This is a genomic window from Pandoraea anhela (assembly GCF_902459655.1).
GTDB lineage: Bacteria > Pseudomonadota > Gammaproteobacteria > Burkholderiales > Burkholderiaceae > Pandoraea > Pandoraea anhela.
This window is the reverse complement of sequence record NZ_CABPSB010000001.1, coordinates 690,646-731,537: the sequence shown is the minus strand read 5'-3', so window position 1 is coordinate 731,537 and position 40,892 is coordinate 690,646. Positions and strand designations below refer to the sequence as shown.

Here is a 40,892-nt window from a genome sequence, read left to right as displayed (position 1 = left end):
TCGAATCTGTGGTGTCGAAGGCAAATACGAAGCCCTGAGTGACTTCGATAATGCGTGCGACCGGTGCGCTCGCAATGGCCCCCCATCGGTTTTTCTTTTATTCCGCTACACCTATTCGCGGAAACGTCTCAACTGCGGACGAGGTTTCGCACCAACCGGGTCAGGGCACCAAGCCCCGCTCGTTGATGAAAGTCGTTGGCGTCGTCACCGACCTGCGGAGGCATTGCCCATGGGAGGCCCGTTGCCGTAGCAACGCGGGCACCAGTCCCGCTGTCATCGTTATCCGCGACAACGTAGCGGCGCCCAGGAATCTGGCCAGCGACGTGCTGAAGATTGCCCGCAGAGAAGCACACGACGACGCGCGCTGGTCGATGAAGAGATCGGAGTGCTTCGCGTACGCTAAGGCCGGTGGCGAAACCCTCAACGAGCCAATGCTCACGCCCCGACCCCATGGTGAAAATCGAACCTTTGGCGGAGCCTCCCGGCAGGAATTTCTTTGCCCCGGACTCGCCAATCCACTGGATGGAATTGACACGCGCGTAGTCGCTCACATCACGCATATTCCGGGGTGTTTTTCGCGGGTGCGACTACATCGCCAACGGCTTCCATTACCCCGGCAACGTTCTCAACGAGGGACCGTCGCTCACGTTCTTTTCCACACGCGGGGCAAGTCTGTGACCCGGATGGGAGCACGAACCCGCATGAGCAGACCAATTCCTTCTTCTCAGAATCGCCGACGTCGTTGCGGGTCTTTCGGTCAAGCTCGCCATCATCGAGCGAGCGAAGACCCTGCGCAAAAATTCGCTTGGTGTCGGCGTCGAAGCGCAGGACGTTGCCACAATGATCGAGCCAGAGGCCGAACGTTTTACCGGGCGACGGGCGCATGACACGCCCAAGCTGTTGAATATGGCTGGACAGGCTCTTGCGGTACGGTCGAGCGGCGATGCCGCAGAGCACGTCGCTGCAATCGAAACCCTTAGTGAACACCTCACACGAGACGGGGGAGCCGCCACTAACGTCGGGCCTCGAATATGGGCTGCTTCTTGCTGCCAATTCGCTTGCGGCCTTCGTTGATACCACTGTCGATTCGTTGGCTGATTGGGCCGACGATCGCCTCGAAGCGGGGGAGGGCGCAGCAAATGCCTAAAGCCGATCACATGCCTCCGAAGAAGGTGTTCCTCGACACCCAGTTTGTCGAGTGGGACGACTTCGCAGAGATAGCCGATAAGTCGCCGCGCTTCAAGAATTACTCCGCCGATGCTCGACATGCATACAAGAGCGCGCGGGCGATACGCACCATCAGCCTCGTGATGAATGCGCTGCATACCGAGCGTTCTGCTGCCGACGATAGCGACTCACCGAACTACATGGGGTCGATCTCAGATCACGCGACTGAAGGCCTGTTCTTCGCCATCGAGGAATTGGCAAATCGTGCCCAGGATTGCATTTTGCGCATGTCGAAAACCATCGCGGAAGACCTCAACGGGGGGGCGAAATGAAAGGTCAAGCGAACGCCGCCGGTCTGATTCAGTTCTTCTCGGCAAACTTCGATTTCAAAGCTGCGACTACCGAGGATTTGGAGTTTCTTTCCACGGCCGGTGAGTACGTTGAGTGCAATGCGATATCGCTGGCAGAGACGGTTAGCGGCGTCGCTTCGTTGATCGCTTGCGATAGCGACAGCCGGAAATCCCCGTCGGCCGGTACGCTGCAAGGGGGAGATATAGCGAATCTGCTCTATCTCATCGCGGACACGGTGCAGACGATCGGAAAATTGAGTTATGTCGCGGGCGAGGCTGATTATCAGTTGCGCGATCGCATGAAGGGGGCGCCCAAATGACCGAGGCTCTCAGCAAGGAAATTGTCGACGAGCCGTCAATGCCAGAGCGATTGTTCGACGTCTCTCAGTTACCTCGGCGCGTACAAATCGGGGACGTCACACATGCTCCAGACGCTTTCAACGAAGCTATTGCGCGCGCATGGCGCGCTCAGTGCTTCGGTCCTGCGCGCGAGCACCACGGCTTCAATGATTGGCGTCTTCAGCGCTCGTGGAGCGTCGAACGCCTCATCTCGGGGGAAGTTCGCGTCAGCGATGACCAAGGACGCACTCGTGCGCTGATCGTTGAAACGTGGCGCGGTGCTGATCCGGTGATGGTGATGCTTCCGCGCTACTACGTGAACCTTGAGCAGACGGACGCAGGCGAGATCCGCGCCGTTGCGTTTGATCGGCATATTCCGGCGCGCATTCGCTTGTCGGCACCCCTTTGGCCACGCTCAAGCGCCGCCGCGTGCGCCGAACTGCGCGCCGACTATGAGGCATGGCTCGAAGAAATTCGACCGAACCACGCTGACCCCTTTCTTTACTGGTGATTTCCATGTTCGATCTCAAAAACTTCGACTTCCAAGACCTTCTTCCCGCTCGAGCTCAGTTCGCCCCGCAATTGCTCGCGATGGTCGACGGCGAACTGTGCGCATCAGCGGCAATGATCCTGCTGCTCTGCGGAGACGCTATCGCTGGCGAAATCGAATGCACTCAGGAAGGTATCGCCCGTGCCCACGAGTACGTAAACACGTTTCTCTCCGTTGCTGGCGAAGACGGCTTTCCCCTCATTCCTGCATTGGCGGAAGTGCTAGTGAACGATCCCACAGGCGAGAAGGCCGTCGGCTTGGCCTTGGCGGCGCAGACATTCCTTGTTCCGGATCGTATCAGGGAGATTTTCCGGAAGTTCGATGCGATCGGCATCCCAACGCACTGACCATGAAAACGCACATCAAGCGGGCGGTGATGTGGGCCTACTGTCGAGGACTTCTCAGCGCTCGCATGACCACCGCAATTTTTCGAATTCTGAATCTTCGGAGCCATTAAACATGCAACTTCCGACCATCAAAGACATTCAAGCAAAGCAGCAAGAACTTGCCGACATGCTCTCGTGTTTCGCGAGTGCCGCCGGTGGTGCGCGCACTATCAACGCCCTGGGACGTGAGATCAACCTCGCGGAAGGTGAGATCTATATTGGCGCCATCGTAAATACCGACGGCACAGGTCATCACACCATTATCCTTCCCGGCGACGTTGAAAAGAACTGGGGCGACGCCCTCGATTGGGCGAAGTCCATCGGTGGCGATCTGCCCAACCGAATCGAGCAAGCCATGCTCTACGCAAATCATGCGGAGCGATTCGAGAAGCGTGCTTACTGGTCGAACCAGAAGCATGAGGCCGACTACGGCTTCGCCTGGTTTCAGGGCTTCTACGACGGCAGCCAGTACTACGGCAGCCAGGACGACGAGTTGCGCGCGGTAGCCGTCCGCAGATTGCCCATTTGATCATTCACTAATTTGAGGATTCTATGGGTCAGCAATGCATCCTTCCGATCTGCATCATCGTCGGCGCCACTGCGATGGCATGTGTTTTCTTCTGGCGCCTGCCCGATATGCTCCGGGCACTCATGGGTGACTGAATATGAATCGAGAAATTTCAATAATTGCGCGGCCAGTCGCCGCCATCGTGTTCGCCTCGCTCGTGTTGACGGGGTGCGGTCCTCTCGACGGCACCGATGACGCCAGGACCGGCACGCGCAGCGGCCTGACGATCTATGTCGACCACGGCACCGGCTGCCAGTATCTCCGGGTTGGCGGCTACGATGGAATTTTCCCGCGCCTTGGTGCGGACGGCCGCCCCATTTGCGGCAAGGGAGGAGCACGTGGCTGACTTCAACACCGGGACGGTTGATGCGATCAGCTATGCATTGGCAAAGCAGGTGCCCTCGATGGAACGTGGCTTCACAATTTCGACTAGCTATGGCGACATCGTGTTCGACTGCGATGAGGCACCTCAAGTCGTTGCGGCAGTTCGCCGGCTCCTGGAAGCAAAGCTCGCCGCAGTCTCCACGCCAGCCGCACAGAGCGCAGCGCCAATCGGTTACGCGCAAGGGTATGAAGACGCTATCGAAACCGCTGCGTTCTATGTGCTAGATCACTGCACTGACGGCGAGACACATGCTGACGCAGTTCGCACCATGACGCGTCCTGAAGCCGCACAGAGCGCAGGGCAAGAGGCAGTCGCTTGGCGCTCTTGGTGTGACGATGACGGCTACGGCTACTGGGATACCAAGGAAGAGGCGCAGGCTGCTAGCGCATTTGACTTTGAGCCGGAAGCGCTTGGAGTTATCGTCGCGACCGTGAATGGCGGCGAGCACGAGACTGTCGAAGTGGCTGTGGCGCTTGAACAGCAGCGCACGCTCGCCATCGTCAAAGCAGTGCGCGATCAGCATTTCGGCACATCGAACCCTGACCTGCCGACGCAGGCCAGCGCAGCGTTCGACCTCGCATGCGAAGAAATCGAGCATCGTCTGCGCACCGAGCAATGGACGCTCGACGGCGTGCCCGCGCCGTTGCCAGTATCCGAGCGCGCCGCGCTGTCGGCGGATGGCGGGGAGGCCGTGGACCTCGAAGGACTGCGCGCAAAGCTGCTTGACGGCCGCCCCGTGATTCGCGATGCCGAAGGCTGGTACGACCATCCGGCAATGCCCTTTGCCGACGAAGACGTCAACTACGAATGGCTGCTAGCCGCCCTTGGCATCGAAACGCGGTTCGTATCGATGGAAGCGGACGATTCCGACGCGTATGACCGCTATGGCGCCGCTCACGAACCCGATTGCCACTACTGGACGCCGACCGTTCCGGATGGTGATGGCTGGCAGTTGCTCTCCATCTACGACACCGAAGACGGCCCGCATGTGCTGTTTGGCCGAGACATTTACGCGGTAGCGCAGGCCCGCAGGAAGGAACACACCCGCCGCCTCGCCGCCGCCATTGCCGCCAAGACGGCGAAGGGGGATGCGTGAGCGAAAAGGTCTACGACGAGGAAATCGCCCAGATCCTTAAACAATTGTCCGAAAAGTGCGCCTCCATGAATGTGCCGTTCTTCGCGCTCGTGGAGTATGCGCCGAACGAGTATGGCCGCACGCAGGTGACTACGCCTGAACAAGGCTTCAGCCTGTCGATGACTGAACTCGCATTCCTGGCAGATCGCAACATCGACGCCTTCATCATCGGGCTTGCTCGCCACTGTCGCAAGCACGGTATCAACACCGACGCCAGCATCGTCATGAACCAGTGGAATTACGGAACAGTGATCCCGTCGCGAAAGAACGTCGCCACCTCGCAGGCAGCGGAGGAGCGGAAATCGTGAGCGCGAAAATTATCGAAACACGCAAGGTCTCGCGTTGTGAAGTCGTGCCCATGATCCGCGCTATTGCTGACGACTGTGAGAGCGGGGATTACGGCCCTGTCGAGGGCTTGCGCATGGTATGCGTGATTCTCGGCGACGACGGCCGCATGGTCTATGGGGCTGGCAAAGGGATGGATGCGAACGGCGTATTTCGATTGCTTGCGCGCGGTCAACATTGGATGAACGAGGAGGATCGCGCATGAAAGCGCTGAACGTGAAGCAAGTGTCCGAGAAAATCGCGCTCTCTGAGTCAACCATCTACCGGATGGTCAACAGCGGTCAGTTCCCGAAGCCCTTCACCCTCTACAGCAATAGAACCGGCTGGCTCGAGGAAGATGTGGACGCGTGGCTGGCAGAGCGAGCGGGTAAAGCGCCGCCAGCAGCCAGTGAGGTAGCAGCTTAGGCGGCAACAGCCGGCGCCAGCGAAATCACGGCGCCGGCTTTTCCATCGCAGTAGTCCGCCCATCGCTCCATCAGCGGGCGCCGGCGCTCAAGCATATCCCCGCGGCGGTACGCCCCCTCAACCTTATTCCCCACCACATGTGCGAGCGCCATTTCGGCCAATGAGTCGGGGTGTTCGGTGCACTCCGCCACCCAATCCCGGAACGTCGACCGGAACCCGTGCACGGTGATATCGTCGCGGCCCATGCGCCCCAACAGATTCAGCATTGCCATGTTCGAGCACGGTTTTCCCTTCTTGCGGCCGGGGAACAGATACCCGTCTGTCCCGGATTTCTCAATTGCCCTGCGCACAGAAGCCACGGCGGCAGGGCAGAGCGGTACGCGATGCGGTCGCCCCATCTTCATGCGTTCCGCCGGCACGTTCCAGACCGCTCGATCAAGGTCGAACTCACTGGCACGCGCCTCGAGCATTTCGTTGGTGCGGGCGCACGTCAGGATCGTCAGATAGAGCATTTCGGCGGTTGCGTCTTTCCGCTCGCGCAAATCCCTCACAAACGAGGGAATATCGGCCCACGCTAGCGCCGGATGATGCTGCGTTCGGCGCGTACGCTCATACTTCGGGAGTATCTTGTCGAGATTGCCGCGCCACCGGGCGGGATTCTCGCCGGTGCGCATGCCCAGCACCCGAGCGGCGTCGAGGATGCGCTCGATACGGCCGCGCAGGCGATTCGCTGTTTCGGTCTTCTTCGACCAGATGGGCCGCAGCACGCGAAGAATGGCAGTCACGTCCACGTCGGCCACATAGACGTTGGCCAGCACCGGGTAGGCATAGTCGCGCAGGGTGTTTCGCCACTGCTGGGCGTGCTTCGGATTCTTCCAGCTTGGCTCAAGGCTCTCCATGTATGCTTCTGCGGCTTCCTTGAACGTCATCGTCGCGAGCCGTTCGGCCTGCTCTTGGCGCTTCTGGTCCCGGCGGGCTTCGATCGGGTCGAGCCCATCGGCCAGCATCTTGCGGTAATTGCTGGCCAGCGCCCGCGCCTCGGCGAGAGAAACCGAGGATAGGGGGCCGAGACCCATTTCTCGAGCACGCTTCGCAAGAGAGAAGCGAAACACCCACGCCCGAGATCCGCTCAGTGAAATATTGAGATAGAGGCCGCCGCCGTCGGAGTGAAGTCCAGGCGTCACCTCTTTGGCGACTTTGATGGCGTTAAGCCGATGGAGTTGTCTGGAAACAGTTTTTGCCATGATCTGACCCACAATCCTACCCACAATTCGTGTTGAGATTATGTGACTGGGCCTGACAACGTGCAACGGCTTTGTTACCCACAAACCCCCGTCGTTATTGGGGTTTGCGGGTCTTCGTGACAATCACTGAAAACGTCTGAAAGTGTTATCTGGCGGAGGCGGTGAGATTCGAACTCACGGAAGGGTTACCCCTTCGCCGGTTTTCAAGACCGGTCCATTAAACCACTCTGGCACGCCTCCGGGGCGTTGCGCACGACGTTGGGTCGTGGCTCGGGGATGCCGTCTGTCCGACGGCTGGGGATGCGTGCGGTCCGGGGGGATCGGCGTCGGCATCCCGGCGCAGGCCGGTACCGCACGGCAGCGCGCATTATACCTGCTCATGCCACCATGTGAAGCCTTCAATGCACCTAAATCGCCTCGCACCCCGCTAATTTCCTCGCTTTTCCTACACCCGTCACGCCTTCACACCCCTTTATACCCCTTTACACCCCTTCAAACCCCTTCAAACCCCTTCACCCCTTGTCTTGTCCCCGTCCGCCATGCATCATGCCCCAATGACGTGCGGTGTACGCCCCCGGCGTTACCGTGCGAGGCCAGACATGACCCGGAGATACCGCATGGATGCCGACACCTCCCGCGCCCCCGCCCAAGAGACGTCAAATGACGCCGGTGGCGAGCGCAAGGCCTTCGCCCCAACCGAAGACGCCCCGAGCGCCAACGCCTTCACCTGGCAAATTCCCACCCTCTACAACATCGGCGTCGACGTCTGCGACAAGTGGGCGGACGGTACCAACCGACTCGCGCTCGTCCACGAAAGCAGCGACGGCTCGCACGTACGCCTCACCTTCGACGTCCTCAAACAACTCTCGAATCAACTCGCCAACGAATGGCGCGCCCACGGCGTCAAAGCCGGCGACCGGATCGGCATCTTTTTGCCTCAGTCGCCCGCCACGCTGGTCGCCCACGTCGCCGCCTACAAACTCGGGGCCATCGCCGTCCCGCTCTTCACACTCTTCGGCCCCGAAGCGCTCGCCTACCGCCTGCAAAATTCCGGCGCCGCCGTGCTCGTCACCGACCTGGCCAGCATTGGGAAGATCGACGATATTCGCGCCGAATTGCCCGATCTTCGCCTCGTCTACGTCGTTCACGACGACTTGCCCGAAGCCCATCATCACGTGTCCGACGATCAGGACTGGGGTGTCGCCGAAGACGGCTTGCTCGCGCTGTGGCCAGCCATCGCCTCGCGCGATACCCACTTCGAACCCGTACAGACCCGCGCCGACGCGCCCGCCCTGATCATCTACACCTCCGGCACTACCGGCAAACCGAAAGGCGCACTGCACGCACACCGGGTACTGCTCGGTCATCTGCCCGGCGTTGAGACGTCGCACAACGGCTTTCCGCAGGATGGCGATCTGATCTGGACGCCCGCCGACTGGGCATGGATCGGGGGATTGCTCGACGTGCTGCTGCCCGCGCTTCATCACGGTGTGCCGGTGCTGTCCCGACGCTTCGAAAAGTTCGATCCCGTCGCCGCATTCGATCTGATGGCGCGTCACGGCGTGCGCAATACCTTTCTGCCGCCGACCGCGCTCAAGATGCTGCGTACGGTGGAGTCGCCGCGCACCCACTGGCCGCTGCAACTGCGCTCCGTCGCCAGCGGCGGCGAATCGCTCGGCCCCGAACTCCTCGCATGGGGTCGTGAGCACCTCGGCGTCGATATCAACGAGTTCTACGGGCAGACGGAGTGCAATATGGTCGTGTCCTCGTGCGCGGCCGAATTCCCCGCGCTGCCCGGCGCCATCGGACGCGCCGTGCGCGGGCATGATGTCACCATCGTCGACGACGACGGCACGCCACTGCCGGTCGGCGCGATCGGTAACATCGCCATCGCCCGGCCCAACCCGGTCATGTTCCTCGGCTACTGGCACAACCCCGACGCCACGATGGACAAGTATCGCGGCGACTTCCTGCTTACGGGGGATTCGGGTTTCGTCGATGAGAAGGGCTACATCACCTTTACGGGACGATCCGACGATGTCATCACCAGCGCCGGTTATCGGATCGGTCCGGGACCGATCGAGGACTGCCTGATTCGCCATCCGTCAGTGCAGTTCGCGGCGGTGATCGGCGAGCCGGACGAACTGCGTACGGAGATCGTGAAGGCGTTTGTCGTGCTCAGAGACGGGCACGAACCGTCGGATTCGCTGGCGAAGGAGATTCAGACGTTCGTGAAGCATCGTCTCGCTGCGCACGAGTATCCGCGCAAGGTCGTGTTCCTGCCGGAACTGCCGATGACCGTCACCGGCAAGATCATTCGCAAGGCGCTGCGGGAGATGGGGACGGCGCTCGGGTGACGGGGCGGCAACGTTCAAGCGCTCACGACTTGTCGTCGCGATCCAGGAACATTTCCTGAAGGTCGTTGAGGAAGCGCTGACCCAACTCGGTCGGCGCAATACGCAACGGCTCGTCCACGAGCAATCCCTTTTCGACGCCGGCCGCCAGCACCTTCGCGATCTTTGCCATCGGCAACCCCGTGCGGTCCGCGAACCGTTCGCTTTTCACGCCCTCGGTCAAACGCAACGCGTTGAGCATGAACTCGAACGGCAAATCGCGGGCGTCGACCTCGCGCGCTTCCTGAATCGCATCGCCCGCCGCTGCGGTTTCGATATATCGCTGCGGATGCTTGTGACGCACCTGCCGCAACACCCGATGCGGGAACGAAATTTTGCTGTGCGCGCCTGCGCCAATGCCCAGATAGTCGCCGAATTCCCAGTAATTCAGGTTGTGCTTCGCGCGTCGATGCGGTTGGGCGTACGCCGACACCTCGTAACGCCCATAGCCGGCCGCCGCGGTGCGCTCGGCGATCCACTCCTGCATGTCGGCCGCCGTATCGTCGTCAGGCACCGTGGGCGGGTACTTGTGGAACTGTGTATTAGGCTCCAGCGTGAGGTGGTACAGCGACAAATGCGGCGGTGCGAACGAGAGCGCCGTCTCCACATCCTGCTGACACTGGACCAGCGTCTGGTTAGGCAGCGCGAACATCAGATCGAGGTTGAAGTTATCGAAGTTCGCCTGCGCGATTTCGATGGCGTGACGGGCTTCGTCGCCATCGTGAATGCGACCGAGCGCCTTAAGATGCTCGCTGTTGAAACTCTGAATCCCGATCGACAACCGGTTGATGCCGCTCGCGCGGAAGCTGCGGAATTTATCGGCCTCGAACGTGCCGGGGTTCGCTTCCATCGTGATTTCGGCGTCGGCATCGAGCGGCAGCAGGGCGCGCAGATCCGACAGCAACCGGTCCAGCCCCGCCGCAGAGAGCAGGCTCGGCGTGCCGCCGCCGATAAAGACGGTATGCACCGGACGCCCCCACACCAGCGGCAACGCCTGTTCGAGATCCTGACGCAACGCATCGAGATACGCCTGCTCGGGGAACGCTTGCGCGCCACCCTCGCCACGCCACTCGTGCGAGTTGAAATCGCAGTACGGGCACTTTCGCACGCACCACGGGAAGTGCACATACAGCGACATCGGCGGCAACGCCGGCAAGTGGATCTTGCCGGGCCGCAGGAAGTTCTGCACGGGCAGCACAGACTGACTCATGCCGCTTACGCCTCCCGCCCCAACTTTTCCAGCAGCACGCGCAGCGCGCGCGCACGATGGCTGTGGGCGTTCTTCACCGCGGGATCGAGCTCGGCCGCCGTCTGATTCAGTGCACGGATGAGAAAGTGCGGGTCGTAGCCGAAGCCATGCGCGCCGCGCGCTTCGTCGACGATTTCGCCATCCCACCGGCCTTCGGCAATGATCGGCTGCGGATCCTGGGCATGCCGAACGAGCACCAGTGCCGCGAAGTAATACGCGTCGCGATAGCCAGGGGTGTCGGCGTGAGGCGCGAGCTGTTCGATCAGATGACGGTTGTTCGCGGCATCCGACTTGTCGCGTCCGGCGCGGGCGGCGTAGCGGGCCGAATAAACGCCGGGCGCGCCGCCGAGGATCGGCACGCACAGCCCGGAGTCGTCTGCCAATGCCGGCAGGCAGGTCGCCGCCGCCGCATGACGCGCCTTCGTCAATGCATTCTCGATGAAGGTGACGTGCGGCTCCTCGGCCTCGGACACGCCGAGCATGCCCTGGGGCACGAGTTCTATGCCAAGCGGCTCGAACAGCGACGCAAACTCGCGCAGCTTGCCCGGATTGTTCGACGCCAGCACGATCTTCTGCATGGCCATCGTCAAACCCCCAGCGCGCGCTTTTGCGCGTCGATCAACTGGCGGATGCCGGCGTCCGCCAGGTCGAGCAGCACATTGCTCTGCGCGCGCGAGAAGGGTTCGCCCTCGGCAGTCCCCTGAATTTCGACGAAACCGCCTTCGCTCGTCATGATGACGTTCATGTCCGTGTCGCACGCCGAGTCTTCGGCGTAGTTCAGATCAAGCACCGGCTGCCCCCGGTACAAGCCGACGGAGACGGCTGCGACGTGCGCACGGATAGGCGATGTTTCGAGCTTGCCGTCGGCGATGAGCTTCGAGACGGCGTCGTGCGCGGCGACGAACGCACCGGTGATCGACGCGCAGCGCGTGCCACCGTCGGCCTGAATGACGTCGCAGTCGATCTGAATCGTGCGTGGGCCGAACTTTTCAAGGTCGAACACGGCGCGCAGCGAGCGGCCGATCAGACGCTGGATTTCCTGCGTACGTCCGCTCTGCTTGCCGCGTGCGGCTTCGCGATCGCCCCGGGTGTGCGTGGCGCGCGGCAACATGCCGTACTCGGCCGTCAGCCAGCCCTGACCTGAATCGCGCAGGAAACCCGGCACTTTCTCTTCGACGCTGGCAGTGCAGATGACCTTCGTCTCGCCACATTCGATCAACACCGAACCTTCGGCGTAGCGGGTGTATTGGCGGGTGATGCGCACGGGGCGCAATGCTTCTTGCGCACGGCCGTCCGGGCGGGTGATTTGTGTCATGAGTGAATGTCCTGCGAGGTGAATTTATGCGGCAACACCCGAATGGTATCGCTAAACGCCGTCGGCTTGCCGGTGCACTGCATTGCCGCCTGCCGATTCGGGCGCCGGATCGAGCGCCGAATCTTGAGCCGAATCCGAAGCCGAATCCGGAGTCTTGGGCCGGAAAATGCGATAATCGCGTTTCATCCATTGCATGCGAAACCGGTTGCTCCATCGCCCCGCCGAAAATCAGTCACGGCGCTGTGGCGCCGGTCACCCCGATGAAAGACAACAATATCTTCAGTATGACCGGCTACGCCAGCGTCACGCGCGACATTGCGCATGCCGATGGAGCCGCAGGCGCGAGCGTGTCGGTCGAGTTGCGCACGGTCAATTCGCGCTTCCTCGATTTGGCATTCCGCATGCCCGAAGAAGCGCGTGCGTGCGAACCGGTGCTGCGCGAAGCGCTCACCGCCAAACTCTCGCGCGGCAAGGTCGATATCCGCATCAACGTGCAGCGTCCCGAGAACGGCACGAACGGCGCGCTCAATCTCGATGCCGTCAAACAACTCGCCGATCTCGAACAGCAGGTGCTCACGCTCTTCCCGGACGCCGAGCGCATGCGCACCGGCGAAATCCTGCGCTGGCCGGGCGTGCTCGGCGAGGAGTCGGTGACGGCCGAAGCGCTGCGTGATGCTGTGATCGACGCAGGCCGGGCGGCCATCGGCGATCTCGTGGACGTGCGCAAGCGCGAGGGCACGCAACTCAAGGCGAGCCTGATCGAGCGCATCGAAAAGATGGAGACGATCCTCACGGGCCTGCAACCGCTCGTGCCCGAACTGATCTCGCGTCATCAGCAGAAGATCGTCGATCGGCTCCAGGAAGCCCTGGGCATCGTCGTGCCGGAAGGCTCGGCCGCACCGGGCAAGGAAGAAATCGCAGAGCGCATTCGTCAGGAAGTGACGATGTACGGCGTGCGTATCGATGTCGCGGAAGAACTTACGCGACTCGACGCCCACCTGAAGGAAACCCGCCACATCCTCGACAAGGGAGGGTTGGTCGGCAAACGGCTCGACTTCATGATGCAGGAGCTCAATCGCGAAGCGAATACGCTCGGCTCGAAGGCGGCCTCGAAGGAACTCGCCGATGCCTCGATGGAGCTCAAGCTCTACATCGAGCAGATGCGCGAGCAAGTGCAGAACCTGGAGTAAGTCGTATGTCCTCGCAATCTCAAGCCCCGCATACCCCATTGCACGCCGAATATCCCGGCAATCTGTTCATGGTGGTCGCCCCCTCGGGCGCGGGCAAGTCTACGCTCGTCAACGCATTGCTCGCGCAGGATAGCGAGATCCGTCTGTCGATCTCGAGCACCACGCGCGCACCGCGTCCCAACGAGGAAGAGGGTGTGCACTACAACTTCGTCTCGGTCGAGCAGTTTCTGGAGCGTCGCAAGCGCGGCGAGTTTCTGGAAAGCGCCGAAGTGCACGGCAACTATTACGGCACTTCGCGCGTATGGATCGAAGACCAGATGCGCGAAGGGCGCGACGTGTTGCTGGAAATCGACTGGCAGGGCGCGCAGCAGGTGCGTAAGCGATTTTCGAATGCGGTCGGCATCTTTATTCTGCCGCCGTCCATCGAGGCGCTCGAAGAACGTCTGAAGAAGCGCGGCACCGACGAGCCGAACGTAATTGCGCGACGTCTGCTCGCGGCGGGCGGTGAAATCGCCCATGCGCCGGAAGCGGATTTCATCATCATCAACGACCAGTTCCAGCGCGCGCTCGACCAGCTGCAATCGGTCTTTACGGCGGTGCGTCTGCGCTTCGCGTCGCAGTACGCCCGACACAAGACGTTGTTCACGGATCTGGACATCCACGCGCCGAACGAACATCAGTAACGCCAGTAGTACGAGCCGCCTTCGCGCAGCGCGCGCGTTTTGCGCGTGTAGGCGTCGGCTGCGATAGAATACGCCTTATATTGAGAAGGAACCTCCTTATGGCCCGAATTACCGTTGAAGACTGCCTGAAACAAATTCCGAATCGCTTCGAGCTCGCACTCGCCGCGACCTACCGCGCCCGCCAACTGGCGCAAGGTCATACGCCGAAGCTCGAAAACAACAAGGACAAGCCGACTGTCGTTGCGCTGCGCGAAATCGCTGCGGGCCAGGTCGGCATCGAGATGCTCAAGAAAGTGCCGCTCTGATCGGGAGACTGCACTGATGCGATGTGACGTTCCGGGCCGCTCGACGATGCAGGTACACGTATGAGTCACGCGAAATCACCGGCCGCGTCCATCGCTGCGGATGAACCCAAAGCGGGGGAGCCCAAGCCCGAGCGCAAGAAGAAAAAGGGCGAAAGCGCCACGCGACAGTACATCGACGCGCTGCTCGAGCAGTCCTATCGGCACCTCTTCGGTCCGACGGCAACGCCCGAGCAGCCGCGCAAGCACGAGGTCGTCTCGATTGCCCGTCTCAAGGGCATGCTTGGGGAATACCTCAAGGAAAGCGACCTCGCGCAGATCAAGGAAGCCTTCCAGTTCAGCGACGAAGCCCACCTCGGGCAATATCGTCAGAGCGGACAACCCTACATTACCCATCCCGTCGCCGTTGCCGAGATCTGTGCCGAGTGGAAGCTCGACGCGCAGTCGATCATGGCCGCCCTGTTGCACGACGTGATGGAAGACCAGGGCGTGACCAAGGCCGAACTCGCCGAGCGATTCGGGCCGAAGGTCGCGGAACTGGTCGACGGTCTGTCGAAACTCGACAAGATGGAGTTTCGCAGCCGGGAAGAAGCGCAAGCCGAGAGCTTTCGCAAAATGCTGCTGGCGATGGCGCGCGATGTGCGCGTCATTCTCGTCAAGCTCGCAGACCGTCTGCACAACATGCGCACGCTGGGTGTCACGTCGACGGAGAAGCAGCGCCGTGTCGCGCGCGAAACGCTCGACATCTACGCGCCCATCGCGCACCGCCTCGGTCTGAACAACACCTATCGCGAGCTTCAGGATCTGAGTTTCGCGAATTACCACCCGCGTCGCTACGCCGTGCTCGACAAGGCCGTGAAGGCCGCGCGAGGCAACCGGCGCGAAGTGGTCGGCAAGATTCTCGACGCCGTGGAGAAAGCGCTCAAGGAGGGCGAAGTCAGTGCCGACGTCTTCGGCCGCGAGAAGACGCTTTTCAGCATCTACACAAAGATGCAGGAAAAGCAGTTGTCGTTCTCGCAAGTGCTGGACGTGTACGGCTTCCGTGTCGTCGTCGAGTCGAACGCACAGTGTTATCTGGCGCTCGGCGTGCTTCACGCGCTCTATAAGCCGGTGCCCGGCAAGTTCAAGGACTATATCGCGATCCCCAAGGTCAACGGCTATCAGTCGTTGCACACGACGCTCGTGGGCCCTTTCGGCGCGCCGATCGAATTCCAGATTCGCACGCGCCGCATGCATGAAATCGCGGAAGCGGGCGTGGCGGCGCACTGGCTGTACAAGAACGGCGGCGCGGACATGAATGACGTGCAGAAGCACGCGCATCAATGGCTGCAATCGTTGCTCGACATTCAGAGCGAGACCGGCGACTCCACGGAATTCCTCGAACACGTCAAAATCGACCTGTTCCCCGACGCCGTCTACGTCTTCACGCCCAAAGCGCGCATCATGGCGCTGCCGCGCGGCGCGACGGCGCTCGATTTCGCCTATTCCGTCCACAGCGATCTGGGCAACCAGTGCGTGGCCGTGAAGATCAACAACGAGTTGCTGCCGCTTCGCACCGAACTGAAGAACGGCGATATCGTGGAAGTCATTACCGCACCGTATTCGAAGCCGAACCCCGTGTGGCTCGGCTTCGTGCGCACGGGCAAGGCGCGTTCGGCCATCCGGCATTACCTCAAGACGATGCGGTTTGCCGAGTCGGTGCAGCTTGGCGAGCGTCTGGTCGAACAGGCGCTCAAGGGCTACGGCCTGACGATGAGCGAGATTTCGCCGGAGACTTGGGACAAGCTCGCTCAGTGGACGGGCAACAAGGACCGTCAGGACATCTTCGCGGACATCGGTCTGGGACGTCGCGTGGCGGCGGTCATGGCCAAGCGCCTGGCGGTGCTCTCGTCGGGCAAGGAAGGCGAGAACGACGACAGCCCCGACGATCCCGATTCCCCGCGGTCCGGCGACGAGAATGTCGGGCCGCCGGTGCTCATCACCGGCACCGAGGGCATGTCGGTACAGTTCTCGGCGTGCTGCCGTCCGATTCCGGGCGACGCGATCATGGGGTACATCGGCATCGGGCTGGGCATGGCGATCCATACGACGGATTGCCCGGTCGCGCGCCGTATCCATCGCAAGGACCCGACGCGCTGGATCGATGTGGCATGGGCGCCGCAACCGGGCCGTCTGTTCGACGTCGGAATCAAGGTGCTCGTGCATCACAACCGTGGCGTGTTCTCGCGCGTGGCGGCGGATATCACCGCGTCGGACGCGAACATCGTGCACATCGGCATGGACGAAGTGGTGCCGGACGAATCCGCCACGCTGCGCTTTCTCATTCAGGTAAGCGACCGCGTGCATCTCGCCAACGTGATGCGCCGTATTCGTGTGAATCCCGACGTGATGCGCGTGGCGCGTGAGCGCCCGAGCGAACGGCATCAGGACGAGATTCACGCCAATCACGCGATGCGTATCGCGCGCGAGCGCGGCAACTACTGATTGTCGTGCCGACGGTGAAGCAAAACGCCTCCCCCCGGGAGGCGTTTTGCGTTGGCGCGCTACGTGGGAGACGCGAGATGCCGGGACGACGCGGTTTTCGCCGGCAGACGCCGGTTCACTCCGACGGCGGATAGCGCACGTCCAGAATCTCGATCTGGTCGAGCCCGGCCGGCGTGCGCAACGGCACGGTGTCGCCGATCTTCGACTTGGTGATGGCGCGGGCGATGGGCGAGATCCAACTCACGTGGCCACGGTCGAGATCGACCTCGTCGATGCCGACGATCATGATCGTATGCTCATCGCCCTTGCCATCCGCATACGTCACTTCTGCCCCGAAGAACACCTGATCGACGTTTTCCTGACGACGCGTGTCGACCACTTCGGCGTTGTCCAGTCGTCGCGTCAGGAAGCGGATGCGACGATCGATCTCGCGCAGACGCCGCTTGCCGTAGATGTAGTCGCCGTTCTCCGAGCGGTCGCCGTTGGACGCCGCCCACGACACGATTTTCACCACCTCGGGACGCTGATTGTCGATGAGATCGAGCAGTTCGTCCTTCAGGCGGCGATAGCCCGCGGGCGTGATGTAGTTCTTGGTGCCCGCCGGAATCTCCGGGGCGCCGGCGTCGAGATCGTCATCGTCGTCGCCGTTATCTTCCTTGACGAAGGCCTTGTTCATAAGTCGAGGCACGCGTCGCGCGCGCCGGATGCGTTACACAATCCTTGCATTATAGGAGCGATATCGACCAGGCACGCGTCACGCCGCGCATTTCCGGATTTCCGGCTCGTTGCGCGTGACGGCAATCATGCTCAGGTGTCATGGAGCGCGCGGGGAATGTCCTCTACAATCGGCCGGCAAGCCCCATATGAACACAGCCCCGCAGGAGAACCGCGCCATGACCGATTCCACGAGTCCTTTTCTTGCCGTGCTCAAGCCGCATCTGAGCGATATCGGCGCCTTCACCGTGCAGCGCAGCCTGCCGAGTCTTCCATTCAAAACCGTCGGGCCGTTCATCTTCTTCGACCACATGGGCCCGGCCACGCTCGCGCCGGGGCAGGGTCTGGATGTGCGTCCCCATCCGCATATCGGGCTGGCGACCGTCACATATCTGTTCGACGGCCAGATCTGGCACCGTGACAGTCTCGGCAGCGACCAGCGCATCACGCCCGGCGCCGTGAACTGGATGACCGCCGGACGCGGCATCGTCCATTCGGAGCGCACCCCACCCGACGTGCGCGAGCGCGGCGGCGATGTCCATGGGATTCAGACGTGGGTCGCATTGCCGCAAGCCGACGAGGAAACGGCGCCGTCGTTTGCGCATCATGAGGCGTCGTCGCTGCCCGATATCTTCCTGCCGGGCGTCCACATGCGTCTGATTCTGGGCACGGCGTTCGGTGAGACAGCCCCGGTGAAGGTGTTTTCACCGATCTTCTATCTCGCGGTCGAGATGGCCCCGTGTGCGGCGTTCGTGCTGCCGCCGGAGTATGCGGAACGCGCCGTCTATACGGTGCAGGGCGAGGTGACGGTCAACGACGAGACGCTGCCCGAGCATCGTATGGGGGTGCTCGCCCCCGGCGGCGACGTGCGCATCGTGGCCGGCGATCAACCGGCTCGTCTGATGTTGCTCGGCGGTGCGCCGCTCGACGGCGATCGCTTCATCTTCTGGAATTTCGTGTCGTCGAGTCGCGAGCGTATCGAGCAGGCGAAGGCCGCCTGGACCGCGCAGGAAATGGGCAAGGTGCCCGGCGAGACGGAGTGGATTCCGTTGCCCGAGCGCAAGCCGTCGGCGAGCTGAGCGACTGCGGCGGGGTCACGCGCTCAGCACGATCACGGAGCAATGGCGCGCTTCGAGCAGGCGGTGCGACACGGCGCCGAAGTTGAGACGATCGCCGAAGCGCGGTTGCACGCCGAGCACGAGCAGGTTGTGTTTGCCGTGATGGATCTGATGCAGCACCGCCTCGTCGATCTCGCCGCCTGCGAGCAACCGCGTGCGCAGCGTCACGCCGTTTCGCTCCGCCAGCGAACGCAGGTTGTCCAGCATGGCCGCTTCGGCGGCGTCCGGGCGCAGCACCTGCGCACGCCACTGGCGGTGCAACATGCCCGGGGCTACTCGTGCGCAGACGTGCAGTGCCGTGACGGGAGCGTCGGCGGCTCGCGCGAGCGTGATCGCCAGTTCGGCGGCATGCCGTGAGTCGTCGGTGCCCGAGACCGGCACGAGGATGTCGAGCGGGGCGTCGGGCGTGCGCACGTGATCGCCATGCGCGAGCACGATGGCGATGGCCCCGTCGAATGCTTTGGTCAGCGGCAGTACGCCGGTCGGTAACGGCAGGGGCGGGACGTCGGACGCCGATTCTTCACCGGGGGCGTCGAAGCCCGCGATCACGAAGCCATAACCCTTGGCGATTTCATCGGAGATGCGCGCGGCCTCATGACTTCGATCGGGATGCTCGGCCGCCTGCTCACGGGCCGTGTCCGACGGATCGCTCGCCACGAATTCGCCTTCGTCGGTCGCTTCGCTCACACGCTTATCGTCGTGCGCCTCTCCCACGGGGTCATGCTTCGGTACGTCTTTGCCGGTGGCGTAGGAGGGCGATGTGTCGTCCTCCTTGACCGGGCCATGCGGAAGTTCGGGCGTTTTCTGCGGCGATTTGCCCGTACGCTCGCGCAGCACCAGACGTGCGGCCTCGCGCGCGATGTCGGTCGGTTTGTCCTCGTCGACCCCCGGCGTGCCGGGGGCTCGGGGAATGGCGCGAGTGGCCGCGGCGATCGCGATGTCGTGGGCGTCGAGCCCTGCGTCTTCATCACCGTCGCCGCCGTTGCGGTCATCGCCGTCATCGGCATGGCGGGCGGGTTTCCCGTTGGCGCGCGGCGAGTGGTGGGGTGACGTTGGGCGGGCGTCGCGCGTGCCCGCAGGCGCAGGCGCGAGCACGGTAGTGAGTGTGCCGCGTACGCCAGCGGTCAACCCTGCGATCCATGCGGCGAAACGTCCGTTGGCGCTGCCATCCACGGCAGCGAGGATGCGCTCGACGTTGGGCAGAAAGTCTTTCTCCTCGGCGGCCTCCTTCTCGAGACGCGCTTTCTCTTCGTCGGAGAGCGGAATGCGCACGAGGGCGCGCCGCAGCACCGGCGGCATGATGAGCGTGGTGATGAGCGCCATGATGACGATCATCGTGAACAGGTCCTTGCTCAGCACGCCGAGCGACAGACCGATGCTCGCCACGATGATCTCTGTCGAGCCACGGGCATTCATCCCCGTGGCGAGTGCGAGGGCTTCCGCGCGGGACATGCCGCCGAGGCGTCCGCCGACGAAGCAGCCCGTAAACTTGCCGAGGCTCGCGATCAGAATCAGCCCGGCGACCAGCCCGAGCATGCGCCAGTCGAGCAGAATGGTCAGATCGACCGACAGCCCCGCCACGCCGAAGAACACCGGTGCGAATAGCGCGACGATCAGCCCGCGCAACTGCGCTTCGATCTGCTCGGACAAGATGGGCGACTGCCCGATCATCACGCCCGCCATGAACGCGCCGAGCGCTGTATGCACGCCGAGCTTGTCCGTCGCGAGCGCCAGCACGAACGTGATCACGAGGATTGCGCTGAGCACCGGCATCTCGACGGTGAAGCGATCGTTGGTCCAGCGAATGGCCACGGCCACCGCGCGTTTGCCCACGGTGAAGCAAAGCACGATGAAAAGCAGCGTGCCGCCCAGACTGATCGACAGATGGCCGAGGTCGACCGAACCGCTGGCTCCAAGCCCCGCGATGACCGCGATGATGATCCAGCCCGTGGTGTCGTCGAGAATGGCGGCCGCGAGGATGATCTGACCGATGTTGCGGCGCAGGTAGTCGACTTCGCGAATGACCATCGCCACGACCTTGACCGACGAAATCGACAGCGCCGTGCCGAGGAACAGCGACGTGACGAGCCGCGCTTCCGGATGCGGCAGCAGGCTGTCGGGCAGATGCCAGCCGAGCGCGAAGCCGCACACGAACGGAATGACCATGCCGCCGGCGGAGGCGAAGATCGCCATACGCTTCATCCGGCGCACCAGACCCAGATCCGTCTCCAGTCCGGTCGAGAGCAGAAGCAACAGCACGCCCAGCTCGGCGACTGCGTCGAGCATCTTCTTCTGCGCTTCGGTGTCGGGGAAAACGGCGTGTTGCCAGGCCGGCAGGAGTGCGCCGAAGATGGACGGGCCGAGCAGCACGCCGGCGAGCAACTGGCCCATGACGGCTGGCTGGCGCAGGCGCTGCATCAACTCGCCGAGCAAGCGGCCGACGAGAACCAGCAGGAGCAGTTGCGTGAAGAAGATCGCCGTGCCGTGGCCTGCGTGCATGTGCCTCCCTGTCTGTTGTCGGACCGGTCGGGTGTGTGGCGGGGCGTCCGGCCGAGGCGGGAACCTGAGGCGCGTTGGCGCGTCCGTACCGATTTGCCCGGTTTTGCGATTACCATGCGTCAAGCGGGCGGCCGTTTTCGATGAACTCATGATTTCATGAGCGACGACCGCTATTTGCGCAATTTACCACGCTCGATAGGACCTATGATCGATACCAATCTCGCCAGCTTCGACGCAGACGTGCTGGCCGTCTCGCATCAGGTGCCGGTGCTGGCCGACTTCTGGGCACCGTGGTGCGGCCCGTGTAACACGCTCGGGCCGATGCTCGAAAAGCTGGAGGCCGAAGCGCAGGGGCGCATTCGTCTCGTCAAGATCAACGCCGACGAGAACGCCGAACTTTGTGCCGAATACGGCGTGCGCAGCCTGCCGACGGTCGTTGCGTTCGTCGACGGCGAGCCGGTCGATCAGTTCGTCGGTGCGCTGCCGGAAGGGCAATTGCGCGCGTTCATCGACCGGGTTGTGCCGAATCCGGCGGAGATGGCGCGCAAGGTCGCTCGCACCGCCCTGGCCGAAGGTCAGCCGACGGTGGCACGCGACGCGTTGCAGGCCGCACTCGCGCTCGATCCCGCGCACGACGACGTACGTCTCGATCTGGTCGACGTGCTGCTCGGCATGGGTGATACGGAGGCGGCGCGCACCGAGCTCACGCTGCTGTCACCGCGCACCGCGGCCAGCGGCGACGCGCGCATTGCAGCGCTGACGACGCGAATTGCCGCTGCCGAACAGGCGAGCCACCTGCCGCCGGTCGTGGAACTGCTCGCGCGAGTGGATGCGGAGCCGGCCAATTTGCAGGCGCGTCTGGATCTGGCGAATCGCTATCTGGCCGATCGCGCGTACGAGCCCGCGTTGGCGGCGCTGCTCGAGCTCGTGCAACGCGACCGGTCGTTCGGCGACGATGCCGCACGCAAGTCGATGCTCGCGATCTTCGATGCGTTGTCCGACACCGACCCGGCGACGGTGTCCGCCTGGCGACGCAAGCTGAGCGCCGCGCTGAACTGAGCGTCGCTTCCTCTTGACTCTCTTCGAATGCCGATGACGACTTCTTCGACCCCTTCCCTGATTACGTTCGCCCCCGCGCAAGCGGGCGAGGCGATCTTCGACCACCCGGCCGAGGCACGCCGGGTGAGCGGCAATCCGCAACGCGTGACGCGTCCCTTCTACACCGATGCCCTCGGCGAATTCGATTGCGGCGAGTGGACGTGCGAGCCCGGCGCGTGGCGCATCGCCTTCGGCCCGCACCGGCAGGAATATTTCTCGGTGATCGAGGGACGGATCAGAATCAGCGATCTCGACGGCAATGCGTCGGAGTTCGGGCCGGGCGACGCCTGCGTGATTCCGGCGGGCTTCGAGGGGGTGTTCGAGGTCGTGGAGCCGGTGCGCAAGCACTTCGTGATGTTCGAGCGCAAGTCCACCTGAGGCGATGTCATGGCACGTCTGATCTTTTTCTGCGGTCACGCCGGGGCTGGGAAGACGACGCTTGCGAAGCGTCTGATCCGCCCGCTGATCGCGCGCAGCGGTGAGGCGTTCTGCCTGCTCGATAAGGACACGCTTTACGGGGCCTATAGCGCGTCCGTCATGGGAGCGCTCACAGGCAATCCGAACGACCGCGACAGCCCGCTCTATCTGGAGACGCTTCGTGAGCCGGAGTATGCCGGGTTGCTGGAAACGGCGCGGGAGAATCTGCGTCTGGGCGTGAATGTGCTCGTCGTCGGCCCGCTGTCGCGCGAATTGCGCGAAGGGCTGCTGTTCGACCGGGCGTGGCTCGGTGTCGATGACGACGTGGGCGTGCATGTCGTCTGGGTGGATCTGGACGAGGCGCATGCGCACGAGCGTATCGTGAGCCGGGGCAATCCTAACGATGCCTACAAGCTCGCGCACTGGGAGGAGTACCGGTTGCGCCGCTTCCTGCCGCCGGCTGCCGCGTTCCCGGGGCTCGTGCGCTTCGACAATACGGCGCCGACGCCGGAGGACGACGAGCAACTGCTGCAGACGTTGCTGGCACATACGCGCTAGGGTGGCGGCGCACCACATGCGCCACATGCGCCACATGCGCCACACGCGGGGTGCCGGGACGTGACGATCGTTCGTCGGGAATTTTCCGAAAAGGCCCGAAGGTGCGCGGCGCCGGGCAGGGCGCTGGCTAAGGTACGGGCATTTTCCTCCTTCGTCCGGTGTCGATCATGCCCCTTCTGCCTGTGTCCTTTCGTCGGTGGCTTCGCTTCCTCTCGTTTTCCTTGATGGCGCTGGCATCGCACGCGGCGCTTGCCGGCGGGCCGCCGATGGCGGGCATGCCGCGTCTGAGCACGCTCGCCGCCCCGGGGTGGGACGCGTCGGGGGCGGGCTCGAATGCCGTCAATGCATCCGACGCGTCCTCGTCCTCCAACACCTCCGCTGCCGCCAACACCGCAGGCGATAGTCCCACGATGGCGCGCATTCGCGAGCGTGGTCGCATCCTGCTGGGCTATCGGCAGACGGCCATTCCCTTTTCGTATGTCGACGCCCAGGACCAGCCGGCAGGACTCGCGTGGGCGCTTTGTCAACGCATCGTGCTTGCGTTGCAGCGCGAGATGGCGATGCCCGCGCTTCGCATAACGCCTGTGCGGGTGATCGAGCAGATGCGGGGGCCGCTGGTCAAGGCAGACGCGATCGATATCGATTGCGCGCCCTCGACGGTCACGGCGGCGCGTGAGCAGCAGGTGGCGTTCAGCTTGCCGTACTACGCGGCGCACGTCCGGTTGTTGGTTCGCCGCGGCGCGGGCATCGAATCGATCGACGATCTGCGGGGCTTACGGCTTGTCGTCGTGCAGGGCACGACCGCCGAGCGCCTCGTGCGTGCGCGACATGCCGGCGCAGGATTCCAGTTGTTGATGGCGCGGGATTACGACGACGCGTTTCGCATGCTGCGCCAGCGCCGTGCGCAGGCGCTCGCCCTCGACGACGTGTTGCTCGAAGGCTTGCGCGCCACCAGCAAGACGCCTCACGCCTACCGGATCGTCGGCGAACCGTTGTCCGATCGTCCCGAGTATTACGCGCTGGTCCTGCCCAAAGACGATCCGGTGTTCAAGGACAAAGTCGATACCGCGCTGGCCGCGCTGTTCCGCCGCGCAGAGATGGCGCGACTTCAGCGCGAATCGTTTCAGACGGCGCTATCGCCCCACCGTCACGGCCTCGCGCCCGAAGCGTGCGAAGCGTCCGCGCAGACGCTGGCGTTATGGGCGCAGGGCGCGAGCTACGGGGCGACGCAGGAGGCCGGCGCTTCGTCGTCTGCTGCGGGCAGCTAACGCGGAACATGCCACCGGATCCGTCATGCCGATGCCCTGATCCCTCGCGCGGTATCGGCGGTTCCTGCCGCCTGCGCGCCTGCGACCCGGTGCGGCGGGGACGTCGGGTCCGGCGTGTGCATAAGCTAATGACAAAGGTTTCTTTGCACGCTCGCGTGCATCTCTGTAAATTGCTATCGTGCTGTTAATCCGATAGGAATTTGCTGTGAACGGTTTCAAAGAAGTCAACTGGAAAGTCGCTGCCGGGCGTGTTGCGCTGGGCCTGTCCGTATGGTTTGCCGCTCAGGCGGGCGTATCGACGGCCATAGCCGCCCCCGCGAAAGCGGACGCTGTCGTCGCGTTGCCGACCGTCAACGGGGAACTGACCGGGACCCTCAAGAAGATTCATGACACGGGGCTGATGACGCTCGGGTACCGTGAGGCGGCGATCCCGTTCGCCTACGTGAACGACAAGGGCAAGCCCGTGGGCTACACGATGGATCTCTGCTACGCCGTGGTCGACGCCGTGAAGACGGCGCTGAATATGCCCAATCTGCGCGTGCGTGAAATGTCCATCACGCCGCAGAACCGGATTCCCCTGGTGAAAAACGGTACGGTCGACCTCGACTGCGCGCCGAACACGATTACGCCGGAGCGCGCCGAGCAGGTCGGCTTCAGCAATCCGTATTACGTGTCGGAAGTGCGTCTGCTGGTCAACAGGAAGGACAACATTCGCGACCTGCAAGACCTGAAAGGCCAAAATCTTGTGGCGTCGGCCGGTTCGACCGGCGAGCGTCTGGCGCGTGCGCAGGCCGACAAGTTCGGTTTTCGCGTGATTCCGGCCCGAGACCATGCCGAATCGATGATTACGCTGGAAACCGGTCGCGCCAAGGCGTTTGCCCTGGACGATGTGCTGCTCTCGGGTTTCCGCGCGAACGCCCGCGACCCCGAGTCGTTCGCGATCGTCGGCGCACCGCTGGAGACGGAACTCAATGCCCTGATGCTGCGTCGCGACGACCCGCAGTTCAAACGTTTCGTGGATACGACGCTCGCGCACGTCTATAGCTCGGGCGAGATCCGCCGGATCCAGCGCAAGTGGTTCCAGCAGCCGATCCCGCCGCGCAACGTGAATCTGAACCTCGAACCGAGCAAGGAAGTGATCGAGGTCTGGCACAAAGGGGCGCAATTGACCGAATGACGCCGGCTTGACGCAGGTCTGACGGGCGGGCGCGCCACGTTCGGCCATCGCCCGCAGCACCGCGCCGCGCAAGGCCCGAAGCCCGCCGATAGCGATATCGGCGGGCTTCGTCGTTTACACATTTCGGCCCCGCGTTTACGCGTTGTTTACACCCCCTTTATCCCTTTTGTCCCCGTCTTTATGCGCCCCTACGTATCGTTCAGGGCACGGCTGGCATGCGCATGCGAGGGCGCGTCGCGCCCGTGGCGTGCCGGCCGCCACACGATAGGGAGTTGTCATGGACTGGTTATATCTCGGCGTGATCGCGGTGTTCGTTGCCACGACCGTCGGCTTTGTCGCGTTTTGCGCGTCGGTAGGGGGGCAGCAATGACAGCCATGTATTGGCTGAGCGGCGGACTCACGCTCGCGCTGCTCGCTTATCTCGTCTACGCGCTGTTCAAGCCGGAGGATCTAGCATGACACTCAATGCCTGGATCCAGCTCGGCGTGTTCCTCGTCGTGCTACTGGTGCTGGCCCGCCCGCTCGGCCGTTTCATGGCCGATGTGCTCGCCGGTGAATCGCGCGTGAACCGCTGGTTCGCGCCGCTCGAACGCGGCTTGTACCGCCTGTGTGGTGTGCATCCCGAACAGGAAATGCACTGGCGCGCCTATGCGATCGCGCTGATCGGCTTCAACGCCGTGGGTGCCCTCGCCGTCTACGCGCTGCAGCGCTGGCAAGTCTGGTTGCCGCTCAACCCGCAAGCCTTCGGCAACGTGACGCCGGATTCGTCGATGAATACGGCGGTCAGTTTCGTCTCCAACACGAACTGGCAGGCTTACGTCGGCGAATCGACGATGAGCTATCTCACGCAGATGCTCGGCCTGGCCGTGCAGAACTTCCTGTCGGCTGCCACGGGTATCGCGGTCGTCGTGGCGTTGATTCGCGGCTTCGCCCGTCACACGGCGCAGACCATCGGCAACTTCTGGGTCGACATGACCCGTATCACGCTCTATATCCTCGTGCCGCTGTCGGTGATTTTGGCCGCTGCGTTCATGAGTCAGGGCGTGATTCAGAACTTCGACGCCTATAAGGACGTCACCACGCTTCAGGTCACGCACTACGACAATCCGGTGCTCGGGCCGGACGGTCAGCCGAAGATGGACGCCGCCGGCAAGCCGGTGACGACCCCGGCGCAGACGCAGACGCAAACGCTGCCGATGGGCCCGGTGGCCTCGCAGGAAGCGATCAAGATGATCGGCACCAACGGTGGCGGCTTCTTCAATGCGAACTCCGCGCATCCGTACGAGAACCCGACGCCGCTGGCGAACTTCCTGCAAATCCTGGCGATCTTCCTGATCCCCGCGGCGCTGTGCCACACGTTCGGACGCATGGTCGGCGACCGTCGTCAGGGGCTGGCCATTCTGGCGGCCATGACGATCGCATTCTCGATCGCGACGGTAGCGACGGTGTCGGCCGAGCAGGCAGGCAACCCATTGCTCACTTCGCTCGGGGTCGACCAGCAGGTCAGCGCCACGCAGCCGGGCGGCAATATGGAAGGCAAGGAAACGCGCTTCGGCATCGTGTCATCGGGCATTTTTGCGACGGTGACGACGGCGGCGTCGTGCGGCGCCGTCAACGCAATGCACGACTCGCTCACGCCGCTGGGCGGTCTGGTGCCGATGCTGCTGATGCAGTTGGGCGAAGTGATCTTCGGCGGTGTGGGCTCCGGTCTGTACGGGATGCTCGTCTTCGCCATGCTCGCAGTCTTCGTCGCGGGGCTGATGATCGGCCGCACGCCGGAGTATCTCGGCAAGAAGATCGAAGCGTACGAGATGAAGATGGTCGCCGTGGCCGTGCTGATGACGCCGCTGCTGGTGCTGCTCGGCACGGCACTTGCGGTGCTCGTGCCCGCCGGACAAGCTGGTGTGCTTAACCCTGCGACCCACGGATTCTCCGAAATTCTGTACGCGTACAGCTCGGCGGCGAACAACAACGGCAGCGCATTCGCCGGGTTGTCGGCCAACACGCCGTTCTACAACACCACGCTGGGTATCGCGATGTGGTTCGGCCGCTTCTGGGTGATCGTGCCGGTGTTGGCGATTGCCGGTGCGCTTGCGCGCAAGAAGCGTATCGCCGCGACGTCGGGCACGTTGCCCACGCATGGCCCGCTGTTTGTCGTACTGCTGCTCGGCACCGTGCTGCTGGTGGGCGCGCTCACCTACGTACCGGCGCTGGCGCTCGGTCCGGTCGCCGAACATCTGGCGATGATCGGTGCGCATTGAACAATGAAATGAGGCATTCGAGGCACTCATGAATCAACCCTCAGGAAATACCGTCACCCGGCAGGTGGGCGAGGGGCATACATCGGCGACGAAGTCGATGTTCGACCCCGCCATCGTCAAGCCGGCCATCGTGGACTCGTTCCGCAAGTTGCACCCGCTCACGCAGGCGAAGAACCCCGTGATGTTCGTGGTGTACGTCGGCAGTCTGCTCACGACCGTGCTGTTCGGCATGGCGGTGGCAGGCCACGCCGAGGCGAGCGCGCCCTTCATTCTCGCGATCACGCTTTGGCTTTGGTTCACGGTGTTGTTCGCGAACTTCGCTGAAGCGTTGGCCGAAGGTCGTAGCAAGGCGCAGGCGGCATCGCTGCGTCAGGCGAAGAAGAACGTGCCGGCCAAGCAATTGCGCTCGGCGCGTCGTGACGCCGAATGTCTCGTCATCGACAGCGCCAGTCTGCGTCGCGGCGACTTCGTGCTGGTCGAGGCGGGTGATGTCATCCCGGCCGACGGTGAAGTGGTCGAAGGCGTGGCGTCGGTCGACGAATCGGCCATCACGGGCGAATCGGCCCCGGTCATTCGTGAATCGGGCGGCGACTTCTCGGCAGTGACCGGCGGCACGCGCGTGCTGTCCGACTGGGTCATCATGAAGGTGACGGTCAACCCGGGCGAGGCGTTTCTCGACCGCATGATCGCGATGGTGGAAGGCGCGAAGCGTCAGAAGACGCCGAACGAAATCGCACTCACGATTCTGCTCGTCGCGCTTACGCTGGTGCTGTTGCTCGCCACGGCCACGCTGTTGCCGTATTCGATCTACAGCGTGTTCGTCACGCAGGCCGGCAATCCGGTCACGATCACGGTGCTCGTCGCGCTGCTGGTCTGCCTGATTCCGACGACCATCGGCGGCCTGCTGTCGGCCATCGGTGTGGCGGGCATGAGCCGCATGATGCAATCGAACGTGATCGCCACGTCGGGCCGCGCCGTGGAAGCGGCAGGCGATGTGGATGTGCTGCTGCTCGACAAAACCGGCACGATCACGCTGGGCAACCGTCAGGCATCGCAGTTCGTGCCGGCCCCCGGCGTGGACGAACGTACGCTGGCCGATGCGGCGCAACTCGCGTCGCTCGCCGACGAAACGCCGGAAGGCCGCAGCATCGCCGTGCTCGCCAAGCAGCGCTTCAATCTGCGTGAGCGCGAAATGAGCGGCCTGAATGCGCTGTTCATCCCGTTCACGGCGCAAACGCGCATGAGCGGCGTGGACCTCGCGGACAAGCAGATCCGCAAGGGCGCTGCCGAAGCCGTGAAGCGCTACGTGGAAGCGGCCGGCGGTGCATGGCCGGCAGCGCTGGCGACCGCGGTGGACGACATCGCCCGTCGCGGCAGCACACCGCTGGTCGTGGCCGAGCAGGATGCGAACGGTGCGCGTGCGCTGGGCGTAATCGAGCTCAAAGACGTGGTCAAGGGCGGCATCAAGGAACGTTTCGCCGAACTGCGTCAGATGGGGATCACCACGCTGATGGTCACGGGCGACAACCGTCTGACCGCGGCGGCGATTGCGGCGGAAGCCGGTGTGGACGATTTCCTCGCGGAAGCCACGCCGGAGGAAAAGCTCGCGACGATTCGCAAGTATCAGGCCGAAGGCAAGCTCGTGGCCATGACCGGCGACGGCACGAACGACGCGCCTGCGCTCGCTCAGGCCGACGTGGCGGTGGCGATGAACTCGGGTACGCAGGCCGCGAAGGAAGCCGGCAACATGGTCGACCTCGATTCGAACCCGACCAAGCTCATCGAGATCGTCGAGATCGGCAAGCAGATGCTGATGACGCGCGGCAGTCTCACCACGTTCTCGATCGCGAACGACGTGGCGAAGTACTTCGCCATCATCCCGGCGGCATTCGCTACGACGTATCCGCAACTCGATGCGCTCAACGTGATGCGACTGGCCAGCCCGTCGTCGGCCATTCTGTCGGCGGTGATCTTCAACGCGCTGATCATCGTGGTGCTGATTCCGCTGGCGCTCAAGGGCGTGAAGTATCGCCCGCTCGGGGCCGCGACGCTGCTGCGCCGCAACCTCTTCATCTACGGTCTGGGCGGGATTCTGGTGCCGTTCGTCGGTATCAAGGTCATCGACATGTTCATCGCCGCGATGGGCTGGGCCTGATCGCGCAGGGATCCGGACGTGCCGGCCGAAAGGGCCGGGCGTTCGGGTCACATCGCTCAAACACTAAGGAATAGACGTCATGAAAACCCTCTTGCGCCCGATGCTGAGCCTGTTCGTCGTGCTCTCGGTCATCACAGGGCTGGTGTATCCGCTGGTCGTGACCGGCATCGGCCGGGCGGCGTTCTCGCGCGAAGCCGCCGGCAGCCTCATCTACAAGGACGGGAAAGCCGTCGGCTCGTCCCTGATCGGTCAGAATTTCGACGAACCGAAGTACTTCTGGGGCCGTTTGTCGGCCACGTCGCCGAACCCGAACAACGCCACGGCGTCGGGCGGATCGAACTTCGGTCCGCTCAACCCCGCCCTCAGCGACGCCGTGAAGGGCCGCATCGCCGCGCTGCGCGAAGCGGATCCGACCGCCCAGCTGCCGGTGCCCGTCGATCTGGTGACGGCCTCGGGTAGCGGTCTCGACCCGGAAATCAGCCCGGCGGCGGCCGAATACCAGGTCGTGCGTGTGGCCAAGGCTCGCGGTCTGACGCCGGATGCCGTGCGTGAGCTCGTCGCGCGCAACACGCAAGGCCGCCAATGGGGAATTTTCGGAGAACCCCGGGTGAATGTTCTGAAGCTCAACCTGGCGTTGGACGGTTTGGCACGCGGCGCCGTCTGAAAGGCGCAGCCGCAGGCGGGGCGCAGCGGAGAATCGCTGGTTTTGCCCGGCAGCCTGCGGTAGATTGGCGGCACGCCCTGCGCGTGCCGCGTTTTTTTGCATCGACGTGGCTCGCGTCTTCATAGTGGACTGATCCGATGGCTGGCATGGAACGCCCCGATCCCGACGAATTGCTCGGCAAATTGCAGCGCGACGAAGCCCGCGAGCAGCGCGGCCGTCTGAAGATTTTCTTCGGCGCCTCTGCGGGCGTCGGCAAGACGTTTGCGATGTTGCAGGCCGCGCGCAAGCTGCGCGAGGAGGGCGCCGACGTGGTCGTCGGTGTGCTGGAGACGCATGGCCGTGAGGAAACGGCGCAGATGCTCGAAGGACTGGAAGTCCTGCCGCAAAAAACGGTTGAATATCGCGGGCGGGTGCTGCGCGAGTTCGATCTGGACGGCATGCTTGCGCGCAAGCCCGCCGTCGCGCTGGTGGACGAACTGGCGCACGCCAACGTCGCCGGCGAGCGGCATCTCAAGCGTTGGCAGGACGTGCACGAATTGCTCGACGCGGGCATCGACGTCTACACCACGCTCAACGTGCAGCATCTGGAGCGGCTCAACGACGTGGTCGGCCAGATTACCGGCATTCGCGTGTGGGAGACGATTCCGGATCGCGTGTTCGATCTTGCGGACGAAGTGAAGCTGGTCGATCTGCCGCCGGACGAATTGCTCGAACGCATGCGTGAAGGCAAGGTGTATATGGCGGCGCAGGCCGAGCGGGCCGTGCGTAATTTCTTCCGTAAAGGCAACCTGATTGCACTGCGCGAACTGGCGCTGCGCCGCACGGCCGACCGTGTGGACGCGCAGATGCGCGAGTACCGCGCCGATCAGTCGATCAGTCAGGTCTGGCAGGCGCGCGAACGCCTGCTCGTTGCCATCGGGCCGGGGCCGGAGGGGGTGGCGCTGGTGCGCGCGGCCGCACGGCTCGCGGCCAGTCTGCGGGCCGACTGGCTGGCCGTGCACGTAGAGACGCCTGCGATCCTGCGCCAGCCCACGGCGCGTCGCGAGAGCATCTATGCCACGCTCAAGCTCGCGCACGAACTCGGCGCCGAGACGCTCACGCTCGACGGCGCCGAGGCTGCGACGACGTTGCTGGCCTACGCGCAACTGCGCAATGTGTCGAAGCTGGTCGTGGGGGCGAGCGGTGCGCGACGCTGGTTGACGGCGCGCACGCCGTTGCACGAGCAACTGGTGCGTCTCGCGCGCGGTGTCGACGTGGTGCTCATCGGACCTGCGGCCGGAGATACGTCGGCGGACAAACGCGTGGTGCGTGGCGACTGGCGCGACTGGTTCGAAACGGCGCCGGAGTTGGGGCTCGTCGGCGGTCCGTGGCGGGCGTACGCATGGGCCGTCGGCATCTGCGGCGCGGTGTCCGTGGCGGCTGCTGAACTGACGTCGTTCCTCGATCTGGCAAATATCGCCATGCTGTATCTGCTGGGCGTGATCGTCGCGGCGATGCGGTTGGGGCGGGGGCCGGGCGTGCTCGCGTCTTTCCTGTCGGTGGTGGCGTTCGACTTCTTCTTTGTGCCGCCGAAGTTGTCGCTCTCCGTCTCGGATACCCAGTATTTGCTGACGTTCGCCGTCATGCTGACGGTCGCGCTGGTGATCAGCCACCTGACGACGAGCCTGCGTTTTCAGGCGCGGCTGGCAACGTGGCGGGAACGACGCACCGGTGCCATCTATGCGATGGCCCGCGAACTCGCGGCGGCGCTCACGACCCCGCAGATCGTGGAAATCGGCTCGCGTCACGTGCGTGAGGTGTTTCAGGCGCGAGTCGCGTTGCTGCTGCCGGACAGCCAGAGCAGCGTGCGTCAGCCGGTGGAGAACGCGCGGGCCGAGACGATGCCGGCGCACATCGATACCGATGTCGCGCAATGGGTGTACGACCGTCAGCAGGCCGCAGGCCGCGGCACGAATACCCTGCCGGGATCGGACGCCTACTATCTGCCGTTGCGCGCGCCGATGCGCACGCGCGGCGTGCTCGTCGTTGCCCCCGAGGAGGGGAGCGGCGCGATCGGCACGCCCGAGCAGCAGCGTCTGCTCGATACCTTTGCGGCACAAATCGCGTTGGCGCTCGAGCGCGTGCATTACGTTGAAATCGCGCAAGACGCGTTGGTGACGATGGAGTCCGAGCGTCTGCGCAACTCATTGCTTTCGGCGATTTCGCACGATCTGCGCACACCGCTCACGTCCATCGTCGGTTTCGCCAGCATGCTGAGCCGCGATGCGCAATCGCCGGGGCCGCTGCGCATCGATCTTGTGGACGCGATTCACGAAGAAGCCCAGCGCATGACGGGACTGGTGACGAACCTGCTCGATATGGCGAAGCTGCAAGCAGGGGGCGTGCAGCTCAATCGCCAGTGGCAGATGCTGGAGGAGGTGGTGGGCACGTCGCTGCGCGCCTGCCGCCGGATGCTCGCGGGGTACGAGGTGACGACGCGTCTGCCTGCCGATCTGCCCCTGCTGCGCTTCGACGCCGTGCTGCTGGAACGGCTCTTCGCGAATCTGCTGGAGAACGCTGCGAAGTACTCGCCGGCGGGCGCCCATATCGAGATTTCGGCGCGCGTGGTGGGCGAGGACGTCGAGGTGAGCGTCAGCGACGACGGTCCCGGGTTGCCCGCCGGCATGGAAGGCCGTATCTTCGAGAAGTTCATGCGTGGCGAGAAGGAGTCTGCCAAGCCCGGCATCGGCCTGGGGCTCGCCATCTGCCGCGCCATCGTGCAAGCGCACGGCGGTAAAATTCACGCCACCAATGTCCCCGAAGGGCATGGTGCGCGCTTCATTTTCACATTGCCGGTGGAGACGCCGCCGGTGGCCCCCGACGCGCCCGATGCCAGCGATGTCCCCGATGTCCACGATGCCCCCAATGTCCATGAGGGTCTCGATGCCGGAGCACCGGGCGCGTCGGACGCACTAGACGCACCCGACGCCAACACGACAAAAGAACATGAGTGAACCGACCATCAACATCGTGGTGATTGAAGACGAGCGCCAGATCCGGCGATTTCTGCGCACCTCGCTGGAGGCCGAGGGCATGGTCGTGCACGAGGCGGAAGCCGGGCGGCAGGGCATGGTCGAGGCCGCCACGCGCAAGCCTGATTTGCTGATCGTCGATCTGGGACTGCCGGATATCGATGGCGTCGAAGTCATTCGCGAAGTCCGCAGCTGGACCGATATGCCGATCATCGTGCTGTCCGCGCGCAACGAGGAGGCGGAGAAAGTCGTCGCGCTCGACGTGGGGGCCGACGATTATCTGACCAAGCCGTTCGGCGTCTCGGAACTCCTCGCCCGGATTCGGGCGCAGTTGCGGCGTCATCACCGGGGCGGGAATTCGGAGACGCTGGACGAGGCGTTTTCGTTTGGCGACATCCACATCGATCTGGCGCGTCGCAAGGTCACGCGTGCGGCAGAACCGGTTCACCTCACGCCCATCGAGTACCGCCTGCTCGTCACGCTCGTGCGGCACGCCGGGCGGGTGCTCACCCACCGTCAGTTGCTCAAGGAGGTGTGGGGGCCGTCGCATGTCGAGAGCAATCATTATCTGCGCATCTACATGGGCCACTTGCGCCAGAAGCTGGAGGCCGATCCGGCGCAGCCCCAGCACATCCTGACCGAGACCGGCGTGGGCTACCGGCTCGAGGTGGACGCCAACGGTTGAGCCGATGGGCGCACAGCGCCGATTCGCCTGCTTTGCTAGAATCGCGCTGTTCCATGCGCAGCGTCCGGCGTTCAGCCATTCACTCGAGCTTCGATGGAACCCATTGCCGGGACGACCCGGCAACCGGCTCGTGCGGTTATCGCATCTCTTTCGGGGACGACCCCGTTATTCATCGAAGTCTGCCATGGCCTGGATTCTGCTGGTTTTCGCCGGTCTCCTTGAAGTGGCTTGGGCCGTCGGTCTCAAGTACACACAGGGTTTTTCGCGTCTCATCCCCTCCGTTTTCACGATCGCGTCGATGATCGGCAGCGTCTGGTTGCTGGCGCTCGCCGTTCGCACGCTGCCGTTGGGCACCGCTTATGCGATCTGGACAGGCATCGGGGCGGTCGGCGCATTCGTGCTCGGCATTGTCCTGTTCGGCGAGTCGGCGTCGGCGGCGCGTATCGCCAGCGTCACACTGATTCTGGCAGGGCTTGTCGGATTAAAGCTGACGGCGGCCTGACATTGCCCGCCAAGAAAGTGTTTCGTGCTGCCGACTTTCGTTTGGTGTGACGCATTTTCCGGTTGCAAGGCTGCCGGCGGGCCGGGATCTTTATAGTCGAGCCATCAGACCGGACGCTCCGGAGGAAGTGAGCGTCTCGTCACAACTTGCCGAGGCTCGCCGTTCATGAAACCTACACCGCACGCGTACCGGAGTTACACATCGACTTCCGGTGCCACAACCTCCTCATCCATGCAACCGCAGCCAGGACTGCCGCCCGCGCCTCAGATGCCCGGACAGGCGGATCCGTCGTGGAACCTGCCCATCCAGCCACGTGGGCGCGGCGGGCACGTTGGCGCGGGGGGCGCAGCGGGCGTGGGATCCGGGGCGGCGTCGGCGCCCCGCATGCCGATGAACCGGATGGCGCAAGGCTTCCCCCCTTCTATGCAAGCGAATATGGCGCATGGTCCCATGGCGCAGCAACCGTTACTGGATCGTCGGGGTAACGATGTCAATGCGGTGCGCCGTGAGTCCACGTGGGCCACGCAGGTCTGGCAGCACGTCACGCCTGAACAGATGCAGCATTTCGTGAGCCATCTGCAAGAGCTGGTCCATATCGGCAAGCTTGCGCGGCAGAAGACATTCGCGTCGCTGCCGCGCATGCCGCGTGAGGAGGTCGACGCGCTGATGGCGCGCTTCAACGTGGTGGACACCGTGGAACGCTCGTTAAACGAATGGGCGATGACGAATGGTTCCGGCCCCGATCTCGCGCAGCGTTTGCTCGACAACAAAGATTTCAAAGAGTTGGTCGACGTGGTCGGCGGGTTCAACTATGAACTCGCGCCCCGATTGCACGACGCCATGCGCAGCCCCGTGTTTTTCACCGATCGCGGACGGCAATTGATGCCGGAATCGCAGGTCCGGGAAAGCAGCGTGATGAGCCGACATGCCGGCATCACCGAAGGCATTCATCGTTCGCCGTCGACCGAAAACTTCTTCACCAAAGACATCATGCACGCCAAGGGCGATATCGAACGCCTGCCGCAATCCAGAACGTCCGCACGTTTCAGCCAGGTCGGTATGCCCTTTATCGGCGGTATATCGGGTAGCGGACAGTTCATCGCACAGCACATCGAAATGCAAAAGCCTTTCCAGCAAAGAACGCCGATGGAAAAGGCGCAGGCCGAGCAACTGATGCTGATGCATGCGGCGCTGATGACGGCGGGCGGGCATCACAGTGTCATGGAAACCGTGCTTTCCGCGCGCACGGTCGGGTTCTTCGCAGATATCCCCAATCCGTTGCGTAACGGGGGAAGTTACGCGGAAAGCATTCGGGCGTTGGGTGTGCGCGCACGCCAGTTGGGCCTGGCGACGCCATCCTCGTTGGGCTGAGCCGTAGACGACCCTCCCCTCGGGACCAACTGCGGAGTGGGTCGGTATCAAGTGGATGGTGGATTGAATTCGGAATCCGAAGCGTTTTATCGAAGAATTTTCGTTTGATATGACGCGTTTTCCGTTCGGTGAGAAAGCGGGCAGGCGGGCGTCGCTATAGTCGGCAACTCGAATTTCCGGAAGCCGCTCATGAAACCGTACTCACACGCGTACCACGCCTTTCCTGTGACGTCCGATCCGACGACGTCTTATCCCGTAGCGCCTTCGCATGCATGGCCGGGCTCAATGTCGCATCCTAACGGCCTGGCTTCTCAGCACACCGCTCAGCAGATGCCGCCGCCCCCGACGGTGTATGCCGATCCGGTCTCGCCGTGAGAGTATGCCCAGCGCGTCGGGCGCGCCTCAACGAAGTGCAGGGAGTGCAGGGTGGGCAGGGGAGGCTGGGGGTGCAGGGCGCGCGTCTCACGCGGTGGCGATGCCGCCGTACGGCGGGGCTGCCGGCGCGCCTCGGCGCGTGGAGGCGACGCGCGGGTACCCTCAGGTCCCGCCGCAGCGCGTGGCGCCGCCGTCGATTTACGCCAATATGCCCCGGCAGCTTCCTGTGCCGCCTATGCCGCCTATGCCGCCGGGGCAAATCGGGCCAGCCGGCGCACCCGGCGGCGCAGCGGGTCCGTTCGTGCCGTGGGGGATGCCGACGAATCGTTTGCCCCATGCGCCGGAAGCCCCTCAGATGCCACCGTCGTTCCCCTCGCAGCCGATGACGGTGCCTCACGCGCACCAACCGATCCCGCCGCAGCCGGTGCACCCATCGCGCACAGCGCTCGCTCCCCCCGTCGCCACCGGACAGGCTTCGCTACCGCCGCCGCCGCCGAAAGTGTCGAAGTTCGATCATCGGGGAAATGTCGTCAAGGCGGTGCAGCGCGAGTCCACATGGGCTACGCAAGTCTTTCGCCATCTGACACCGTCGCAAACGCAGGACTTCGTCGGGCACCTGAACGACCTTATCGTGGTCGCAACGCGCTGTCGAAACGAACGCGCGCAACAGCTCAGGCAAGCCTCACCCGAGGAAGCGGCGGCGCAAATGCGGGCGTTCGCGCCGATCGACGCCATCGTGCACACGTTGGACGAATGGTCCATGAAGAATGGCACCGCCGCCGATCTGGCCGATCGTACGATCGGTAACAGACAGTACAAAATGCTGGTCGATCTGGTAGTCGAACATCAAATCGCCGCGGCCCGACCTCTGTACGACGCCATGCGCACGCCGGCGTATTTCACCGATCGCGGGCGGGCGGAAGTCCCCGTGCAGTCCCGGCGTAACAGCATAATGGACCGGCACGCGGGCATCACCTCGAGCCTGCACCGAACCCCGTCGACGGAGAATTTCTTCTCGAACAACACCTTTCATGCCAAGGCGATGCTGGTCCGGCTCCCCGATTCGGAGACGGCGAAGCGTTTCACCGACAGCGGCACGCCCTTTATCGGTGGCGTTTCCGGCAGTGGGCAAGCCCTCGGTCAAATGCTGGAAATGGAGAGGCCGTTCGCCCAACGTACACCTCGCGAGAAGGCATTGGCGGAATTCCTCATCCTCACGCATGCCGCGCACATGACGCTGGGCGGTCATCACAGCATCATGGAGACCGTGCTGTCGGTACGTCAATTGGGCTTGTTTGCCGACATTCCCGACCCGCTGCGTGAGGGCGGCAGCTATCGGAAAACGATGCGGGCGCTCGAAGCCAAAGCCAGGGCACTGGGCTTCCAGACGCCGGCCCGGCTCGGGTGAACGAGTCACCGGTGGTGCGTTGCCGCAACGCGCGGCATAATGACGCGGTAGCAGTTGCGTTACCTGCCGGGCAGTGATCTGCCGGATGCCCGAGAATGTCGGGGCGACGGCGGCGTTGCCGGGTGACTGTTGCCGCGTCGGCGGTACGAGACGCGTGATCGTGCGACGCCGTCATGTCGGCGGCAGCGAGGTCACCATGCTTGAATCGATTGCGCTCGGTGCAGGGCTGTCCTGGGGCAGCGGCCTGCGGTTGTACCTGACGGTGTTCTGCGCGGGGCTTGCGGCGCGGCTGGGATGGCTGCATCTGCCGCCGACGCTGGCGGTGCTGGCGTCGACGTGGGTCATCGCCACGGCCGGCGTGCTGGCCGCCATCGAGTTCTTCGCGGACAAAATCCCCTTCGTCGACAGCGCCTGGGACGCCGTGCACACCTTTATCCGCATCCCGGCGGGGATCGTGCTGGGCGCGGCGGCGCTGGGGCAGATGGACCCGACGGTCACGGTGCTGGCCGGTCTGGCCGGCGGTGCGCTGGCCGGCACGGCCCACCTGGCCAAGGCGGGCAGTCGCGCGCTGATCAACACATCGCCGGAACCTTTCTCGAATGTCGCGGCCTCAGCCGGCGAAGATGTTTCCACGGTGGGCGGACTGGCGCTTGCGTTCTTCCTTCCCGCTATTTTTCTCGTGATGTTGTTGGTATTCGTCGTGCTGGCGTGGTGGTGGCTGCCGCGTGTCTGGCGTGGATGGCGCTCGTTACTGGCGCGGGTCAAAGGATTGAGGAACGATGGGGTTCACTGAGGTTGCCCGCCAGGCCTGGCGGATGTTCCTGCGCGATTGGCGCGCAGGCGAGTTGCATCTGCTCCTTGTCGCGTTGTTGCTGGCGGTGGGCGCGCTGTCCAGTGTGGGTTTTCTCTCCGATCGGATGCAGGGCGGGCTTGAGCGCGATGCGCGTCAGATGCTCGCCGCCGATCTCGTCGTTCGCAGCGACGCGCCGCTCACGCCGGAATTCGCCCGTCGGGCGCAGGCCGACGGACTGACCACGGCCGTCATCGCCAATTTCCCCAGCATGGCCAGCGCGACCGGCGAGCGCGTCGGGAGCGGGGAGCCGAGCGCGAGCCGTCTGTCGTCGCTCAAAGCCGTCAGTAGCGGCTACCCCTTGCGCGGTCGAGTGCGCACGGCGCCCGATGCCGGCGCCAATACGCCGGACGCGCCCGCGACCGACATTCCCGCGCCGGGCACCGTCTGGGTCGACGCCGCGCTGCTCGACGCGCTGCACGTCAAACCCGGCGACGCCATTCGTGTCGGCAACCGCACGTTGCGCGTGGCCGCGGTCATCACGCGCGAGATGGATCGTGGCTACGGCTTCGGCTCGCTCGCGCCGCGCGTCATGATGCGGTTCGACGAGCTGGCGTCGACGGGGCTCGTGCAATTCGGTAGCCGCATCACTTATCGTCTGCTGGTCGCGGGAACGGACGCGCAGGTCGGCAAGTTCGCCGCCTGGGCCCGACCGGCCGCGGAGCAGGCGCGCGGCGTGCATATCGAATCGCTGGAAGACGGCCAGCCGCAAGTGCGCCAGACGCTCGACCGCGCCGAGCGCTTTCTCTCGTTAGTGGCGCTGCTTGCCGCCGTGCTGGCGGCCATCGCGGTGGGTATCGCGTCGCGCCGGTATAGCGAGCGTCACCTCGACGCCTGCGCCGTCATGCGCTGTCTGGGGCTGCCGCGCCGGGCATTGCGGGGCATGGTGACGCTCGAATTCATCGGGCTCGCTCTGATCGGCGGCGTGCTGGGCGTCGGGCTCGGCTATGCGGCGCATGAGGTGCTGCTGGCGCAATTGGGCGACGTGATTCCGGCGGGGTTGCCGGCGCCGACGTGGCGTCCGGCGGCGTTCGGTCTCGCCAGTTCGCTGGTCATGCTGCTCGGTTTCGCGCTGCCACCGTTGTTGCCGCTCTCGGAAGTGGCGCCGCTTCATGTGATGCGTCGCGATGTGCCCGGCGGGGCGCGCCGGCAAGGCTGGCTCGCCTATGGCGCGAGCGCGTTGGCGTTCGGCGCGCTGTTGCTGTTCGCCGCGAGAGATTTGCGTCTGGGCGCGATGGTGGCGGGCGGTTTCGTTGCCGGCGCTGTGGTGTTCGGTGTGCTGGCGTGGCTGGCGATTCGCGGGCTCGCAGCGTGGGCGCGGCGGCATGGGGCGGCCGGTGGCGCGATGGGCGGCATCGGCTGGCGCTATGCGGTGGCGGGATTGCGCCGTCGTGGACTGGGCAGCGCGCTGCAAGTCGTGGCGCTGGGGCTGGGTTTGATGGCGCTATTGCTGCTCGCCGTCACGCGTAACGATCTGGTCGAGGGCTGGCGTCAATCGAGCCCGGCAGACGCCCCGAACCGGTTCGTCATCGATATTCAGCCGGGGCAGGACGCACCGGTGCTCGCCCAACTTCGCGCAGCGGGGCTGCCCGACGCGCAACTCTCGCCGATGATCCGCGCACGGCTGACCGCGATCAACGACACGCCGGTGACGGGCGAAAGCTATACCGAAGAGCGCGCGCGACGTCTTGCCGAGCGCGAGTTCAACCTGTCGTACACGTCTGCCTTGCCCGAGGGCAACCGCGTGACCGCCGGGCAGTGGTACGGCGATGCCACGAAGCCGCAGATCTCGATGGAGGAGGGTATCGCGAAGACACTGGGCCTGAAACTGGGCGACGTGTTGCGTTTCGAAGTGACCGGGCAGACCATCGACGCGCCGATCACGAGCCTGCGCAAACTCGACTGGGGATCGATGCGCGTGAACTTTTTCGTGGTGATGCCGCCGGCCGCACTGCAGGATTTTCCGATGACGTGGATCACGTCGTTCCATCTCTCGCCGCAACAGCAGGGGGTGGCGGATGGCTTGGTGCGTCAGTTCCCGAACGTGACGGTGATCGATACGGGCGCCTTGCTCGCGCAGATTCAGCAGATTCTGTCGCAGGTGATCGACGCCGTGCAGGCGCTCTTCCTCTTCACGCTCGCAGCCGGGGTGCTCGTGCTTTACGCGGCGCTGGCCGGCACGCGCGACGAGCGCATGCGCGAGAGCGGCATTCTGCGGGCGCTCGGCGCGTCGTCGCGACAGCTGCGCGACGTGCATCTGGCGGAACTGGT

The 40,892-nt window shown here is 63.9% G+C and carries 40 protein-coding genes and 1 tRNA gene (1 of these 41 running past the window's edge); 32 read left to right on the top strand and 9 right to left on the bottom strand.

The window, feature by feature from the left end; all coding sequences use genetic code 11:
- Nucleotides 1–128 precede the first annotated feature (128 nt).
- Entirely contained in the window at nucleotides 129–452 is a 324-nt protein-coding gene (locus PAN31108_RS03080; protein WP_246183747.1) for a toprim domain-containing protein, read from the bottom strand.
- Between the two features lie 100 nt (nucleotides 453–552).
- A complete protein-coding gene (locus PAN31108_RS03075) occupies nucleotides 553–987 on the bottom strand; it encodes a hypothetical protein (RefSeq protein WP_246183735.1) in 435 nt (144 codons plus the stop codon).
- 152 nt (nucleotides 988–1,139) lie between these two features.
- Here PAN31108_RS03075 and PAN31108_RS03070 point away from each other — a divergent pair, with 152 nt between their 5' ends.
- The 10 genes from PAN31108_RS03070 to PAN31108_RS03025 all read left to right on the top strand — a co-directional run bounded on the left by PAN31108_RS03070 (nucleotide 1,140) and on the right by PAN31108_RS03025 (nucleotide 5,630).
- On the top strand, nucleotides 1,140–1,499 hold the full coding sequence (locus PAN31108_RS03070; protein ID WP_150667387.1) for a hypothetical protein: 360 nt from the start codon (nucleotides 1,140–1,142) through the stop codon (nucleotides 1,497–1,499).
- Nucleotides 1,496–1,837 (top strand): hypothetical protein, encoded by a 342-nt coding sequence (locus tag PAN31108_RS03065; protein ID WP_150667386.1) that lies wholly within the window; start codon nucleotides 1,496–1,498, stop codon nucleotides 1,835–1,837. The genes PAN31108_RS03070 and PAN31108_RS03065 overlap by 4 nt, the downstream gene beginning before the upstream one ends.
- On the top strand, nucleotides 1,834–2,367 hold the full coding sequence (locus PAN31108_RS03060) for a hypothetical protein (RefSeq protein WP_150667385.1): 534 nt from the start codon (nucleotides 1,834–1,836) through the stop codon (nucleotides 2,365–2,367). The genes PAN31108_RS03065 and PAN31108_RS03060 overlap by 4 nt, the downstream gene beginning before the upstream one ends.
- A gap of 5 nt (nucleotides 2,368–2,372) precedes the next feature.
- Nucleotides 2,373–2,753 (top strand): hypothetical protein, encoded by a 381-nt coding sequence (locus PAN31108_RS03055; protein WP_150667384.1) that lies wholly within the window; start codon nucleotides 2,373–2,375, stop codon nucleotides 2,751–2,753.
- 112 nt (nucleotides 2,754–2,865) lie between these two features.
- Nucleotides 2,866–3,321, top strand: coding sequence for an Lcl C-terminal domain-containing protein (locus PAN31108_RS03050; RefSeq protein WP_246183734.1), 456 nt, complete (start codon nucleotides 2,866–2,868; stop codon nucleotides 3,319–3,321).
- A 136-nt stretch (nucleotides 3,322–3,457) separates the two neighbouring features.
- Nucleotides 3,458–3,706, top strand: coding sequence for a DUF6440 family protein (locus tag PAN31108_RS03045; RefSeq protein ID WP_150667383.1), 249 nt, complete (start codon nucleotides 3,458–3,460; stop codon nucleotides 3,704–3,706).
- The gene (locus PAN31108_RS03040; RefSeq protein WP_150667382.1) at nucleotides 3,699–4,841 is read left to right on the top strand and encodes a hypothetical protein; all 1,143 of its coding nucleotides are present in this window, start codon (nucleotides 3,699–3,701) and stop codon (nucleotides 4,839–4,841) included. The genes PAN31108_RS03045 and PAN31108_RS03040 overlap by 8 nt, the downstream gene beginning before the upstream one ends.
- On the top strand, nucleotides 4,838–5,188 hold the full coding sequence (locus PAN31108_RS03035; protein WP_150667381.1) for a hypothetical protein: 351 nt from the start codon (nucleotides 4,838–4,840) through the stop codon (nucleotides 5,186–5,188). The genes PAN31108_RS03040 and PAN31108_RS03035 overlap by 4 nt, the downstream gene beginning before the upstream one ends.
- Nucleotides 5,185–5,430: a hypothetical protein gene (locus tag PAN31108_RS03030; RefSeq protein WP_150667380.1), complete on the top strand. Its 246-nt coding sequence runs from the start codon at nucleotides 5,185–5,187 to the stop codon at nucleotides 5,428–5,430. Before PAN31108_RS03035 ends, PAN31108_RS03030 begins: the two co-directional genes overlap by 4 nt.
- Nucleotides 5,427–5,630 carry a helix-turn-helix transcriptional regulator gene (locus PAN31108_RS03025; protein ID WP_150667379.1) on the top strand — a complete coding sequence of 68 codons (204 nt, stop codon included), beginning with the start codon at nucleotides 5,427–5,429 and terminating at the stop codon, nucleotides 5,628–5,630. The genes PAN31108_RS03030 and PAN31108_RS03025 overlap by 4 nt, the downstream gene beginning before the upstream one ends.
- On the opposite strand, the gene PAN31108_RS03020 is transcribed toward PAN31108_RS03025, so the two are convergent.
- Both PAN31108_RS03020 and PAN31108_RS03015 read right to left on the bottom strand, forming a co-directional pair.
- Nucleotides 5,627–6,874 carry a tyrosine-type recombinase/integrase gene (locus PAN31108_RS03020; protein ID WP_150667378.1) on the bottom strand — a complete coding sequence of 416 codons (1,248 nt, stop codon included), beginning with the start codon at nucleotides 6,872–6,874 and terminating at the stop codon, nucleotides 5,627–5,629. The genes PAN31108_RS03025 and PAN31108_RS03020 overlap by 4 nt on opposite strands.
- Before the next feature lie 150 nt (nucleotides 6,875–7,024).
- A tRNA-Ser gene (locus PAN31108_RS03015) sits at nucleotides 7,025–7,114 on the bottom strand.
- 377 nt (nucleotides 7,115–7,491) lie between these two features.
- Here PAN31108_RS03015 and PAN31108_RS03010 point away from each other — a divergent pair.
- Complete coding sequence (locus tag PAN31108_RS03010; RefSeq protein ID WP_150667377.1) at nucleotides 7,492–9,231, top strand: acyl-CoA synthetase; 1,740 nt, start codon at nucleotides 7,492–7,494, stop codon at nucleotides 9,229–9,231.
- Between the two features lie 22 nt (nucleotides 9,232–9,253).
- Here PAN31108_RS03010 and hemW read toward each other — a convergent pair whose 3' ends face one another.
- The 3 genes from hemW to rph are packed head-to-tail and all read right to left on the bottom strand — an operon-like array spanning nucleotide 9,254 to nucleotide 11,831.
- On the bottom strand, nucleotides 9,254–10,477 hold the full coding sequence (gene hemW / locus PAN31108_RS03005; RefSeq protein ID WP_150667376.1) for a radical SAM family heme chaperone HemW: 1,224 nt from the start codon (nucleotides 10,475–10,477) through the stop codon (nucleotides 9,254–9,256).
- Nucleotides 10,478–10,482: 5 nt separating this feature from the next.
- Nucleotides 10,483–11,100, bottom strand: coding sequence for an RdgB/HAM1 family non-canonical purine NTP pyrophosphatase (gene rdgB, locus PAN31108_RS03000; RefSeq protein ID WP_150667375.1), 618 nt, complete (start codon nucleotides 11,098–11,100; stop codon nucleotides 10,483–10,485).
- A gap of 2 nt (nucleotides 11,101–11,102) precedes the next feature.
- Nucleotides 11,103–11,831, bottom strand: coding sequence for a ribonuclease PH (rph, locus tag PAN31108_RS02995; protein ID WP_150667374.1), 729 nt, complete (start codon nucleotides 11,829–11,831; stop codon nucleotides 11,103–11,105).
- Between the two features lie 260 nt (nucleotides 11,832–12,091).
- On the opposite strand from rph, the gene PAN31108_RS02990 reads away from it, so the two are divergent.
- From PAN31108_RS02990 to PAN31108_RS02975, 4 genes are all read left to right on the top strand, one after another.
- Nucleotides 12,092–13,021 (top strand): YicC/YloC family endoribonuclease, encoded by a 930-nt coding sequence (locus PAN31108_RS02990; RefSeq protein ID WP_174994819.1) that lies wholly within the window; start codon nucleotides 12,092–12,094, stop codon nucleotides 13,019–13,021.
- A 5-nt stretch (nucleotides 13,022–13,026) separates the two neighbouring features.
- Nucleotides 13,027–13,704 carry a guanylate kinase gene (gmk, locus tag PAN31108_RS02985; protein ID WP_150667373.1) on the top strand — a complete coding sequence of 226 codons (678 nt, stop codon included), beginning with the start codon at nucleotides 13,027–13,029 and terminating at the stop codon, nucleotides 13,702–13,704.
- A gap of 98 nt (nucleotides 13,705–13,802) precedes the next feature.
- Nucleotides 13,803–14,009 carry a DNA-directed RNA polymerase subunit omega gene (rpoZ, locus tag PAN31108_RS02980; protein ID WP_039397582.1) on the top strand — a complete coding sequence of 69 codons (207 nt, stop codon included), beginning with the start codon at nucleotides 13,803–13,805 and terminating at the stop codon, nucleotides 14,007–14,009.
- Between the two features lie 60 nt (nucleotides 14,010–14,069).
- A complete protein-coding gene (locus PAN31108_RS02975) occupies nucleotides 14,070–16,490 on the top strand; it encodes a RelA/SpoT family protein (protein ID WP_150667372.1) in 2,421 nt (806 codons plus the stop codon).
- A gap of 115 nt (nucleotides 16,491–16,605) precedes the next feature.
- Here the strand turns inward: PAN31108_RS02975 and greB are convergent, their stop codons facing one another.
- Nucleotides 16,606–17,166 (bottom strand): transcription elongation factor GreB, encoded by a 561-nt coding sequence (gene greB, locus PAN31108_RS02970; protein WP_150667371.1) that lies wholly within the window; start codon nucleotides 17,164–17,166, stop codon nucleotides 16,606–16,608.
- A gap of 217 nt (nucleotides 17,167–17,383) precedes the next feature.
- Between greB and PAN31108_RS02965 the strand changes: the two genes are divergently transcribed.
- Nucleotides 17,384–18,283, top strand: a complete 900-nt coding sequence (locus tag PAN31108_RS02965; protein WP_150667370.1) for a pirin family protein — start codon at nucleotides 17,384–17,386, stop codon at nucleotides 18,281–18,283.
- A 15-nt stretch (nucleotides 18,284–18,298) separates the two neighbouring features.
- On the opposite strand, the gene PAN31108_RS02955 is transcribed toward PAN31108_RS02965, so the two are convergent.
- Nucleotides 18,299–20,821 (bottom strand): cation:proton antiporter domain-containing protein, encoded by a 2,523-nt coding sequence (locus PAN31108_RS02955; protein WP_217426274.1) that lies wholly within the window; start codon nucleotides 20,819–20,821, stop codon nucleotides 18,299–18,301.
- A 207-nt stretch (nucleotides 20,822–21,028) separates the two neighbouring features.
- On the opposite strand from PAN31108_RS02955, the gene trxA reads away from it, so the two are divergent.
- The 16 genes from trxA to PAN31108_RS02875 form a co-directional block, all read left to right on the top strand.
- Nucleotides 21,029–21,880, top strand: coding sequence for a thioredoxin (gene trxA / locus PAN31108_RS02950; protein ID WP_150667442.1), 852 nt, complete (start codon nucleotides 21,029–21,031; stop codon nucleotides 21,878–21,880).
- 33 nt (nucleotides 21,881–21,913) lie between these two features.
- Nucleotides 21,914–22,297: a cupin domain-containing protein gene (locus PAN31108_RS02945; protein ID WP_150667368.1), complete on the top strand. Its 384-nt coding sequence runs from the start codon at nucleotides 21,914–21,916 to the stop codon at nucleotides 22,295–22,297.
- Between the two features lie 9 nt (nucleotides 22,298–22,306).
- Nucleotides 22,307–22,894 carry a P-loop nucleotide/nucleoside kinase family protein gene (locus PAN31108_RS02940; RefSeq protein WP_150667367.1) on the top strand — a complete coding sequence of 196 codons (588 nt, stop codon included), beginning with the start codon at nucleotides 22,307–22,309 and terminating at the stop codon, nucleotides 22,892–22,894.
- 167 nt (nucleotides 22,895–23,061) lie between these two features.
- Nucleotides 23,062–24,162 (top strand): amino acid ABC transporter substrate-binding protein, encoded by a 1,101-nt coding sequence (locus PAN31108_RS02935; RefSeq protein WP_150667366.1) that lies wholly within the window; start codon nucleotides 23,062–23,064, stop codon nucleotides 24,160–24,162.
- Between the two features lie 205 nt (nucleotides 24,163–24,367).
- On the top strand, nucleotides 24,368–25,339 hold the full coding sequence (locus PAN31108_RS02930; RefSeq protein WP_246183733.1) for a transporter substrate-binding domain-containing protein: 972 nt from the start codon (nucleotides 24,368–24,370) through the stop codon (nucleotides 25,337–25,339).
- 366 nt (nucleotides 25,340–25,705) lie between these two features.
- Nucleotides 25,706–25,798 (top strand): K(+)-transporting ATPase subunit F, encoded by a 93-nt coding sequence (kdpF, locus tag PAN31108_RS02925; RefSeq protein WP_063389843.1) that lies wholly within the window; start codon nucleotides 25,706–25,708, stop codon nucleotides 25,796–25,798.
- Nucleotides 25,795–27,600, top strand: a complete 1,806-nt coding sequence (gene kdpA / locus PAN31108_RS02920) for a potassium-transporting ATPase subunit KdpA (RefSeq protein ID WP_150667365.1) — start codon at nucleotides 25,795–25,797, stop codon at nucleotides 27,598–27,600. Before kdpF ends, kdpA begins: the two co-directional genes overlap by 4 nt.
- A gap of 28 nt (nucleotides 27,601–27,628) precedes the next feature.
- Nucleotides 27,629–29,755: a potassium-transporting ATPase subunit KdpB gene (kdpB, locus tag PAN31108_RS02915; RefSeq protein WP_150667364.1), complete on the top strand. Its 2,127-nt coding sequence runs from the start codon at nucleotides 27,629–27,631 to the stop codon at nucleotides 29,753–29,755.
- A 79-nt stretch (nucleotides 29,756–29,834) separates the two neighbouring features.
- Entirely contained in the window at nucleotides 29,835–30,419 is a 585-nt protein-coding gene (gene kdpC, locus PAN31108_RS02910; protein ID WP_150667363.1) for a potassium-transporting ATPase subunit KdpC, read from the top strand.
- 146 nt (nucleotides 30,420–30,565) lie between these two features.
- Nucleotides 30,566–33,412, top strand: coding sequence for a DUF4118 domain-containing protein (locus PAN31108_RS02905; RefSeq protein ID WP_150667440.1), 2,847 nt, complete (start codon nucleotides 30,566–30,568; stop codon nucleotides 33,410–33,412).
- Nucleotides 33,405–34,115 (top strand): two-component system response regulator KdpE, encoded by a 711-nt coding sequence (gene kdpE, locus PAN31108_RS02900; RefSeq protein WP_150667362.1) that lies wholly within the window; start codon nucleotides 33,405–33,407, stop codon nucleotides 34,113–34,115. Before PAN31108_RS02905 ends, kdpE begins: the two co-directional genes overlap by 8 nt.
- Nucleotides 34,116–34,299: 184 nt before the next feature.
- Complete coding sequence (gene sugE / locus PAN31108_RS02895; protein ID WP_150667361.1) at nucleotides 34,300–34,617, top strand: quaternary ammonium compound efflux SMR transporter SugE; 318 nt, start codon at nucleotides 34,300–34,302, stop codon at nucleotides 34,615–34,617.
- A gap of 435 nt (nucleotides 34,618–35,052) precedes the next feature.
- On the top strand, nucleotides 35,053–35,988 hold the full coding sequence (locus tag PAN31108_RS02890) for a hypothetical protein (RefSeq protein ID WP_150667360.1): 936 nt from the start codon (nucleotides 35,053–35,055) through the stop codon (nucleotides 35,986–35,988).
- A 730-nt stretch (nucleotides 35,989–36,718) separates the two neighbouring features.
- The gene (locus PAN31108_RS02885; RefSeq protein ID WP_150667359.1) at nucleotides 36,719–37,771 is read left to right on the top strand and encodes a hypothetical protein; all 1,053 of its coding nucleotides are present in this window, start codon (nucleotides 36,719–36,721) and stop codon (nucleotides 37,769–37,771) included.
- Nucleotides 37,772–37,967: 196 nt separating this feature from the next.
- The gene (locus PAN31108_RS02880; RefSeq protein WP_174994817.1) at nucleotides 37,968–38,564 is read left to right on the top strand and encodes a DUF4126 domain-containing protein; all 597 of its coding nucleotides are present in this window, start codon (nucleotides 37,968–37,970) and stop codon (nucleotides 38,562–38,564) included.
- Nucleotides 38,551–40,892: the 5' portion of an ABC transporter permease gene (locus PAN31108_RS02875; protein ID WP_246183732.1), read on the top strand. Its footprint extends 217 nt past the window's final position; 2,342 of the gene's 2,559 nt are visible here — the first part of the coding sequence; the start codon lies at nucleotides 38,551–38,553; its stop codon lies off the right edge, out of view. Before PAN31108_RS02880 ends, PAN31108_RS02875 begins: the two co-directional genes overlap by 14 nt.

Bases quoted from the DNA above. Each gene is read 5' to 3' on its own strand.
- PAN31108_RS03080 (WP_246183747.1), bottom strand. From the start codon at position 452: ATGGGGTCGGGGCGTGAGCATTGGCTCGTTGAGGGTTTCGCCACCGGC.
- PAN31108_RS03070 (WP_150667387.1), top strand. From the start codon at position 1,140: ATGCCTAAAGCCGATCACATGCCTCCGAAGAAGGTGTTCCTCGACACC.
- PAN31108_RS03065 (WP_150667386.1), top strand. From the start codon at position 1,496: ATGAAAGGTCAAGCGAACGCCGCCGGTCTGATTCAGTTCTTCTCGGCA.
- PAN31108_RS03060 (WP_150667385.1), top strand. From the start codon at position 1,834: ATGACCGAGGCTCTCAGCAAGGAAATTGTCGACGAGCCGTCAATGCCA.
- PAN31108_RS03055 (WP_150667384.1), top strand. From the start codon at position 2,373: ATGTTCGATCTCAAAAACTTCGACTTCCAAGACCTTCTTCCCGCTCGA.
- PAN31108_RS03050 (WP_246183734.1), top strand. From the start codon at position 2,866: ATGCAACTTCCGACCATCAAAGACATTCAAGCAAAGCAGCAAGAACTT.
- PAN31108_RS03045 (WP_150667383.1), top strand. From the start codon at position 3,458: ATGAATCGAGAAATTTCAATAATTGCGCGGCCAGTCGCCGCCATCGTG.
- PAN31108_RS03025 (WP_150667379.1), top strand. From the start codon at position 5,427: ATGAAAGCGCTGAACGTGAAGCAAGTGTCCGAGAAAATCGCGCTCTCT.
- PAN31108_RS03020 (WP_150667378.1), bottom strand. From the start codon at position 6,874: ATGGCAAAAACTGTTTCCAGACAACTCCATCGGCTTAACGCCATCAAA.
- PAN31108_RS03010 (WP_150667377.1), top strand. From the start codon at position 7,492: ATGGATGCCGACACCTCCCGCGCCCCCGCCCAAGAGACGTCAAATGAC.
- hemW (WP_150667376.1), bottom strand. From the start codon at position 10,477: ATGAGTCAGTCTGTGCTGCCCGTGCAGAACTTCCTGCGGCCCGGCAAG.
- rdgB (WP_150667375.1), bottom strand. From the start codon at position 11,100: ATGGCCATGCAGAAGATCGTGCTGGCGTCGAACAATCCGGGCAAGCTG.
- rph (WP_150667374.1), bottom strand. From the start codon at position 11,831: ATGACACAAATCACCCGCCCGGACGGCCGTGCGCAAGAAGCATTGCGC.
- PAN31108_RS02990 (WP_174994819.1), top strand. From the start codon at position 12,092: ATGAAAGACAACAATATCTTCAGTATGACCGGCTACGCCAGCGTCACG.
- gmk (WP_150667373.1), top strand. From the start codon at position 13,027: ATGTCCTCGCAATCTCAAGCCCCGCATACCCCATTGCACGCCGAATAT.
- rpoZ (WP_039397582.1), top strand. From the start codon at position 13,803: ATGGCCCGAATTACCGTTGAAGACTGCCTGAAACAAATTCCGAATCGC.
- PAN31108_RS02975 (WP_150667372.1), top strand. From the start codon at position 14,070: ATGAGTCACGCGAAATCACCGGCCGCGTCCATCGCTGCGGATGAACCC.
- greB (WP_150667371.1), bottom strand. From the start codon at position 17,166: ATGAACAAGGCCTTCGTCAAGGAAGATAACGGCGACGACGATGACGAT.
- PAN31108_RS02965 (WP_150667370.1), top strand. From the start codon at position 17,384: ATGACCGATTCCACGAGTCCTTTTCTTGCCGTGCTCAAGCCGCATCTG.
- PAN31108_RS02955 (WP_217426274.1), bottom strand. From the start codon at position 20,821: ATGCACGCAGGCCACGGCACGGCGATCTTCTTCACGCAACTGCTCCTG.
- PAN31108_RS02945 (WP_150667368.1), top strand. From the start codon at position 21,914: ATGACGACTTCTTCGACCCCTTCCCTGATTACGTTCGCCCCCGCGCAA.
- PAN31108_RS02940 (WP_150667367.1), top strand. From the start codon at position 22,307: ATGGCACGTCTGATCTTTTTCTGCGGTCACGCCGGGGCTGGGAAGACG.
- PAN31108_RS02935 (WP_150667366.1), top strand. From the start codon at position 23,062: ATGCCCCTTCTGCCTGTGTCCTTTCGTCGGTGGCTTCGCTTCCTCTCG.
- kdpF (WP_063389843.1), top strand. From the start codon at position 25,706: ATGACAGCCATGTATTGGCTGAGCGGCGGACTCACGCTCGCGCTGCTC.
- kdpA (WP_150667365.1), top strand. From the start codon at position 25,795: ATGACACTCAATGCCTGGATCCAGCTCGGCGTGTTCCTCGTCGTGCTA.
- kdpB (WP_150667364.1), top strand. From the start codon at position 27,629: ATGAATCAACCCTCAGGAAATACCGTCACCCGGCAGGTGGGCGAGGGG.
- kdpC (WP_150667363.1), top strand. From the start codon at position 29,835: ATGAAAACCCTCTTGCGCCCGATGCTGAGCCTGTTCGTCGTGCTCTCG.
- PAN31108_RS02905 (WP_150667440.1), top strand. From the start codon at position 30,566: ATGGAACGCCCCGATCCCGACGAATTGCTCGGCAAATTGCAGCGCGAC.
- kdpE (WP_150667362.1), top strand. From the start codon at position 33,405: ATGAGTGAACCGACCATCAACATCGTGGTGATTGAAGACGAGCGCCAG.
- sugE (WP_150667361.1), top strand. From the start codon at position 34,300: ATGGCCTGGATTCTGCTGGTTTTCGCCGGTCTCCTTGAAGTGGCTTGG.
- PAN31108_RS02890 (WP_150667360.1), top strand. From the start codon at position 35,053: ATGGCGCATGGTCCCATGGCGCAGCAACCGTTACTGGATCGTCGGGGT.
- PAN31108_RS02885 (WP_150667359.1), top strand. From the start codon at position 36,719: ATGCCACCGTCGTTCCCCTCGCAGCCGATGACGGTGCCTCACGCGCAC.
- PAN31108_RS02880 (WP_174994817.1), top strand. From the start codon at position 37,968: ATGCTTGAATCGATTGCGCTCGGTGCAGGGCTGTCCTGGGGCAGCGGC.